Annotated in this window: 50 protein-coding genes and 2 pseudogenes; 25 read left to right on the top strand and 27 right to left on the bottom strand. The window is 70.9% G+C overall.

Features of this window, described 5'->3' with window-relative positions:
• The 5 genes and pseudogenes from E4P42_RS27065 to E4P42_RS21665 all read left to right on the top strand — a co-directional run.
• Positions 1-341, top strand: a pseudogene (locus E4P42_RS27065) (hypothetical protein); the annotation flags it as partial.
• Positions 334-1,842: a hypothetical protein gene (locus E4P42_RS21650; protein WP_135128152.1), complete on the top strand. Its 1,509-nt coding sequence runs from the start codon at positions 334-336 to the stop codon at positions 1,840-1,842. The pseudogene E4P42_RS27065 and the gene E4P42_RS21650, both read left to right, overlap by 8 nt.
• A 200-nt stretch (positions 1,843-2,042) precedes the next feature.
• The gene (locus tag E4P42_RS21655) at positions 2,043-3,869 is read left to right on the top strand and encodes a phosphoenolpyruvate carboxykinase (GTP) (protein WP_135128153.1); all 1,827 of its coding nucleotides are present in this window, start codon (positions 2,043-2,045) and stop codon (positions 3,867-3,869) included.
• A gap of 160 nt (positions 3,870-4,029) precedes the next feature.
• Positions 4,030-5,544 (top strand): fatty-acid--CoA ligase FadD4, encoded by a 1,515-nt coding sequence (gene fadD4 / locus E4P42_RS21660; RefSeq protein ID WP_135128154.1) that lies wholly within the window; start codon positions 4,030-4,032, stop codon positions 5,542-5,544.
• A 3-nt stretch (positions 5,545-5,547) separates the two neighbouring features.
• Positions 5,548-6,435 (top strand): enoyl-CoA hydratase/isomerase family protein, encoded by an 888-nt coding sequence (locus E4P42_RS21665; protein WP_135128156.1) that lies wholly within the window; start codon positions 5,548-5,550, stop codon positions 6,433-6,435.
• A gap of 56 nt (positions 6,436-6,491) precedes the next feature.
• Here E4P42_RS21665 and E4P42_RS21670 read toward each other — a convergent pair whose 3' ends face one another.
• On the bottom strand, positions 6,492-7,220 hold the full coding sequence (locus E4P42_RS21670; protein WP_135128157.1) for an SDR family oxidoreductase: 729 nt from the start codon (positions 7,218-7,220) through the stop codon (positions 6,492-6,494).
• An 85-nt stretch (positions 7,221-7,305) separates the two neighbouring features.
• Between E4P42_RS21670 and E4P42_RS21675 the strand changes: the two genes are divergently transcribed.
• Positions 7,306-8,124 carry a helix-turn-helix domain-containing protein gene (locus E4P42_RS21675; protein WP_245234162.1) on the top strand — a complete coding sequence of 273 codons (819 nt, stop codon included), beginning with the start codon at positions 7,306-7,308 and terminating at the stop codon, positions 8,122-8,124.
• Positions 8,125-8,173: 49 nt separating this feature from the next.
• On the opposite strand, the gene E4P42_RS21680 is transcribed toward E4P42_RS21675, so the two are convergent.
• Positions 8,174-8,899 (bottom strand): GntR family transcriptional regulator, encoded by a 726-nt coding sequence (locus E4P42_RS21680; protein WP_135128161.1) that lies wholly within the window; start codon positions 8,897-8,899, stop codon positions 8,174-8,176.
• 4 nt (positions 8,900-8,903) lie between these two features.
• Entirely contained in the window at positions 8,904-10,061 is a 1,158-nt protein-coding gene (locus tag E4P42_RS21685; protein ID WP_135128162.1) for an acyl-CoA dehydrogenase family protein, read from the bottom strand.
• Between the two features lie 21 nt (positions 10,062-10,082).
• Between E4P42_RS21685 and E4P42_RS21690 the strand changes: the two genes are divergently transcribed.
• From E4P42_RS21690 to E4P42_RS21710, 5 genes are all read left to right on the top strand, one after another.
• Positions 10,083-11,084 (top strand): MaoC family dehydratase, encoded by a 1,002-nt coding sequence (locus E4P42_RS21690; RefSeq protein ID WP_209305845.1) that lies wholly within the window; start codon positions 10,083-10,085, stop codon positions 11,082-11,084.
• A gap of 12 nt (positions 11,085-11,096) precedes the next feature.
• A complete protein-coding gene (locus E4P42_RS21695) occupies positions 11,097-12,206 on the top strand; it encodes a CoA transferase (protein ID WP_135128164.1) in 1,110 nt (369 codons plus the stop codon).
• Positions 12,200-13,486, top strand: coding sequence for an amidohydrolase family protein (locus tag E4P42_RS21700; RefSeq protein ID WP_135128165.1), 1,287 nt, complete (start codon positions 12,200-12,202; stop codon positions 13,484-13,486). The genes E4P42_RS21695 and E4P42_RS21700 overlap by 7 nt, the downstream gene beginning before the upstream one ends.
• A gap of 86 nt (positions 13,487-13,572) precedes the next feature.
• Positions 13,573-14,586, top strand: coding sequence for a glutaminase A (gene glsA / locus E4P42_RS21705; protein WP_135128167.1), 1,014 nt, complete (start codon positions 13,573-13,575; stop codon positions 14,584-14,586).
• On the top strand, positions 14,583-16,235 hold the full coding sequence (locus E4P42_RS21710) for an MFS transporter (protein WP_209305846.1): 1,653 nt from the start codon (positions 14,583-14,585) through the stop codon (positions 16,233-16,235). The genes glsA and E4P42_RS21710 overlap by 4 nt, the downstream gene beginning before the upstream one ends.
• On the opposite strand, the gene E4P42_RS21715 is transcribed toward E4P42_RS21710, so the two are convergent.
• From E4P42_RS21715 to E4P42_RS21760, 10 genes are all read right to left on the bottom strand, one after another.
• Positions 16,207-16,980, bottom strand: coding sequence for a GntR family transcriptional regulator (locus E4P42_RS21715; protein WP_135128168.1), 774 nt, complete (start codon positions 16,978-16,980; stop codon positions 16,207-16,209). The two genes, E4P42_RS21710 and E4P42_RS21715, sit on opposite strands and share 29 nt — an antisense overlap.
• 66 nt (positions 16,981-17,046) lie before the next feature.
• Positions 17,047-17,826, bottom strand: coding sequence for a 3-oxoacyl-ACP reductase FabG (fabG, locus tag E4P42_RS21720; protein ID WP_135128169.1), 780 nt, complete (start codon positions 17,824-17,826; stop codon positions 17,047-17,049).
• 25 nt (positions 17,827-17,851) lie between these two features.
• On the bottom strand, positions 17,852-18,856 hold the full coding sequence (locus E4P42_RS21725) for a phosphotransferase enzyme family protein (protein WP_135128171.1): 1,005 nt from the start codon (positions 18,854-18,856) through the stop codon (positions 17,852-17,854).
• Positions 18,856-19,536: a microcompartment protein gene (locus E4P42_RS21730; RefSeq protein WP_135128172.1), complete on the bottom strand. Its 681-nt coding sequence runs from the start codon at positions 19,534-19,536 to the stop codon at positions 18,856-18,858. Before E4P42_RS21730 ends, E4P42_RS21725 begins: the two co-directional genes overlap by 1 nt.
• A gap of 35 nt (positions 19,537-19,571) precedes the next feature.
• Positions 19,572-19,853 carry a BMC domain-containing protein gene (locus E4P42_RS21735; protein ID WP_135128174.1) on the bottom strand — a complete coding sequence of 94 codons (282 nt, stop codon included), beginning with the start codon at positions 19,851-19,853 and terminating at the stop codon, positions 19,572-19,574.
• Between the two features lie 13 nt (positions 19,854-19,866).
• A complete protein-coding gene (locus tag E4P42_RS21740) occupies positions 19,867-20,136 on the bottom strand; it encodes a EutN/CcmL family microcompartment protein (RefSeq protein ID WP_135128175.1) in 270 nt (89 codons plus the stop codon).
• Positions 20,133-20,657, bottom strand: a complete 525-nt coding sequence (locus tag E4P42_RS21745) for a hypothetical protein (protein ID WP_135128176.1) — start codon at positions 20,655-20,657, stop codon at positions 20,133-20,135. The genes E4P42_RS21740 and E4P42_RS21745 overlap by 4 nt, the downstream gene beginning before the upstream one ends.
• A complete protein-coding gene (locus E4P42_RS21750) occupies positions 20,654-21,259 on the bottom strand; it encodes a BMC domain-containing protein (protein WP_135128177.1) in 606 nt (201 codons plus the stop codon). The genes E4P42_RS21745 and E4P42_RS21750 overlap by 4 nt, the downstream gene beginning before the upstream one ends.
• A gap of 3 nt (positions 21,260-21,262) precedes the next feature.
• Positions 21,263-22,822, bottom strand: a complete 1,560-nt coding sequence (locus E4P42_RS21755; protein WP_135128179.1) for an aldehyde dehydrogenase family protein — start codon at positions 22,820-22,822, stop codon at positions 21,263-21,265.
• Entirely contained in the window at positions 22,819-24,099 is a 1,281-nt protein-coding gene (locus tag E4P42_RS21760; protein ID WP_135128181.1) for an aspartate aminotransferase family protein, read from the bottom strand. The genes E4P42_RS21755 and E4P42_RS21760 overlap by 4 nt, the downstream gene beginning before the upstream one ends.
• A gap of 149 nt (positions 24,100-24,248) precedes the next feature.
• Here E4P42_RS21760 and E4P42_RS21765 point away from each other — a divergent pair, with 149 nt between their 5' ends.
• On the top strand, positions 24,249-25,781 hold the full coding sequence (locus tag E4P42_RS21765; RefSeq protein ID WP_135128182.1) for an APC family permease: 1,533 nt from the start codon (positions 24,249-24,251) through the stop codon (positions 25,779-25,781).
• Here the strand turns inward: E4P42_RS21765 and E4P42_RS21770 are convergent.
• Complete coding sequence (locus tag E4P42_RS21770; RefSeq protein WP_135128184.1) at positions 25,778-26,722, bottom strand: alpha/beta hydrolase; 945 nt, start codon at positions 26,720-26,722, stop codon at positions 25,778-25,780. The two genes, E4P42_RS21765 and E4P42_RS21770, sit on opposite strands and share 4 nt — an antisense overlap.
• Positions 26,723-27,005: 283 nt before the next feature.
• Between E4P42_RS21770 and E4P42_RS21775 the strand changes: the two genes are divergently transcribed.
• Entirely contained in the window at positions 27,006-28,229 is a 1,224-nt protein-coding gene (locus E4P42_RS21775) for an alpha/beta hydrolase (protein ID WP_135128185.1), read from the top strand.
• Between the two features lie 31 nt (positions 28,230-28,260).
• Positions 28,261-29,679: a wax ester/triacylglycerol synthase family O-acyltransferase gene (locus tag E4P42_RS21780; RefSeq protein ID WP_135128187.1), complete on the top strand. Its 1,419-nt coding sequence runs from the start codon at positions 28,261-28,263 to the stop codon at positions 29,677-29,679.
• 9 nt (positions 29,680-29,688) lie between these two features.
• On the opposite strand, the gene E4P42_RS21785 is transcribed toward E4P42_RS21780, so the two are convergent.
• Genes E4P42_RS21785 through E4P42_RS21795 form a run of 3 tightly spaced genes read right to left on the bottom strand, consistent with a single transcriptional unit; the run spans position 29,689 to position 33,344 of the window.
• Positions 29,689-30,918 (bottom strand): alpha/beta hydrolase, encoded by a 1,230-nt coding sequence (locus E4P42_RS21785; protein WP_135128189.1) that lies wholly within the window; start codon positions 30,916-30,918, stop codon positions 29,689-29,691.
• The gene (gene fadD12, locus E4P42_RS21790) at positions 30,911-32,542 is read right to left on the bottom strand and encodes an acyl-CoA ligase FadD12 (protein WP_135128190.1); all 1,632 of its coding nucleotides are present in this window, start codon (positions 32,540-32,542) and stop codon (positions 30,911-30,913) included. Before fadD12 ends, E4P42_RS21785 begins: the two co-directional genes overlap by 8 nt.
• Before the next feature lie 7 nt (positions 32,543-32,549).
• Positions 32,550-33,344, bottom strand: coding sequence for a 1-acyl-sn-glycerol-3-phosphate acyltransferase (locus E4P42_RS21795; RefSeq protein WP_135128192.1), 795 nt, complete (start codon positions 33,342-33,344; stop codon positions 32,550-32,552).
• Positions 33,345-33,460: 116 nt separating this feature from the next.
• On the opposite strand from E4P42_RS21795, the gene E4P42_RS27070 reads away from it, so the two are divergent.
• The 5 genes from E4P42_RS27070 (at position 33,461) to E4P42_RS21820 (ending at position 36,593) form a co-directional block, all read left to right on the top strand.
• Entirely contained in the window at positions 33,461-33,793 is a 333-nt protein-coding gene (locus E4P42_RS27070) for a hypothetical protein (RefSeq protein WP_167759572.1), read from the top strand.
• Positions 33,794-33,911: 118 nt separating this feature from the next.
• Positions 33,912-34,889, top strand: a complete 978-nt coding sequence (locus tag E4P42_RS21805) for a hypothetical protein (protein WP_209305847.1) — start codon at positions 33,912-33,914, stop codon at positions 34,887-34,889.
• Positions 34,890-34,910: 21 nt separating this feature from the next.
• On the top strand, positions 34,911-35,699 hold the full coding sequence (locus E4P42_RS21810) for a crotonase/enoyl-CoA hydratase family protein (RefSeq protein ID WP_135128194.1): 789 nt from the start codon (positions 34,911-34,913) through the stop codon (positions 35,697-35,699).
• The gene (locus tag E4P42_RS21815) at positions 35,684-36,298 is read left to right on the top strand and encodes a hypothetical protein (RefSeq protein ID WP_245234163.1); all 615 of its coding nucleotides are present in this window, start codon (positions 35,684-35,686) and stop codon (positions 36,296-36,298) included. The genes E4P42_RS21810 and E4P42_RS21815 overlap by 16 nt, the downstream gene beginning before the upstream one ends.
• A 37-nt stretch (positions 36,299-36,335) precedes the next feature.
• A complete protein-coding gene (locus E4P42_RS21820) occupies positions 36,336-36,593 on the top strand; it encodes a hypothetical protein (protein WP_135128195.1) in 258 nt (85 codons plus the stop codon).
• Between the two features lies 1 nt (position 36,594).
• Here E4P42_RS21820 and E4P42_RS21825 read toward each other — a convergent pair whose 3' ends face one another.
• Both E4P42_RS21825 and E4P42_RS21830 read right to left on the bottom strand, forming a co-directional pair.
• Complete coding sequence (locus tag E4P42_RS21825) at positions 36,595-37,419, bottom strand: DUF1206 domain-containing protein (RefSeq protein ID WP_135128197.1); 825 nt, start codon at positions 37,417-37,419, stop codon at positions 36,595-36,597.
• Positions 37,420-37,436: 17 nt separating this feature from the next.
• Entirely contained in the window at positions 37,437-37,631 is a 195-nt protein-coding gene (locus E4P42_RS21830; protein WP_135128199.1) for a CsbD family protein, read from the bottom strand.
• A gap of 105 nt (positions 37,632-37,736) precedes the next feature.
• Here E4P42_RS21830 and E4P42_RS21835 point away from each other — a divergent pair, with 105 nt between their 5' ends.
• The 3 genes from E4P42_RS21835 to E4P42_RS21845 all read left to right on the top strand — a co-directional run bounded on the left by E4P42_RS21835 (position 37,737) and on the right by E4P42_RS21845 (position 40,606).
• Complete coding sequence (locus E4P42_RS21835) at positions 37,737-38,198, top strand: Rieske (2Fe-2S) protein (protein ID WP_135128200.1); 462 nt, start codon at positions 37,737-37,739, stop codon at positions 38,196-38,198.
• A 33-nt stretch (positions 38,199-38,231) separates the two neighbouring features.
• Positions 38,232-39,074, top strand: coding sequence for an arylamine N-acetyltransferase (locus E4P42_RS21840; RefSeq protein WP_135128202.1), 843 nt, complete (start codon positions 38,232-38,234; stop codon positions 39,072-39,074).
• Positions 39,075-39,163: 89 nt separating this feature from the next.
• The gene (locus E4P42_RS21845) at positions 39,164-40,606 is read left to right on the top strand and encodes a S1C family serine protease (RefSeq protein WP_135128203.1); all 1,443 of its coding nucleotides are present in this window, start codon (positions 39,164-39,166) and stop codon (positions 40,604-40,606) included.
• A 10-nt stretch (positions 40,607-40,616) separates the two neighbouring features.
• Here the strand turns inward: E4P42_RS21845 and E4P42_RS21850 are convergent, their stop codons facing one another.
• On the bottom strand, positions 40,617-41,567 hold the full coding sequence (locus E4P42_RS21850) for an acyl-CoA dehydrogenase family protein (protein ID WP_135128214.1): 951 nt from the start codon (positions 41,565-41,567) through the stop codon (positions 40,617-40,619).
• Positions 41,568-41,624: 57 nt separating this feature from the next.
• Complete coding sequence (locus tag E4P42_RS21855; RefSeq protein ID WP_135128204.1) at positions 41,625-42,782, bottom strand: acyl-CoA dehydrogenase family protein; 1,158 nt, start codon at positions 42,780-42,782, stop codon at positions 41,625-41,627.
• Between the two features lie 76 nt (positions 42,783-42,858).
• Between E4P42_RS21855 and E4P42_RS21860 the strand changes: the two genes are divergently transcribed.
• Together E4P42_RS21860 and E4P42_RS21865 are read left to right on the top strand one after the other, a co-directional pair.
• The gene (locus E4P42_RS21860) at positions 42,859-43,767 is read left to right on the top strand and encodes a helix-turn-helix domain-containing protein (RefSeq protein WP_135128205.1); all 909 of its coding nucleotides are present in this window, start codon (positions 42,859-42,861) and stop codon (positions 43,765-43,767) included.
• A 1-nt stretch (position 43,768) separates the two neighbouring features.
• Entirely contained in the window at positions 43,769-44,290 is a 522-nt protein-coding gene (locus E4P42_RS21865; RefSeq protein ID WP_135128206.1) for a dihydrofolate reductase family protein, read from the top strand.
• A gap of 5 nt (positions 44,291-44,295) precedes the next feature.
• Here E4P42_RS21865 and E4P42_RS21870 read toward each other — a convergent pair whose 3' ends face one another.
• The 5 genes from E4P42_RS21870 to E4P42_RS21890 form a co-directional block, all read right to left on the bottom strand.
• The gene (locus E4P42_RS21870) at positions 44,296-44,913 is read right to left on the bottom strand and encodes a TetR/AcrR family transcriptional regulator (protein WP_245234164.1); all 618 of its coding nucleotides are present in this window, start codon (positions 44,911-44,913) and stop codon (positions 44,296-44,298) included.
• Positions 44,914-45,214: 301 nt separating this feature from the next.
• Entirely contained in the window at positions 45,215-45,466 is a 252-nt protein-coding gene (locus E4P42_RS21875; protein WP_135128207.1) for a hypothetical protein, read from the bottom strand.
• Positions 45,467-45,567: 101 nt separating this feature from the next.
• A complete protein-coding gene (locus E4P42_RS21880) occupies positions 45,568-46,743 on the bottom strand; it encodes a phosphotransferase (protein WP_135128208.1) in 1,176 nt (391 codons plus the stop codon).
• Between the two features lie 121 nt (positions 46,744-46,864).
• Positions 46,865-48,358 (bottom strand): aldehyde dehydrogenase, encoded by a 1,494-nt coding sequence (locus E4P42_RS21885; protein ID WP_135128209.1) that lies wholly within the window; start codon positions 48,356-48,358, stop codon positions 46,865-46,867.
• 46 nt (positions 48,359-48,404) lie between these two features.
• On the bottom strand, positions 48,405-49,199 hold the full coding sequence (locus E4P42_RS21890; protein ID WP_135128210.1) for a bifunctional 2-polyprenyl-6-hydroxyphenol methylase/3-demethylubiquinol 3-O-methyltransferase UbiG: 795 nt from the start codon (positions 49,197-49,199) through the stop codon (positions 48,405-48,407).
• Positions 49,200-49,233: 34 nt separating this feature from the next.
• Here E4P42_RS21890 and E4P42_RS21895 point away from each other — a divergent pair, with 34 nt between their 5' ends.
• On the top strand, positions 49,234-50,397 hold the full coding sequence (locus E4P42_RS21895) for a glycosyltransferase family 4 protein (protein WP_135128211.1): 1,164 nt from the start codon (positions 49,234-49,236) through the stop codon (positions 50,395-50,397).
• Here the strand turns inward: E4P42_RS21895 and E4P42_RS21900 are convergent.
• A pseudogene (locus tag E4P42_RS21900) lies at positions 50,376-51,143 on the bottom strand (hypothetical protein); the annotation flags it as partial. The gene E4P42_RS21895 and the pseudogene E4P42_RS21900 sit on opposite strands and share 22 nt — an antisense overlap.

Here is a 51,143-nt window from a genome sequence, read left to right on the forward strand (position 1 = left end):
TCGACCGCGTCGTCGCGCACCTCGACGCGGCGACCGCGCCGGTCCGCTACCGACGGGTGCGGGCCGCGCTCGCCGAGTTGCAGGCCCTGGCGGCAGGGTCGGACGCGGTCGCCGGTGTGCTGGCCGGCGACGCGATGAGCTACGCGGCGATGTCGGCGGCGGTGGACGTGGTGCAGGCCGCGGGGCTGACCGTCGACCGGGGTGACGATCCGGCGGCGCATCTGCGCCGCGCGGTGCGGTGGCGGCACTACGGCCGCGGACCGGTGAACGCGCTGCACCGGGCGTGCGCCGCCGACATCACCCGGGGGTCCCTGCGGCTGCTCGAGGACCGCGGTGAGTGACCCGGCGACCCCGGACCCGGTGGCCGACGCCGACGCGGTGGTCGCCGCCGTCGACCCGGGCTTGACGTCACCGGGGGTCCGCGGCACCGATGCGGTGCTGGTGACCGGACCCTGGCTGGCGGGAGTCAGCAGCCTGGCCGCCGTCCTGCGCACCCGGTTGCCCGGGGTGCGTGTCGTGGAGGCCGACGAGCTGCCGGCCGGGGACGCACCCGCCGCCGTGGTGTTCGCGGTGTCGGCGGTGTCGGTGCTGACGGCCTCGGACGCCGACCTGATCGAGTTGGCGGCGGAGCACACCGACCTGGTGATCGGTGTGGTGACCAAGACCGACGCGCACCCACAGTGGCGCGAGGTGCTGGCCGAGAATCGCCGCCTGCTGGCCGAGCGCGCCCGCCGGTTCGCTGATCTGCCCTGGACCGGGGTGGCCGCCGCGCCCGAGAACGGGCCCCCGGAGGTCGACGAGTTGGTCGAGCTCCTGGCCGGCCGGCTGGCCGACCCGCTGGTGCAGCGCCGGAACCGGTTGCGGGCGTGGGAATCTCGGCTGGAAAAAGTGCTCGCCCGCTATCGGGCCGACGGTGCGGGCGCCGACCGGCAGGCGCGGGTGTCGGTGCTGCGGGAGCAGCGCGACGACATCCGCTGCGCCCGGCGGATGGAGAAGAGCCGGCGCGCGATCGCCCTGCGCAGCCAGGTGCAGCAGGCTCGCGTCCAGCTCGCGTACTTCGCCCGCAACCGGTGCGCGTCGGTGCGCGGCGAACTGCAGGAGGACGTCTCCGGGCTGACCCGCCGGCGCCTGCCGGGGTTCGACCGCCGGGTCCGCGCGCGGGCCGCCGAGGTGGTGGCCGACATCGACGAGGGTATCGACACCCACCTGGCCGACGTGGCCGCCGAACTCGGGCTCGACCGTCCCGCCCCGGCGCCGCCGTCGGAGGTGCCGGACCTGCCCGGGCCGCCGCTGCGATCCCGCCGCCTGGAGACGCGGCTGATGATGTTGCTGGGCGCCGGCTTCGGTCTGGGGGTGGCGCTGGCGGTGAGCCGGCTGTTCGCCGGGCTCGATCCGGGCCTCACGGTGGCGGGGCTGGTGGCCGGTGCGGCGGCCGGGTTGGCGGTCACCGTCTGGGTGGTCGGCATCCGCGGTCTGCTGCACGACCGCGGCGTGCTCGACCGGTGGGTGGTCGACGTGACGACCGCGCTGCGCTCGGCGGTGGAGGAGACGGTCGCGACCCGGGTGCTCGCCGCGGAGGCGGAGTTGACCCGGCAGGCGGCCGAGAAGGACCTGGCCGACGCCGAAGCCGCCGCCGCCCGCATCGACGGTTTGGAGGCGGAGTTGCGCCAACACGCGGTCGCCACCGCCAGGGCCGCGGTGCTGCGCGACCGCCGGGCGCCGGCGCTGCAACGCGCCCTGGACACGGTCCGCGACGAGTTGTATGTCGCGACGCCGGCCGCGCCGCCGGAGCATGTCAACGGCGTTTCGGGTGCTTTGCCCGAATGTAAGACGGGTTACTGATCGGTACGAATTCGGAAAGGCGTTTTCTGAATCGTTCCTGTGAGTGATCGGACATAGATCTGAATTTCCCCGGGTATGTCACCCACGTTAACCTCGGAACAAGGGACGACCGTGATGTCCGCTGATATCAACGTCGGGGCCATCAGGGGCCTGCGTCCTGGGACATGCCTAATGCACCGAAGATGCAGGAGAAGCACAGTATGACCTCAGCGACCATTCCGGGTCTGGACACCGCACCGACGAAGCACAGTGGACTGCTGGCCTGGGTCTCCGAGGTCGCAGAGCTCACCCAGCCCGATCGCGTGGTCTTCACCGACGGGTCCGAGGAGGAGAACGCGCGGCTGACCCAGCAGCTGGTGGATGCGGGCACCTTCACCAAGCTCAACGACGAGAAGAAGCCGAACTCCTACCTCGCGCTGTCGGCGCCGTCGGACGTCGCGCGCGTGGAGTCGCGCACCTTCATCTGCACCGAACGTGAGATCGACGCAGGCCCGACGAACAACTGGATGGACCCCGCCGAGATGCGGGGCATCATGACCGACCTGTACCGCGGCTGTATGCGCGGCCGCACCATGTATGTGGTGCCGTTCTGCATGGGCCCGCTCGACGCGGAGGACCCCAAGCTGGGCGTGGAGATCACCGACTCGGAGTACGTCGTGATCTCGATGCGCACCATGACCCGGATGGGTCAGGCCGCGCTGGACAAGCTGGGCACCGACGGGTTCTTCGTCAAGGCGCTGCACTCCGTCGGCGCCCCGCTCGAGCCGGGCCAGCAGGACGTGCCGTGGCCGTGCAACGACACCAAGTACATCACCCACTTCCCGGAGACCCGCGAGATCTGGAGCTACGGCTCCGGCTACGGCGGTAACGCGTTGCTGGGCAAGAAGTGCTACTCGCTGCGCATCGCGTCGGCGATGGCCCACGACGAGGGCTGGCTGGCCGAGCACATGCTGATCGTCAAGCTGATCAGCCCCGAGAACAAGGCGTACTTCATCGCCGCGGCGTTCCCGTCGGCGTGCGGGAAGACCAACCTCGCGATGCTGCAGCCGACCATCCCGGGCTGGCGCGCCGAGACCGTCGGTGACGACATCGCCTGGATGCGGTTCGGCAAGGACGGCCGGCTCTACGCCACCAACCCCGAATTCGGTTTCTTCGGCGTCGCCCCCGGCACGAACTGGGACTCCAACCCGAACGCGATGAAGACGATCGAGGCCGGCAACACGGTCTTCACCAACGTCGCGCTGACCGACGACGGCGACATCTGGTGGGAGGGCCTCGAGGGCGACCCGCAGCACCTGATCGACTGGAAGGGCCGGGATTGGGAACCGGGGTCGCCCGACAAAGCGGCGCACCCCAACTCGCGCTACTGCACCCCGATCGCGCAGTGCCCGACGCTGGCCCCGGAGTGGGACGACCCGCAGGGTGTGCCGATCTCGGCGATCCTGTTCGGTGGGCGGCGCAAGACCACCGTCCCGCTGGTCACCCAGGCCCGCGACTGGCAGCACGGCGTGTTCATCGGCGCGACGCTCGGTTCGGAGCAGACCGCGGCCGCCGAGGGCAAGGTCGGCACGGTCCGCCGCGACCCGATGGCGATGCTGCCGTTCCTCGGCTACAACGTCGGCGACTACTTCCAGCACTGGATCAACATCGGCAAGAACGCCGACGAGTCCAAGCTGCCCGCGGTGTTCTTCGTGAACTGGTTCCGCCGTGGCGATGACGGCCGGTTCCTGTGGCCGGGCTTCGGCGAGAACAGCCGCGTGCTCAAGTGGGCCATCGAGCGCATCGAGCACAAGGCCGACGGCCGCTCGACCCCGATCGGCATCGTGCCCAGCGCGGCGGACCTCGACCTCGAGGGCCTCGACGTGGACCCGGCCGACGTGGACGCCGCGCTCGCGGTCAACGCCGACGAGTGGCGTCAGGAGCTGCCGCTGATCGAGGAGTGGTTCGAGTTCGTCGGCGAGAAGCTGCCGACGGGCATCAAGGACGAGTTCGACGCGCTCAAGCACCGCCTGGCCGAGGAAGGCTAGTTCTTCAGTTTGCCGCCGTGCACCGCGAGCGTGCGTGTCTGATCCGCGACACGCCGCTCGCGGTGTGCTTTTTGCGCACCTTCGCGGGCGCTCGACGGTGCGGTGCCGGTCACAGCCGGGTTCTTGACACCTGTCAATTCACCTTTAGTACAGTCGGCGCATGCAGATCCGCGAGCATGTCGGCAAGGACAAGCCGGCGATCATCCTTCATCCGTCTGGCACCGTCATCACCTTCGACGAACTCGAGGCGCGGGCGAACCGGCTCGCCCACCACTTCCGTCAGCACGGCCTGAAGGAGGGCGACGTCGTCGCGATCCTGATGGAGAACAACGAGCACATGCACGCGGTCATGTGGGCGGCGCGGCGCTGCGGTCTGTACTACGTCCCGATCAACACCCACCTCACGGCGGCCGAGGCGGCCTACATCATCGACAACAGCGGCGCCAAGGCCATCGTCGGCTCGGCGGCGCTGCGGCCGGTGTGTGAGGGCCTCGGCGCGCACCTGCCCAACGGGCTACCGGGTGTGCTGCTGATCGCCGGTGCGGACCTCGACGGCTGGCAGCGGTATCCCGAATGCGTTGCGGATCAGCCCGATACCCCGATCGACGACGAGATAGAGGGCGACCTGCTGCAGTACTCCTCGGGCACCACCGGACGCCCGAAGGGCATCAAACGGGAACTGCCGCACCTGCCGCCGTCGGAGGTGCCCGGGCTGATGGCCATGCTGGTCAGCTTCTGGCTGGACCCCGACGCGATTTACCTCAGCCCGGCCCCGCTGTACCACACGGCGCCGTCGGTGTGGTCGATGCAGATCCAGGCCGGCGGCATCACCACTGTGATCCTCGAGAAGTTCGACCCCGAGGGCTGCCTGGACGCCATCCAGCGGCACAGGGTCACCCACGGCCAGTTCGTACCCGCGATGTTCACCCGGATGCTCAAACTGCCGGAGTCGGTACGCAAGTCGTACGACGTCTCGAGCCTGAAGCGGGTCATGCACGCCGCCGCGCCGTGCCCGGTCGAGATCAAGAAGCAGATGATCGACTGGTGGGGCCCGATCGTCGACGAGTACTACGCCTCCTCCGAGGCCCACGGTTCGACACTGATCAGCGCCGAGGAGTGGCTGACCCATCCGGGTTCGGTCGGCCGGCCGATGTCCGGCGCCCTGCACATCCTCGACGAGAACGGCAACGAACTCGGCCCGAACCAACCCGGCGAGATCTACTTCGAGGGCGGCAACACCTTCGAATACCTCAACGACCCCGACAAGACCGCGGCCTCCCGGCACGAAAAGGGTTGGGCCACCGTCGGAGACATCGGCTACCTGGACGAGGAGGGCTACCTGTACCTCACCGACCGCCGGCACCACATGATCATCTCCGGCGGGGTGAACATCTACCCGCAGGAAGCCGAGAACATGTTGGTCACCCATCCGAAGGTGATGGACGCCGCGGTGTTCGGCGTCCCCGACGACGAGATGGGGCAGCGCGTCAAGGGGGTGGTGCAGACCGTCGACCCCGCCGACGCCACCGACGCCTTCGCCGAGGAACTGCTGGCCTGGCTGCGCGACCGGCTGGCGCATTACAAATGCCCGAAGTCGATCTCGTTCGAGCCGCAGCTGCCGCGCACCGACACCGGCAAGCTCTACAAGCAGGAGCTGGTCAAGAAGTACTCCTGAGCCGTGCACACCGTCGAGCTTCCCGCCGGCATCGTCGTCGGTATCGAAACACCGCGCGATGACGCGTGTTTCACGCTCACGGAATCGCCCAGCGATGACCGCAGGGCGGTCACGGTGCCGTCGGTGTCCGAGGCGCTCGACGAGCTCGCGCAGCGGTGCGCGCGGTGGCCGCATGCCGCGGCGGTCTGCGACGACGTGCTGCGCGCGGTCGATCCCGCCGCACCCACGCGGTCCGGCGTGATCACCGAATCGCTGGCGTACTCGACGCTGCAGTCCGGTCCGGAGTTCGCGCAGTGGCTCGCCGAGCGGGGGCCTGCCACGGTGCCGGTGACCCCGGATCCCGTGGTGGCCGAGCGCGCCGGTGACACGTTGCGAGTCGCGTTCAACCGCGCTCAGCGGCACAACGCGTTCTCCACCGACGCCCGCGCCGCCCTGCTGGAGGCGCTGGAGGTGGCGCGGCTGGACCCGTCGGTCACCGAGGTGGTTCTGTCGGGGAACGGCCGGTCCTTCTGCAGCGGAGGTGATCTGGCGGAGTTCGGCAGCTTCGCCGACCCGGCGAGCGCCCACCTGGCCAGGACCCGGCACAGCCCGGCGCTGGTACTCGCCGAGCTGACCGCGCGGCTCGGGACACGGTGCCGAGCCCACGTCCACGGTCAGGTGCTCGGCAGCGGGCTGGAGATGGCCGCCTACTGCGGGCGCGTGGTGGGCACTCCCGACGCGGTGTTCGGGCTGCCCGAACTGAGCCTCGGGCTGCTGCCCGGTGCGGGCGGCACGGTGAGTATCACGCGACGCATCGGCCGTTGGCGCACCGCCTATCTCGTGCTGTCGGGCCGCACGATCGACGCCGCCACCGCCTTGCGGTGGGGCCTGATCGACGCCGTCACCGGGTGATTTCGGTGTAGTCAGTCGCGCCCAGCGCTACCGACCACACCGAAATCGCAGAGAACTCAGCGCTGGCGGGCCGGGCGGACGATCACCTCGTTGACATCCACGTCGGCGGGCTCCCCGATCGCATAGGCGATCGCGCGGGCGATGGCGTCCGGGGAGATCGCAGCGGCGCGGTAGTCCCGCATCGCCGCGGCGGCGGTGGGATCGGTGATGGTCTCGGCCAGTTCGGATTCGACGACACCCGGGGAGACCGTGGTCACCCGGATCGAGGGATCGGCCTCCAGCCGCAGCCCTTCGGTGATCGCCCAGGCCGCATACTTCGTCGCGCAGTACACCGCGCCCGTCGGCACCACCTCGTGCGCCCCGATCGACGCGACGGTGATGACGTGGCCGCCGCCCTGCCGCTGGAAGTGCGGCAGGACCGCCGCGATGCCGTGCAGCAGGCCACGGACGTTGACGTCGATCATGTTGTCCCACTGGTCGATCAGCAGCGCGTCGAGCCGCGACAGCGGCATCACGCCTGCGTTGTTGACGAGCACGTCGACCCGGCCGTGCGCGGCCACCGCGGCGTCGACGAATGCCGCGACGTCGGCGCGGTCGGTGACGTCGAGTCGGCGGGTCTCGATGCTGCCGCCCGCCTCGCGGACCCGCGTGGCCAGCTCGCGCAACCGGTCCTCACGCCGCGCCCCGGCGATCACGTGGTGTCCTTCGGCGGCCAGGTGTGCGGCCGTGGCTTCCCCGATGCCGCTGCTGGCGCCGGTGACGAGGATGATCTTCGAATCGGTCATGGCTCCACCTTCGGCCGCCGCGCGGCGGACAACCAGGGTGCGCTACACCCTGCCACCGCGTCGCGGCGTGCCTAAGCTCGACGGCGTGGCCGAACTCGGTGAGTACCTGAAGAGCCGCCGCGCCGCGGTCGGGCCCGCCGACGCCGGCCTGGTCAGCACCGGGGTGCGCCGGGTGCCCGGCCTGCGGCGCGAAGAGGTGGCCCTGCTGGCCGGTGTCAGCGTCGACTACTACACCCGGCTCGAACAGGGCCGCGAGCGCTCGCCCTCGGTGCAGGTGCTCGACGCGCTGGCGGCCGCGCTGCGCCTCGACGACGACGGCCGCGCCCACCTGTTCCGGCTGGCCGGGTTGGCGCCGCAACCACAGAGCACCCAGGTGTCCGACCGGGTCGACCCCGCGCTCCTGCGCCTGATGGACGCCTGGCCGGAGAATCCCGCGCTGGTCTACAACCGGGCCTACGACATCCTGGCCGTCAACCCGCTGGCCGAGGCGTTGTTCGGTGAGCTCGGCGCCGTCGGCAACCTGATGCTGCTGGTGTTCACCGACCCGCGCGCCCGCGAGTTCTACGCCGACTGGCCCGCGGTCGCCGCCGACTCGGTCGCCGGATTCCGCATGGCTCACAGCAGCGCACCCGACGACCCCCGCGCCCGCGCCGTGCTCGCCGAACTGCTCAACGGCAGCGCCGAGTTTCGCGCGCTGTGGGACCGCCGCGATGCCCGCCGGAAGTCCCTGGCCGAGAAGCGGTTCCGCCATCCCGACGTCGGGTCGGTCACGCTGCGCATGCAGACCTTCGACGTGCGGTCGGCGCCGGGGCAGGAGCTGGTGGTCTACGACGCCGAACCGGGCACGCCGAGCGCCGACGCACTCAAGCTGCTGGGCAGCGTCGCCGCCACCCGCGCGCTCTAAGCGATTTCGGTGTCGTCGGTCGCGCTCACCGCGACGAACCACACCGAAATCACCTCGACCGGCGCAGCGTCACCCGGTAGGTGTACTGCTCGGGCAGGAAGTGGCTGACCGACAGCTCGACCGGGCGGCCCGCGGTGTCGGAGTAGAGCCGGTCGACCCGCAGCATCGGGTGTCCGGGCGGACAGCCCACCGCGGCGGCGACGGCGGCGTCGGCGGGTGCGACCGTGATCGACTGTGCCGCTTCGGCGATCGGTTCGGGCAGGTGCGGTTCGAGCACGCCGATGACGGTGTGGGTGCCCACGGCCCCGGTGTCCAGCGCGGTGAGATCGGCCACGGTGCGGACGACGGCGGTGGGCAGGTGCACGGTGGTCGACACGAACGGCACGCCCTCGTGCAACCGGCGGAACACCACGGTGTGCACCACGTCGTCGTCGAGCCGCAGCCGGCTGGCCGCGTCGACGTCGACCCGCCGGGTCAGGCCGCGCAGCACCTCGATCGTGGTGTCCTGCGAGAGGTTCAGCAGATCCTCGATCGACCCCAGCTGGCGCAGGTAGCGCCCGCTCTCGCTGGCGTAGGTGCCCCGTCCGGGCACCCGGTAGACCACTCCTTCGGCCACCAGGTCCTGGAACGCCCGTCGCACCGTCTGCCGCGAGAGTCCCTCTTCGGCAACCAGTTCGGTCTCGGTCGGCAGCCGGGCGCCGTCGCGGTAGCGGCCGGCGGCGATGTCGGCGCGCAGCCGCTCGCGCAGCACCCGGTAGGCCGGCTGCGCCCGCACGGCCCTAGATCCCGCCCCGGGCCACGAGCTGGGCGGCGATGACGTTGCGCTGGATCTCGTTGGTGCCCTCACCGACGATCATCAACGGTGCGTCACGGAAGTACCGCTCGACGTCGAACTCGGTGGAATAGCCGTAACCGCCGTGGATCCGGACCGCGTTGAGCGCGATCTCCATTGCGACCTCCGAGGCGAACAGCTTGGCCATGCCTGCCTCCATGTCGGCGCGGTCACCGCGGTCGTAGCGTTCGGCCGCGTAGCGGGTGAGCTGGCGGGCGGCGGTGAGCTTGGTGGCCATGTCGGCGAGGTAGTTGCCGATCGACTGGTGCTTCCAGATCGGCTGCCCGAAGCTCTCCCGGTCCTGGGCGTAGCGCAGCGCATCCTCCAGCGCCGCCGTCGCGACTCCCAACGCCCGCGCCGCCACCTGGATGCGGCCGGTCTCGAGCCCCTTCATCATGTGCGCGAAGCCGCGGCCCGGGACGCCGCCGAGGATCGCCGAGGCGGGCACCCGGCAGTCGTCGAAGACCAGCTCGCAGCTCTCGACGCCCTTGTAGCCGAGCTTGGGAAGGTCACGCGACACCGTCAGCCCCGTGGTGCCCTGTTCGACCAGCACGACCGAGATGCCGCGATGCCGCGGGGTGGCCGCCGGATCGGTCTTGCAAAGCAGCGCGATCAGCCCCGAGCGCCGGGCATTGCTGATCCAGGTCTTGGACCCGTTGATCACCAGGCCGCCGTCGCCCGGCAGCGCGGTGGTCGCCATGTTCTGCAGATCCGACCCGCCGCCGGGTTCGGTCAGCGCCATCGTCGCGCGCAGTTCGCCGGTGGCCATCGCGGGCAGGTAGGTCTGTTTCTGCTCTTCGGTGCCGAACAGCGACAGCAGTTTTGCGACGACGGTGTGCCCGCCCATCGCGCCGGCCAAGCTCATCCAACCCCGCGCGAGTTCCTGGGTGACCTCGACGTAGCACGGCGTCGACACCGGCGAGCCGCCGTACTCCTCGGGTACGGCCAGCCCGTAGATGCCGATGCGCTTCATCTGTTCGATCCACGTCCCGGGGTAGTCGTTGGCGTGTTCGACCTCGCGCACGGTCGGTTTGACGTCACGGTCCACGAAGGCCCGCACCGTCTCGACCAGCATGATCTCTTCGGCGTTCATATGTACGGCCATATTGACACTTTGTCCGGCGCAATGCCAGCATGGGCACCCGTGAGCGGCCCGTATTTCGACGACCTGGCGGTCGGTCAGGTCTTCGACACCGCCCCGTCGATGACGCTGACCGACGGGGTGGCGGCCGTACACCATTCGATCCTCGGCGACCGGCTGCGGCTGGCCCTGGACGCCGAGCTGAGCGCCGCGGTAACCGGTGCGGCCGCGCCGCTGGCCCACCCGGCGCTGGTGTGCGACGTCGCGATCGGCCAGTCGACGCTGGTCACCCACCGGGTGAGGGCCAACCTGTTCTATCGCGGGCTGGTCTTCCACCGCTATCCCGTCATCGGCGACAGCCTGTTCACCCGCACCGAGGTCGTGGGGCTGCGGCAGAACTCGGCGCGCGCCGGCCGCGCGCCCACCGGGTTGGCGGCACTGCGGATGACGACCGTCGACCAACTGGGCCGCCTCGTCCTCGACTTCCACCGCTGCGCGATGCTGCCGTTGCGCGACGGCGCCGCCGACACCGGGCATGCCGACGACCTGTCGGCCATCGGGCGTGACGCCGTGCCGCCGCCGGACCCCACCGCGGAGTGGGACGCCGACGCGTACCGCCGCCGGGTGCCCGGCGCCCGCTTCGACCGGGATCTGGCCGGCGCGGTGCTGCAGGGCACGGCCGACGTGGTGAGCAGCGCCCCCGAGCTGGCCCGGCTGACCCTGAACATCGCCGCAGTGCACCATGATTCGCGATTCGGCAGGCAGCGCCTGGTGTACGGCGGACACACCATCGGGCTGGCGCTGGCCCAGGCCACCCGCCTGCTGCCCGACCTTGTCACGGTCCTGTCGTGGCAGTCGTGCGACCACACCGGTCCGGTGTACGAGGGCGACACCCTCTACAGCGAACTGCACGTCGAGGCGGCCACCCCGCTGCCCGGCGGCCGCGGCGGGGTGCTCGACCTGCGCTCGGTGGTGTACGCCGTCGGCGTCGGGGACGCCGAGGACCGGCCGGTGCTGGACTGGAGATTCTCGGCGCTGCAGTTCTGAGCGCCGAGCACAATGGACCGCGTGGGCGTCTGGCGGATCGCATCGGCGGTGCTCGCGCACGCCCGCGTGGTGGCCGGTGGGCTCCCGGTTCCCGTCGACGTCGAGGAGATGCTGACCGGCCGGGCCGCGCTGCTCGGACTCGCACCGCCGGGCCGGATCTCCGCCGGGGGCGCCACCCGCCTCCTGCCCGCCGCGGACCGGTGGTGCGCGCTGACGCTGTCCCGGGCCGACGATCTCGCGACCGTACCCGCCCTGCTGGAACGCGAGGACGCCGACGACGATCCCTGGCCCGCGATCACCCACTGGGTGGCCGGCCGGCCTGCGGAGGAGGCGGTGGCCCGCGCCCGGCTACTCGGGCTGCCCGCCGCGGTTCTCGGGGAGACGCCGGCGACCGCCCCGGTGGTGCGGGCCCACACCCGGCGCGCCGCGCCCCGGCCGCTGCGCGACGTGCTGGTGGCCGACCTGTCCTCGATGTGGGCCGGACCCCTGTGCGGCCGGCTGCTGGCCGACGCGGGCGCAACGGTGGTGAAGGTGGAGAGCCGGACGCGCCCGGACGGCACCCGCGGCGGCGCGCCGGCGTTCTTCGGCTGGGTCAACACCGGAAAGCTCTGCTATGTGATCGATTTCGGCGCTGAGGAGCTGCGTGAGCTGCTGGCCGTTGCCGACATGGTGATCGAAGGGTCCCGGCCCGCGGCGCTGATCCGTCGCGGCCTTGGACCCGACGCGGTGCCCGCCCGCGACGGCCGGGTCTGGCTGCGCATCACCGGGTACGGCACCGCGGGCGAGTGCGCCGAGCGGGTGGCGTTCGGCGACGACGCCGCGGTGGCCGGTGGGCTGGTCGGGATGTCCGGGGACGGTCCGGTGTTCACCGGCGACGCGATCGCCGATCCCCTGACCGGCCTGGCGGCCGCTCGCGCAGCGTTCGACTCGCTCCGGCGCGGCGGCGGGGAGCTCATCGAGGTGTCGATGGCCGCGGTGGCCGCCACCTACGCCGCGCTGCCCACCGGAGCCGACACGGAGGTGGCGGCCCGCCGGCCGGCGCCGTCGCCGCCTGCGCCGAAGCTGGGCGCCGGCAACGCCGCCGTTCGCGCGCTCGTCGAACAACGTCTGGTGACATGCTGATCCAGCGGGCGGTCCTGTTCGACGGGTCGACCGTCGACCTGCGCGTGACCGCGTGCATCGAGGCCGTCGCCCCGTCGCTCCCCCCGCGCCGCGGGGAGGCGGTGCTCGACGCCGCGCACGCCACCGTGATCCCGGGACTGCACGACCATCACGTTCATCTGCATTCCGCCGCAGCCGCATTCGGTTCGGTACGGCTCGGACCCGCCGACGTGGGCGACCGCGCCGGGCTGCGACGGGCACTGCACACGGCCATACCCGGCCCGGACGGGTGGATCCGCGCCGTGGGCTATCACGAGACCGTCGCCGGCCCGCTCGACCGCCACCTGCTCGACGAGCTCGGGCCGCCGGTGCCGCTGCGGGTGCAGCACCGCAGCGGAGTGCTGTGGGCGCTGAACTCGGCGGGGCTCACGCGGCTGGGCCTCGGCGAGCATCCTGACGGCCGGCTGCGCAGCGCCGACACCGACTGGAGCGCCGGGCTGGAGCGTCGCGATCTGCCGCTGCGCGAGCTGAGCCGGCAACTCGCCACCTACGGCGTCACCGGGATCACCGACGCCACACCGGATCTCGATGTCGAGGCGCTGACCGCCGCGCGCCGCAGCGCTGACATCGTCCAACGGGTCCACGCCCTCGCGCCCGGTAAGCGGATCCTGCACGACGACGCACTCGATCTCGACGACCTGGCGGGCTGGATCGCCGAGCGGCATCGCGACGGTACCCCGGTCGCGCTGCACTGCGTGACCGCGGCCCAACTCGTCGTCGTGCTGGCGGCGTTGCGGCTCACCGGCGTCCATCCGCGCGACCGCATCGAGCACGCCGCCGTCGTCCCCCAGGACTGCGTCGCGGATCTCGCGGCGCTCGGCGCCACGGTGGTCACCCAGCCCAACTTCGTCGCCGAACGCGGCGACGAGTACCTCGGCGACGTCCCCGCGGGTGAACACGCTGAGCTATGGCGGGTCGCCACCCTGGTCGACGCCGGCGTCCCGCTCGCGTTGTCGACCGACACCCCGTTCGGCGACGGCGACCCGTGGGCGGCGATGCGCGCGGCCGTGCACCGCCGGACGCCCTCGGGCGTCGTACTGGGCGTCGACGAAAGAGTCTCCGCGGCAACGGCGCTCGGGCTTTTCCTCGGCGCCGCCGAGCGGCCGTCGGCACCGCGGCGCATCGAACCCGGCGCCCCCGGTGACCTGTGCCTGCTCGGCGCACCGCCCGCCGACGTGTTGCACGCGCTGGACGCCGCGCTGGTCACGGCGACGATCATCGGCGGCGACATCATCGAATAGCCCGTGGCGACAGTGGTCGCGATCTAGACTGACGGCGCATCCGCTCATGGGTCTGCCGGGTCCCCGCCCGGCGTGGGGGAGCCGCGATGGAACTCGATGTCGACGGCGTCGCGCAGGCGACGTCCACCGGGCGGCTGCCCGAATGGAGCGAGGTCGAATCTCTCGTCGAGGCCGCCTATCGCCGCGGCCGCGCCGAGAACGGCGGCTTAGTCGCCGATTACATCCCGGTGCTGGCCGCCGCCGACCCCGAGCGGTTCGGCATCTGCGTCGCCGAGGTCAACGGCGACACCCACACCGCAGGCGACGCCGAGGCGCGGTTCTCGATCCAGTCGATCTCCAAGGCCTTCGTCTACGCGCTGGTGTGCCACGCGCTCGGGCACCGCGTCGTCGGCGAGCGGATCGGCGTCAACAACACCGGCCTGCCCTTCAACTCGGTGGTGGCGATCGAACTCAACGACGGCCACCCGATGAACCCGATGGTCAACGCCGGCGCGATCGCCACCACGGCGCTGATCCCGGGCGTGGACCCGGATGAGCAGTGGGCGGCCATCCACGACGGCCTGTCCGCGTTCGCCGGGCGGCCACTGGACGTCGACGAGGTCGTCTACCGGTCGGAGTCGGAGACCAATCAGCGCAACCAGGCCATCGCCCGGCTGCTGGAGAGCTACGGGCGGATCACGATGGACCCGCTCGCGGTGGTCGACGTGTACACCCGGCAGTGTGCCCTGCTGGTCAGCGCGACCGACCTCGCGGTCATGGGCGCCACGCTCGCCGACGGCGGGGTCAACCCGGTCACCGGACAGCAGGTGGTCTCCGCGCAGGTGTGCCGGGACACGCTGGCGGTTCTCGCGGCCAACGGTCTCTACGAGCGGTCGGGGGAGTGGCTTTTCGAGATCGGTCTGCCGGGTAAGTCGGGGGTGGCCGGCGGCATCGTCACCGTGGCGCCCGGCAAGGCCGGCATCGGGGTGTTCTCGCCGCGGCTCGACTTCGCGGGCAACAGCGTGCGCGGGCTGACCGCCACCGCATACCTGTCGCGGGTGTTGGGGCTCAACATCTTCGCGTCGGGTGTGCACACCAGGAGAGGGATCGGGGGACCATGAGCGTAGAGACCGGCGTCGCCGCGGTCGGGCGCACCTCGTGGGTGCCGATGATCGGGTTGTTCCTGGCCCAGGTCCTCATGTCGTTCAACGTCGCCGCGCTGCCGGTCTCACTGGGCGGCATGGTCGACACCTTCGGTGTGCCTCCGGGGACGGTGGCCACCGCGATCGTCATGTACGGGGTGGCCGTCGCCGCGCTGGTGATGCTCGGCGCGAAACTGGGGCAGCGCTTCGGCTGGGTGCGGATCTTCCGCACCGTGGTCGTCACGTTCGCCGGCTCGGCGGCGATGATGGTGCTGGCGCCATCGGTGACCTGGGTGATCGCCGCGCAGGCGCTCGCAGGCGCGTCGGCCGCCATCATCGTCCCGGCCCTGGTGGCGCTGATCGCGGAGAACTACCGCGGCGACCAGCAGGCCACGGCGATCGGCTCGCTCGGATCGGCCCGCGCGCTGTCCGGGGTCAGCGCGTTCCTCATCGGCGGTGCGCTCGGCACACTGGTCGGCTGGCGACCGGTGTTCGCGCTGGTGTTCGTGATCGCGGTGGCGGTGTTCTCGCTCAGCTTCCGGCTGCGTTCCGATGCCGGCAACAAGTCCGTCGAGATCGACGCCGTCGCAGCGGTTCTCATCGGTGTCGCGATCATCCTGCTGACGCTGGGCTTCAACAACCTCAACGGCTGGGGGCTGCTGTTCGCCGCCCCGGGCGCCCCGTTCGACATCCTGGGCCTGTCACCGGCGCCGCTGTTCCTGCTCCTCGGCCTGATCTGCGGTCAGGTGTTCTTCGCGTGGACCCGGCGCCGGGTCGAGGCCGGAAAGGCCCCGCTGGTCAGCCTGTCGGTGCTGGGATCGCCGCGTGAGCGCGCCGCGGTGTACGCGATGTTCATCGTCGTCGCGCTCGAGGCCGCGCTGAACTTCACTGTGCCGCTGTACATCCAGATCGTGCAGGGCCGCACACCCTTCGACACGTCGCTGGCGATGATGCCGTTCAACCTGACGGTGTTCGTGACCGCGATGCTCGTGGTGCGTCTCTACCGGCGCTTCAGCCCGCGCACCATCGGCATGTTCTCGTTCGTGCTGACCACCGTCGCGCTGACCTGGCTGGCGTTCGTGGTGAACAACAACTGGGAGACGCTGGCCACCATCGCCGGGCTGATCGTGTTCGGCATCGGGCAGGGCGCGTTGGTGACGCTGGTGTTCAACGTCCTGGTCACCGCCGCGCCGAAGGAACTCGCCGGCGATGTCGGCTCGATCCGCGGCACCACCCAGAACCTCGCGTCGGCGGTCGGCACCGCGCTGGCGGGTGCGCTGCTGGTCGGGCTGCTCTCCCTCAACGTCGGGCAGGCGGTGATCAACGACGTCGAGCTGCCGGATTCGCTGATCGCCCAAGTGGATCTGGACGACATCAACTTCGTCAGCAACGACCGGCTCCGCGAGGTGCTCGACGCCACCGACGCGACCGAGGCGATGGTCGAGCGGGCGGTGCAGATCAACACCGATGCGCGCCTGCGTGCGCTCAAGCTGGGGCTGCTGATCTTGGCGGCGGTCAGCGCGGTCGCGATCGTGCCGGCGTCACGGCTGCCTGCCTATACGCCGCACGAACTGCCCATCCCGGACGAGCCGCCCGAGCTCAGACCGCAACCTGGCTCTGCAGCGTGACCGATGCGGTGCCGTCAGGTCCACTGCCCTTACCGATGCCGCGGCCCCGCGCGGTGACCGCGAGATACGTCCGGTCGCCGCGGAACAGGTCGCGGGAGAACTCGCACGGCGTGCCGTCGGTGTCGTAGGTGACGCGGGTGATCAGCAACAGCGCGGACTTCGGCTTCACGCCGAGCAGCGAGGCCTCGGTGGTGGTGGCGTTGACCGCCTCGATCCGTTCGTCGGCCTTGCCCGTCACCAGCCCGTAGCGGCTCTCGAGAACCTCGTAGATCGACCCGCCGAGCTGTTGTTCGAGCAGCCCCGGGAACATGTCGGCGGCAAAATGCGCGAGTTCCAACGAGATCGGTGACCCGTCGGCCAGGCGCAGGCGCTGGATCTCCACCACGAAGTCGTCGGCCTCCAGGCGCAGCGCGGCCTGTGTCGCCCGGTCGGGTGCGGCGATCTTCGTCGACAGCACCCGGGTTCCGGCGACGTACCCCTGGTTGGCGAGGAACGCCGGCACCCCGACGACGTCGGCCAGGTTGCGCTCGACCTGCCCGTGGCTGATGAAGATGCCGCCGGACCGCCCGATCACCCGGTGTACCAGTCCGGCCTCCTCCAGCGCGGCCAGCACCTGGCGCAGGCTGGATCGGCTGGTGCCGTAACGGTCGGCCAGGTCGCGTTCGCTGCCGAGCTTCGCGCCCGGCGTGCCGGCGTTGATGTCGGCCACGATGCGACGCCGCAACTCCTCGCTGTGTGAGGGCACCGGCTGACCTCCCCTGTCCGGTGTTTTGGTAGAACCAATTCTAGCCGTGCGGCCGGACCGGCCGGCTCACATGTCGGCCAACGCCATATTCGATTCGGGCAGCACCTGGCCGCCGTCGACCACCAGCGTCTGCCCGGTGATGTAGGCCGCCTCATCGGTGGCGAAGAACAGCGCGGCGTTGCCGATGTCGGCGACACCGCCGAGGCGACCGGCCGGGATCGCCTTGGCCATCTGGCCCATGTAGTCCTCACCCATGTCGACCAGGCCCTCGGTGATGATGTTGCCGGGCAGCACCGCGTTGATGGTGATCTGCTTGGGCGCGAGTTCCATTGCCGCAGTCCGGATGAACCCCAGCTGCGCGGCCTTGCTGGCACCGTAGTGCGACCAGCCCGGGTAGCCGGTGATCGGACCGGTGATCGACGACGTCACGACGACGCGGCCGTGGCCGCTGGCGGTGAGCGCCGGCAGCGCCGCCTGCACGATGTACACCGTGCCCTTGAAGTTCACGCCGAGCACGTGCTCGAGGTCTTCGGGAGTGAGGTCCTCGAGGCGGCCCGACGGGAAGATCCCGGCGTTGGCGCAGACGATGTCCAGCCCGCCGTGCCGCTCCACGGCGGTGTCGACGACGCGGCGGCAGCCCTCCGGATCGGACACATCGGCGGCCAGCCCGCTGATCGTTCCGGGCTTGCCGCTCAGCGCCTCGACGGTGCTGTCGATGTCGGCCTGGCTGCGGCCGGTGATCAGGACGTTGACGCCGGCATCGGCGAAGACCTCGGCGATGCCGCGGCCGATGCCCTTGCTGCCACCGGTGACGATCGCCGAGCGGCCCTGCAGTGAGGTGAACATGGGAGGTCCTATCGATCGAAGGAGGTCAGGCCAGTCGGTGGCCGTTGGTGGACAGGTAGCGCTCGGCGAGGGTGCAGCTGCCCGCGGCATAGCTGATCGCCTTGGTCTTCGACTCCTTGGAGTGGCTGTGGGTGCCCATCCAGGCCAGCAGCAGCAGCCGGCGCAGCAGCACGAAAGAGGCCAGCATGTCCTCGTCGGCAGCGGTCATCGGTCTGCGGCTGCGATACCCCTCGACCCAGGACGCCTGCCACTCGGGCAGCGCGGGATCGTCCTCCATGAACGACACCGCGGTGCCGAAATCGTAGAAGAACCAGCCGAATCCGCAGTCGTCGAAATCGATCACGGTGATCGCCGGCGGGTCGACCAGCAGGTTGGCCAGCCGCAGGTCGGCGTGGATCAGCCCGAACCGGTCCGGGCCCGTCCCGTAGTCGGTCAGCCGCTGCTGCAGCAGGGCCTGGGCGCGGTCGAGCAGGTGGTGCTCCTCGGAGCCGACACCCTCGGCATCCTGCCAGCGGCCCCAGCGCGGGGTGTCGCCCAGGCAGTTCGCCCAGTCCCAGGAGAACCGACCGAAGCCCGCCGGCCGCGCCCAGGACTGCGAGTGGTCGTGCAGGGCGGCGGTGATCCGGCCCAGGGTGTGGAAGTCGTCGAGCGTGACGGTGCCCTCGTCGGGTTCGGCGCCGGCGACCATGTCGAAATGCACGACGTAGCGGGGTGTCCCGCCGGTGTCTGCGTCGGGACCGACAGTCACCACGCGCCGGCCGTCGCGGGTGGGCAGCACCGTGGGCACCGTGACGTCGCTGTCGCGGCGCAGCGCCTCGAGCCAGTCGAGCTCCGATTCGATCTCATGCGGGCGGTGGTAGTTCTGCCGGTGCACGCGCAGGATCGAGCGGGTCCCGGTGCCGGGGTCCTCCACCAGGTAGGTGGCGTTCTCGGAGAGGTTGAGCAGCCGCAGGGTCGAGCGCGGCGAGAGGTCGTAGTCGGCGAGCGCGCGTTCGGCCACGCCGATGTCGTCGGAGATCACCTCCGCCATCAGTGGTCGCGTCCTTCCACCGCCGCCAGCACCTCGGTGATGCGGTCACGGGCCACGGTGACGTCGGCGACCGACCCGCCGATGTAGAGGCGGCCCGCCGCACCGATCATCTGCACGTCGACCACGGTAAGGCCGGGGGCGGCCCGTTCGGCCTCATTCGCGGCGACTGCCGCGAACAACGCCGGGGTCATCTCGTACACCAGCAGCGACTGGCCCGGCAGGATCATCGACGCCTGACGGTTGCGGTTGAGGATCACCGCGTGCTGGTCGGTGATGTTCTCGATGATGTCGTGGTAGAGCACCCGCGGCCGCAGCTGGTCCGAGGCCTTGTTGCCGGTGCCGGCCAGGATCGCCTCCCCGGCCCGGCGCACGTCGGCCAGATTCGCGGAGTGGATCTCGAGCACCCCGAACTGGCGCTCCACGTACAGGATTCCGGGCTGGATGCCGGGCACCTCCCGCAGCGCCAGGTCGATCACGCGCTCGATGGCCAGGGCCGGCGACACCTCGACGATCAGCGCGTGCTCACCCTCGTACGGCGGGTAGCCGCGCGCCCGGGTGGGCGTGCCGAGGTAGGCGGCGAACTGCCGTTGCAGATCCTCCACCAGCAGGTAGACGCGGATGTCGGTGCGCGTTCCGCCCGCGGCTGAGCCCGTGGTGTCGGCGGTGTCGGTCGCGGCCATGGCCGTCACTTCCTTCGCGATGGTGCGGCGGGGTACTACTGGGCGGAAACGGCGAAGTGCGCGCCGAGCTCGCTGTGCGGCCGCGGGATCACGTGCACGCTGACGAGTTCGCCGACCTGCGCCGCGGTCTCCGCGCCGGCCTCGGTGGCCGCCTTGACCGCACCCACCTCACCGGTGACGACGACCGCGACGAGGCCGTCGCCGACCTGCTGACGGTCGGTGATGGTGACGTTGGCCGCCTTGACCATGGCGTCGGCGGCGGCGAGCGCGGCCACGTAACCCTTGGTCTCGATCAGGCCGATTGCGTTGCTGGGCATTGTTTCTCCTTCACTACTCGCGGCCGCCGGGCGCGCCGCTGGGGTTGTCGTCGATCGATCCGATGATGAGGGCGTCCACCGGCGGTGGTGTGCCGGTGAACCAGTTCGCCGCGACCGACCCCTGGGCGATCAGGACGCGTTCGCCGATGCCGCTGCCCAGCACGTCGAACGCGATCATCCGGCCACCGGAGCCGTCGACCTCGACCTCGAGGAAGGCGCCGGCGGGGATGCCGTCGATGCGGCGGGTCGACCAGACGTTGCCGGTCACGGTCGCGGAAATCATGTGCGCTCCTTCTCGATCGGAACACCCAGCGCGCGGGCCTTCTCGCGGGCCAGCGGGGTGAGCACCGCCCGGCGGCCCAGCACCAGCGACGCCCCGCTGGCGGCGATGTCGGCGATCTGACGTTCGGTCACCGCGCCCCGCTCGATGCGCTGGGTGCGGCCCGCGCCGGGGGTGGTGCTGCCGGCCAGCCGGAACGTCAACCGGCCGGTCTTGAGATCGGTTCGGGTCTTGGGGTTCTCGAACAGCCGCAGCAGCGAGCGCACGAAGGCGTCGAGGTCACGGTCGCTGGTCAGCCGCACCGTCTCGGTGCGGTGCCTCCCGTCGACGGCCTGCGGCCCGGTGGGGGCGACGCCGAACTGGTCGGCGATGGTCTGCACCGGCGGCGGTGCGGCGGGCGCCGGGGCGGCGGGCGCCGATGCCGGGGTAGCGGGTTTCGGGGCGGTGGCGGCGAGGTCCTTGACCGCGTCGCGCACCACCTCCCGCACCAGCGCGCGCAGTTCGGCGCGGTCGAATGCGGTCACGGGGTGCTCCGGGCCAGCGCGTCGCGGGCCGCCTCGGCGGCCTGGCGGATGTCGGCCTCGGTGCCCGACAGGTACACCCGGCCGGTAGCACCGATCATGCGGAAGTCAACGACCTTGACGTCGGCGGCCTTCTCGGCCTCGTTGGTGGCCAGGATCGCATACGACGCCGGCGCCATCTCCAGCACGAACAGCGACTCCCCGGCCAGCACCATCGACCCGATCTTGTTGCGGTTGATCAGGAACGCGTGCTGGTGGTCGATGCTGGAGATGATGCGAGAGGCGAGGATCTGCGGGCGTACCGCGGAATCGGCACTGCCACCCAGCGATTCGAGCGCCGCATCGGCGGCCGCCTTGACCGCGCCGGTCTCACCGTGGAATTCCAGGTAGCCGAACTGGCGTTCCACGACCAGGATCCCGGCCTTGACGTCGGCGTGTTTGAGCGCGACGTCGGTGATGCCCTCGATGTCCAGGCCGGGTGCCACCTCGATGATCTGCGCGGCCATGTTCGCGCGCGGCAGCGCACCTTTGATCCAGGTGCCCAGGTACGACATCGTCTGCGGCTGCAGGCGGTCGATGAAGATGAAGGAACGCAGTTCAGCCACCACTCACCTCTTGATCAGTTGTGCGAGTTCTTCGACCACCAGCGCACGCAGTTCGGCGCGCAGGGCCTCGATACCGGGATCGGAGGGGCGGCTGACGGACCGGGCGGCGGGCCGCGGTGCGGGGAGCGCGTCGCGGTCGTTGGAGGCGCGCGGATACTCCGGCACCGGCCCGGTGGGGGAGTGCCACGGGTTCAGGCCGGCGAAGTTCGGCATGACCACCCCCGGCGCGCTGTTGTAGGCGATCCGCGTCCAGTTCACCAGATTGTCGGGCCGCAGGTTCTCCCCGATGGAGCTGCGGCCGACGAATCCGGTGCCGATGGTCATCGACGGCGCCAGATTGGTGTCCAGCCCGGCGCTGCCGGTGCTGTTGCCGACGTTGACCGACACCCGCAGCACCGGTACCTGGGTGGCGAATTCGGTGATGACGGCGGCCTTCTCGCTGTGAATGGCCGCCGAGTGGCCGGCGCCGCCGATCCGCACGACCGCACGGGCGGCCCGGATGCCGCGGGCGGCGTCGGGCACGGTGGTCATGCCCAGCACCGGCGACAGCTTCTCGTGGGCGAGCATCTCCTCGCCGATGACATGGCCGAACGGCGCCACCAGAACCCGTGTTTTGGGCGTTACCCGGATTCCCGCCTGCCCGGCGATCCAGGCGGCGTCGCGGCCCACCACGTCGGTGTTGAGGTGGCCCCCGTCGAACATGTACGCACGCAGTCGCTGCGCGCCGTCGTCGTCGAGGATGTGGGCGCCCGCGCGGGTCATCGCCGCATTGAGCGCGCCCGCGATCGACTCCTCGGCGATCAGCACGGACTCGTTCGTGCACAGCACCGAGTTGTCGAACGCCTTGCTGTCGACGATGCGCTGTCCGGCGGCGGCGACGTCGGCGCTGGAGTCCACCAGCACCGGCACGTTGCCCGGGCCCACGCCGAGCGCCGGCGTGCCCGACGAGTACGCCGCGCGCACCACGCCGGTGCCGCCGGTAGCGACGATGACATCGGTGCGTTCGTCGGCCATCAGCGTCTCGACCAGCGGGATCGACGGCTCCTCGACCACCTGCACGATGCCGTCGGGGGCACCGGCCGCGACCGCGGCCTCGGCGAGCAGCCGGGCCGCGTCGGTGGAGCACTGCTTGGCACGTGGGTGCGGCGCGACGACGACGGCGTTGCGGCCCATCAGCGCCAGCAGCACCTTGAAGTACACCGTGGACACCGGGTTGGTGGTCGGGGTCAGGGCCAGCACGACTCCTGCGGGCCGGGGGATCTCGACGATCTTGGTGGCCGGGTCGACTCGGGGGGACACCAGATCGCTGTCGCGGTAGAAGTCGACGATGCCGCGTGAGCAGGCGCGGTTCTTGACCACCTTGTCGGCGACGACGCCCATCCCGGTCTCGGCGACGGCCTCGGCCGCGAACCGTTCGGCGGCGGCGTAGGCGGCGTCGGCGACCGCGGTGACGATGGCGTCGACCGCGGGCCGGTCGTAGTCGGCATAGGCGCGGGCGGCCCAGCGGGCCCGCTCGAGCAGGTGGCCCGCGGAGGCGAATTCCCCTGAATCCCTTCCGGTCATACCCGTCCTCGCTTCCTCGCGGCCGTCATCGCCCGGCCCACCGCGACCTCGAGGCGGTCCAGCACGTCCTCACACAGGTCGCGGCTGAGCAGCAGCCCCGGTTTGAACTGCAGCACACGGGGATCCAGGGTGGAGAAGATCGCCCACACCCCGTTCTCGTACAGCTCGCGCATCACGAACTTCGCGCCTTCGGCGTGGTCGAACTCCAGGCCGATCACCACACCGTGCTGCCGGATGCCGATGAACCAGTCCGGATAGTCGTCCTGGATGCGCCGCAGTCCCGCGGCGAACAGATCGGAGATGTAATGCACCATCGAGCGGACCTGCGGCCGCGTGGTGATCTCGAGGGTCTTGATCGCGGCGACGCAGCCGAGCTCGGCGCCGCCGAATGTGGAGATGTGGGCGAAGCCGTCCTGGTCGAGCCAGCGCGACGCCCGCTCCCCGAGCAGGGCGGCGGTGATCGGGTACACGCCACCCGACAATCCCTTGCCGGTGACCAGGATGTCGGGCTCGATGCCGTGTTTGGTGATGCCCCACAGTTCACCGGTGCGCATGAGGCCGGTCTGCACCTCGTCGGCGATGTAGAGCGCGCCGTACTTCTGGGTCAGGCCGTAGACCGCCTCGAGGTAACCCGTTGGCGGCAAGGGGAACCCGTAGGTCGCCGGGATGGTCTCCATGATGACCGCGGCGACGTCGTTGCCCGACAGTGCGCGCTCCATCGCGTCGACGTCGCCGAAGGGCACCTGGATGAACTCGTCGGGCCGGTCGGCGAGGAACAGTTTGGCGAACCGCTCGTCACCGGTGGCGACCGCCAGGCCGGTGTGGCCGTGGTAGGCCTTGATGATCGAGACGATCTTGCGGCGGCCGGTGGCGTGCCGGGCGCTCTTGAGCGCGATGTCGATGGCCTCACCGCCGCCGGAACCGAAGGCGACCTTCTTGATCGACGCCGGCGCGGTCTCCACGAGCCGCTGTGCCAGCGCGGTGCGGGCCACCGACGGGAAGTGGTGGTTGCCGACGTCGAAGATCTCCATACCCTGCGAGACCGCCTGCATCACTTCGGGATTGCGGTGGCCGAGGTTGTAGGTGCCGCCGTTGAGATGCATGTCGATCAGTCGGCGGCCGCCCATGTCCCACAGGAAGTAACCCTCGCGGCGGTCGATCACCAGGTCGACGCCCGCGTCGGTCCAGAACTGCGTCTTGTCCGGGTTCCAGAACGTCTTCGCCCGGTCCAGCACCGCAGCCTTGGACTCGAACGAGAACGTGCCGTAGTCGTACACGCGGCCCACCGTAAATGGGCAGACCATTTATGTCAATGGTTGAGCCAAACGCTTGCGGACACCCATTGGTAGTGCCAATATACCTAGCGGTCAGTTTGTGGCCCAGGCCACACCGGCCCCCTCGCCCGTATCAGGAAGGCACCCCGTAGATGACGGAACAAGCCGTTACTCCGCAGAAAACGCCTGGTCATGACGTGCAACGCTTGAAGCGGAACGCCGTCGGCACCATCGGCGTCATCTTCATGGCGGTCGCCACCGCCGCCCCCATCACCGCAATGGTCGGCAACGTACCCATCGCCGTCGGCTTCGGAAACGGTTCGCACGCGCCGGCCGGCTACATCGTCGCCACCGTGGTGCTCGGCCTGTTCGCCATCGGCTACGCCACCATGGCCAAGCACATCACCGCCACCGGTGCGTTCTACGGCTACATCTCGCACGGCCTCGGCCGCGTGGTCGGGATGGCCAGCGGCCTGCTGATCACCATGGCGTACGTGGTGTTCGAGGCCTCGCTGATCGGCATCTTCTCGTTCTTCTTCCAGAACTTCCTCAGCTCGCAGTTCGGGGTGACGATCCACTGGGTCATCCCCGCGCTGCTCATGCTGGCGCTCAACGCGATCCTGACCTACTTCGACGTCAACCTCACCGCCAAGGTGCTCGGCGTCTTCCTGGTCACCGAAATCGTCATGCTCGGCCTCGGCGCGGTCGCGGTGCTGGTCAACGGCGGTGGCCCGGACGGCTTCGCGGTGGGCGAGATCCTCAACCCGATCGGCGCGTTCACCCCGGCGGCCGTCGCAGGCGCCAGTGCCGGACTCGGCCTGTTCTTCGCCTTCTGGTCGTGGGTCGGGTTCGAGTCGACCGCGATGTACGGCGAGGAGTCCCGCGACCCGAAGCGGATCATCCCGCGCGCCACGATGATCGCGGTGCTCGGCGTCGGCCTGTTCTACGTCTTCGTCTCCTGGATGGCGATCGCCGGCACCGGACCGTCGCAGGCCATCGAGTTGGCCCAGGATGCCGGCACCTCTTCGGAGATCTTCTTCGGACCTGTGCGCTCGTACTACGGCGAGTGGGCGATCACGTTGTTCAACGTCCTGCTGGTGACCGGATCGTTCGCCTGCGGTATGGCGTTCCACAACTGCGCGTCGCGCTACCTGTACGCGCTGGGGCGTGAAGGCCTGTCCTCGGGTCTGCAGAAGACGCTCGGCGCCACGCACCCCACGCACGGCTCGCCGCACATCGCGTCGTTCGTGCAGAGCGGGATCACGCTGGTGATCATCCTGGCCTTCCTGATCGCGGGCATGGACCCCTACGTGCACATGTACACGCTGCTCGCGATCCTGGGCACCATGGCGATCCTGATCGTCCAGTCGCTGTGCGCGTTCGCGGTCATCGCGTACTTCCACTTCCACAAGAACCATCCGTCGAGCGCCCACTGGTTCAAGACGTTCCTCGCGCCGCTGATGGGCGGGGTGGGCATGCTGTATGTGGTGTACCTGCTGTGGGAACACAAGGAGTCCGCGGCGGGAACCGCGTCGGGCACCCTGCTGTTCAAGCTGACACCGTGGATCGTGGTGACGCTGTTCGTGATCGGTGCGGCCCTGGCGCTGTACTTCAAGTTCCGCGACGCCCGGCGTTACGACCTGATCGGCCGGATCGTGTTCGAGGACAGCGAGGTTCGGGACTAGCGGTCCGACACCAGCGGTCCGCGGGTGAACGCCTGCCGCAACGTGTCGCACTGGCTACGGAAGAAGTCCAGCGACACATCGGCTTTCGGTACGATCCCGTCGAAACCGTGGAAGGCGCCCTGGACCACCTCGACGTCGCACGGCACGCCCGCGGCCCGCAGCCGTTCGGCATACGCCAGGTCCTCGTCGTGGAACAGGTCCAGGGTGCCCACGCCCATCCAGGCCGGCGGTAAGCTGGCCAGATCCGCCCGGCGGGCGGGCACCGCGACGTCGCGGTCGGCGTCGCCCAGGTAAGCCGACCACCCGTAGCGGTTGCTCGCCTGATTCCACAGCCGGTGGCCGGGATGGTCCAGGCCGTCCCGCTCCACCGTGCGGTCGTCGAGCATCGGGTAGACCAGCACCTGGGCGGCCGGTGTCACCTCGGCGCGGTCGCGGGCGAGCAACGCGAGCGCGGCGGCCAGTCCGCCGCCGGCGCTGGCTCCGCCGATCGCGACGCGCTGCGCGTCGACCGAGGGCAGGGCGGCCAGCCACGTCAGCGCCGAATAGCAGTCCTCCAGCGGCGCTGGGTAGGGGTGTTCCGGAGCGAGGCGGTAATCCACCGACACCACGCTGATGCCGAGTTCCCGGCTGAACCGGCGGCACAGTTCGTCGTCCTGGGCCGCGGTGCCGATCACGTACCCGCCGCCGTGGATCCACAGCAGTGCCGGGGCCGGGAGGGTCGCCCCGACGGGCCGGTGCCACCGCACCGTCACCCCGGAACCCAGCGTGAGCTCCTCGATGTCGTCGGGGGTTCGCTTACCCATCATCCGCGTGACCAGCCGCATGATCGGCAGCGTGACCGGCGTGACCGCCTGCCTGGGGATGTAGCGGGCGACCTTGCGCAGGTCGGGATGGAAGACGTGGGGGTGGGGGGTGCGCGACGACGTCGGGGTGTCCGGCATCGGATCAGTATTACCGACGGCCCCGCCGCCGAGACTGCGGTGAGATCGGGTTCGGCGCCCGGATCGTGGTCTCCCGGCAGTCTCGGCGAAGACGACGCGAACTTCGGCACAAGGGGGCACAACGGATTTCCCGCGATTTTCGACGGCTGGCATGTCGCCGCCCGGCCGGAACCTGCGGGTCAGCGCGGTGGTGATCCAGTTCACTATCGCCGACGAAAATATCTGGGTAGACAACTCCCCGATCTTGTCGTTTGAGGTCTGGCTGCGGGGGTACAGTCGCGCCATGACGGTACGACCGGATATCCGGTACCCCGGACCGACCATGTGGACACGTGCCCGGTGGATGATGGAGGCCGGTCCCACCGATTACCTCCTGGCCGCAAGCGTGGCGACGGCGTCGCTGCCGGTCATCGGCAAACACCTCGAACCGCTGGGTGTCGCCACCGCGATGGGCGTCTTCGGGGCGCGCATCGCCCCCGATTTCTTCGCCCAGACCGCCCGTTCCGTGTTCACCCCGGGTATCGCCGAGGTGAAGCGCCGGGAACGCGACCAGACCCACGCCGTCTCCGCCGAGGCGCTGCGCGGGTTCGTGCCCGATCGGGACCTCGACATCGAGTGGCCGGCGCCCGAGCGCACCCCGCCGCTGTGGAGCATGCGCGAACACCGCCGCAGCGTGTACCGCACCTCGGTGCGCTACGGCCCACTCCCGTCCCAGCTCCTCGATGTGTGGCGGCCCAAGAACCTGCCCACCGAACCGGCGCCCGTGCTGATCTTCGTGCCCGGCGGCGCGTGGATCCACGGCAGCCGGATGCTGCAGGGCTACGCGATGATGTCGCACCTGGCCTCCCTCGGCTGGGTCTGCCTGTCCATCGACTACCGGGTCGCCCCGCATCACCGGTGGCCCGCCCACCTCGTCGACGTCAAGACCGCGATCGCCTGGGCGCGGGCCAACGTCGACCGGTTCGGCGGTGACCGCAACTTCGTCGCGATCTCGGGTGGTTCCGCCGGCGGCCACCTCGCCGCACTGGCGGGTCTCACCGGCAACGATCCCGAATTGCAGGCCGAGCTTCCCGACGGGTCGGACACCACCGTCGACGCCGTCGTCGGCCTCTACGGCCGCTACGACTGGGAGGACCGCTCCACCGTCGAACGCGCGCGGTTCATGGACTTCCTCGAGAAGGTCGTCGTCAACCGGAAGACGTCCCGCCACCCGGAGGTCTTCCGCAAGGCCTCGCCGATCGCCCGGGTGCATGCGGCGGCCCCGCCGTTTTTGGTGGTGCACGGCAGCGGTGACTCGGTGATCCCGGTGCAGCAGGCCCGCGACTTCGTCGACCGCCTCGGCGCGGTGTCGCGCTCCCCGGTGCGCTACATGGAACTGCCCGGCGCCGGTCACGCCTTTGACATGATGGACGGGGCGCGGACGAAGTCGATGGCCACGGCCGTGGGACTGTTCCTCAACCAGATCCACCGAAATCGGACGCTCGTCGGCGCACGCGAGGTTATATAGACGCCTCCGACACTGGGGAGGAGTCGCCGACGTGAAACGGCTCAGCGGGTGGGACGCCGTCCTGCTGTACACCGAGACGCCGACCGTGCACATGCACACGCTCAAGCTGGCGGTCATCGAACTCGACGATCTCGGGGGCCGCACGTTCCGCATCGACGAGTTCCGCCAGGTCATCCACGGCCGCCTCTACAAGCTCGACCCGTTCCGCTATGAACTGGTCGACATCCCGTTCCAGTTCCACCACCCGATGTGGCGGGAGAACTGCGAAGTCGACCTCGACTACCACATCCGCCCCTACCGGGTCGAAAGCCCCGGCGGCCGAAGGCAACTCGACGAGGCGGTGGGCCGGATCGCCAGCACGCCGCTGGACCGCAGCCGCCCACTGTGGGAGATGTACTTCATCGAAGGCCTCGCCGGCGGACGGATCGCCGTGCTCGGCAAGATCCACCATGCGCTGGCCGACGGAGTGGCCTCGGCCAACCTGATGGCCCGCGGGATGGACCTGCAGCCGGGCCCGCAGCGCGACCGCGACTCCTACGCCACCGATCCGGCGCCGGGCCGAAATGAGCTGGTGCGCACCGCGTTTCGCGACCACCTGCGCCAGATCGGCCGGCTCCCGGCCAACTGGCGCTACACCGCGCAGGGGCTGCAGCGGGTACGCCGCAGCAGCCGCAAGCTCTCGCCGGAGCTGACCCGCCCGTTCACCCCGCCGCCGACGTTCATGAACCACCGCGTGGACGCGGTGCGCAAGTTCGCCACCGCCACCCTGGCTCTCGCCGACATCAAACAGACCGGCAAGCAGCTCGGCGCGACCATCAACGACATGGTGCTGGCGATCTCCGCCGGCGCGCTGCGCACCCTGCTGATGCGCTACGACGGTCACGCCGACCACCCGCTGCTGGCCTCGGTGCCGGTGAGCTTCAACTTCGACCCGGACCGCATCTCGGGCAACATGTTCACCGGCGTGCTGGTGTGCCTGCCCGTGCACGTCGACGACCCCCTGCAGCGGGTGACCGAATGTCACAACGCAGCCGCGTCGGCCAAGGAGAGCCACCACCTGATCGGTCCGGAACTGGTCAGCCGGTGGTCGGCGTACTTCCCGCCCGCCCCCGCCAAGGCGCTGTTCCGATGGCTGGCCGACAAGGACGGCCAGAACAAGGTCCTCAACCTGCCCATCTCCAACGTGCCCGGACCCCGTGAACCGGGACGGGTCGGCGGCGCCCTGGTCACCGAGATCTACTCCGTCGGACCGCTGACCACGGGCAGCGGGCTCAACATCACCGTGTGGAGCTACGTCGACCAGCTCAACATCTCCGTGCTCTCCGACGGCGCCACCCTCGACGACCCGCACGAGCTGACCACCGCGATGGTCGAGGCGTTCGTCGAGATCCGCCGCGCGGCAGGGCTTTCGGAGGAATTGACGGTCATCGAGTCCGCGATGGCGCCCTAGGCGTTCCGGTCAGCCGCGGCGGGCGTGTACCCAGGACAGGAACCGCTCGATCGCCTCGGCCGTGTAATGCCCGCGCGGCGAGCCGAAGAAGTCGAACGCGTGCTGCGCGTGCGGGATCTCCGAGTACGCCACCGGTGCCTTGGACACCTTGCGCAGCTCCTCGACGAACTCCCGGCCCTCGGGCACCGGGATGATCGAGTCGTCCGTGCCGTGCAGCACGAAAAACGGTGGGGCGTCAGGCCGGAGCTTGGTCAGCGGGGACGCCTCGAGGTAGTCGCGCCGGTGGCCCAGAAACGACTTCTTGACCACGAACTTCTGCAGAAACCCGATGAACTGCGGCCGGCCGCTGCCCTCGGTGGTGTACCAGTCGTAGCGGCCGTACACCGGGACCGCCGCGACCACCGAGGTGTCCGCATCGGCGAAACCCGGTTGCCACTGCGGGTCGTTGGGGGTCAGCGCCGCGAGCGCGGCGAGGTGGCCGCCGGCCGATCCGCCCGTGATCGCGACGAAATCCGGGTCCCCGCCGTAGTCGGCGATGTTCTCGCGGATCCAGGCCAGCGCGCGCTTCACGTCGACGATGTGGGCGGGCCAGGTGTGGCGCGGGCTGATCCGGTAGCCGATCGACACGCAGATCCAGCCGCGCTCGGACATGTGGCTGAGCAGGGGATAGGCCTGCGGCCGCCGCATACCGATCGCCCACGCCCCGCCCGGCACCTGCAACAGCACCGGTGCCCTGCCGTCACGCGGCAGATCCCCACGCCGCCAGATGTCGGCGGTGTTGGCGCGGTGCGGGCCGTAGCGCACGGTGCCCGCCTTTTCGACGTAGCGCCGCCGCGACCAGCCGGTGCCGAAGACGCCGGCGCGCTTGCGGGCCTTGTCGGCGGGCTGTGACGTCCGCGCCACCGACGCGTACTCCTCACCCAGCGTCTCGCGCAGACCCGCGTCGAAATGCGGTTCGGATCGCACGTTGCGGCGCTGGATCACCACCAGCAGCACCCAGGTGATCGCCTTGAGCGCCAGCGCGATCCGGCCGCCGGTGCCGGTGAAGTGGCCGCGCCAGGCGCGCCGCGCGGTGTCCAGCACCGACCCGGTCAGATACAGCGGGGCGAGTTCGGAGGTGGGCCAGCCGAACGCGAACGTCGGCAGCGTGATGTAGCCCTGGCGGCCCAGCGGCTGAACGCCGTTGGCGGCGTTGAGCAGTTCGGCGGCCGCGGTGAGCAGCGGTTGCGGTCTAGGCATCGCCCGACCCGGCTGCGCGCTCCTGCAGTTCGCGGCGGACGATCTTGCCGGTGCTGTTGCGCGGGATCTCGTCGAGCACGGTGATGTCTCGGGGCACTTTGTAATTCGCCAGGTTCTCTCGGACGTGCTGTTTCAGTTCCTCGGGGGTAGCCGATGCGCCCGGGGTCAAAACCACGAACGCCGCCAGCCGCTGCCCGTACTGCGCGTCGTCGACGCCGATGACCGACGCCTCGGCGACCTGCGGGTGCGCGGCCAGCGTCTTCTCCACCTCGATCGGGTAGACGTTCTCGCCGCCGGAGACGATCATCTCGTCGTCGCGGCCGACCACGAACAGCCGTCCGTCCGCGTCGAGGTAGCCGACGTCGCCCGAGGCCATGAACCCCTCGTGGAAGTCCTTCGTCGACCCCGAGGTGTAGCCGTCGAACTGCGAGGAGTTGCGCACGTAGATGCTGCCGGTCCGGCCGGCAGGCAGGTCGCGCAGCTGCGGGTCGAGAATGCGGATCTCGGTGCCCTCGGCCGGCTTTCCCGCGGTGTCCGGGGCGGCGCGCAGATCGGCGGGTGTGGCGGTGGCGATCATGCCGGCCTCGGTGGCGTTGTAGTTGTTGTAGATGACGTCGCCGAACTGGTCCATGAACGCGGTCACGACGTCCGGGCGCATCCGGGACCCGGAGGCGGCGGCGAAGCGCAGGGAGCGGCCGCGGTAGCGGGCCCGGACGTCGTCGGGCAGTTCCATGATCCGGTCGAACATCACCGGCACCACGATCAGCCCGGTGGCGCGGTGCTCGTCGACCATGGCCAGCGTGGCCTCCGGATCGAATCTGCGCCGCGTGATGATCGGGCAGGCCAGCGATGCCGCGAACGCGAGCTGTGAGAACCCCCAGGCGTGGAACATCGGCGCCGCGATCACCACCGGCTCCTCGGCCCGCCACGGGGTACGCCGCAGGATCGCGCCGAGGATCTCGGGTCCGCCGCCGGAGTGGCTGGCGCCCTTCGGGGTTCCGGTGGTGCCGGAGGTGAGCAGGATGACCCTTGACTTCGCCGACGCGCGGCGCGGCGCCCGCCCGGTGTACTCGCCGATCAGCCCCTCGACCGTCAGCCCGTCGTGCGGTTCCTCGGTCCAGGCGACGATGCGGGAGGTGTCGCGGCCCGCGGTGGCGCGGGCGACAGTGTCGGTGAACTCGTCGTCGTAGATCACCGCGTCCACGGCCTCGCGGTCCACGACCTCGGCCAGCGCCGGGCCGGCGAAGGAGGTGTTGAGCAGCAGCACGTCGGCCCCGATGCGGTTGGCGGCGATCAGCGATTCCACGAACCCGCGGTGGTTGCGCGCCATGATGCCGAGCACGGCCGGTTGCCCGCCGGGCAGCGCCTGCAGCCCCGCGGCGAGGGCGTCGCTGCGCTGGTCGATCTCCCGCCACGTCAGCGTGCCGAGCTCGTCGGTCAGGCCCGGCGCGTCCGGGCAGCGCTGCGCGGCGCTGGCGAACCCGGAGGTGATGCCCATGTTCTCCCGGCGCATCGCCGCGGCGATCCGGAGGTACCGGTCCGGGCGCATCGGGGCGATGAGCCGGGCCCGGCGCATCGTGGCGACCAGGCCGAGCGCGCCGGTGAGGCGGTCGGTCAGTTCCATCGGCCGGTCAGCCCAGCACCGGGAAACGGCGGTCGGCGGCGAGCTCGTCGAGGGCGCGCTGCATGACGTGGCGGACGTGCGCGTCGACCTCGTCGATGTCGGGATCCTCGCCGAACTCGGCGACCACGTCGATCGGCGGCAGCACCTGGGTGACGATCTTGGTGGGCAGCGGCACGTTCACCGGCAGCACCGCGGACAGCCCGAACGGGAAGCCGAAGCTGATCGGCAGGATCTTGGCCCGCAGCAGTTTGTCCAGCCGGATCGCCTTGGCCAGCCATTCGCCGCGGGTGAGGTAGAACTGGCTCTCCTGACCGCCGATCGAGACCGTGGGCACGATCGGCACGCCCGCGTTGAGTGCGGCGCGGACGTAGCCGGTGCGACCGCCGAAGTCGATCTTGGCTTCGGCGAGCGTGGGCCGGTAGACGTCGTAGTCGCCGCCGGGGAAGACCACCACCACGCCGCCCGAGCGCAGCGCCTCGTCGGCGTTGTCGTGGTTGGCGCGGATGAACCCCGTCTTGATGAAGAAGTCCGCGGTGGGGCCGGTCATCAGCAGGTCGTGCGACAGCGTGAACACCGGCCGGTCATAGCCGAACTTCTCGTAGAAGCCCGTCGCGAACACCGGGACGTCCATCGCGAACAGCCCGCCGGAGTGGTTGGACACCACCAGGGCCCCGCCCGCGGCGGGGAACGTCTCCAGGCCCCGCATCTCGGCGCGGTGGTAACCCTTGATCAGCGGCCGCAGCACGCTGATCACGCGTTCGGTGAAGACCGGGTCCCATTTCGCGATCTCTGACGGCGGCACGGTCCCCCCTGGGTCGAATTGCAACGTGTTCTAGTTTTCATGGTACCCACCTCGCGCGCCGGGGACACCGCCGCCCGGTGCGGTTTGTGCGATGCCGCGGCGGGCACCCCACGCTCATGGCTCACGACGAACTCCCGCTGGCCGACTACGACCAACTCACACTGCCCGACGTGCGGCACCGCATCCGCTCCCTGGACGAGTCGCAGCTGCAGATGCTGTTCGACCACGAGACCGCGCACGGCAACCGCATCCCGGTGCTCGAGGTGCTGCACGCCCGGCTCAAAGAACTCCGCCACGGCGCGGAGCCGTCCGGCGGCGATCAGACCAACGCCCCGGGCGCGACCCAGACCCCGAGCGGATCGCCGGTGCAGGAATCGACGGCCGCGCAGGCCAACACCCCGCTGCGCCACGGCGTGGCCTACCAGACGCCGTCACGCGGCCGACCCTGACAGCGGGCTGAGAAACACGTAAGGATTACGTCAGCACTCCATGGGTGGGTGTGACACGAATCGCGGTTACAGCTCGATCATCAACCGCCCGTGTGCACCACCGAACCCAGGAGTGTCAATGAAGGTCTCCGTCCGTTCCTATCTGATCGCCGGTGTCTCGATGGCCGGTGCCGGCATCCTGGCCGGCGGCACCGCCCAGCCTGCCGAGCCCACATCGGTGGCCCGCGACGCGGTCGCGCCGATGGCCGCGGTGATCCCGGCCGAACCGGCGCCCGCGCCTGCGGTCCCGGCCGCGTTCATCGCGCCGGCACCCGACCCGCTCGTCGAGGCGCAACTCGCGCTGCCCGAGGTCGACGACCTGCTGCCCACCGAGGGCCGGCCGGGTCTGCAGCTGAGCCTGCTGACCGGCACCCCCAACCTCGGTTACGGCAACGAGGGTGCGTTCAACGCCGGCGCCAACAACACCGGCACCGCGAACATCGGTGGTGCGAACACCGGTGACTTCAACATCGGCACCGGAAACGACGGCGATTTCAACATCGGTTACGACAACACCGGTGACTTCAACATCGGCGGCGACAACACCGGCGACTTCAACGTCGGCTTCGACAACGAGGGCGGGGAACGCAACTTCGGTGTCGGCAACCGCGGGTCCTACAACGTCGGCTTCTACAACACCGGCTCGTTCAACTTCGGCATCGGCAACGAGGGCGTCGGCAACATCGGGTTCTTCAACACCGGCGACTACACCGTCGGCGCCTTCGACATCGGGATCCGCTACCGCGACACCCCGGGCATCGTCACGGGAGGCACCGACGACGAGGAGGCCGCCGAGGACCTCCTGCGCACCACCCGCGATGCGGGTGACGACGCGGGCGATGAGGAGGCGGCCGACGAGTCGGACACCCGTCAGCGCAACAGCCTGAACTCCGACGGTGAGACCGGCGGCGACGAGGACGCCGCGGGCGCCGCAGCGGGAGCGGGCGACGACGATGCAGAAAGCGATGACACCACCGACAACGGCGGCGGCGACAACGACGGTGACGACAACCGCGGACAGGGCAACGGCACCGAGAACGGCGGCGGCACCGACTGATCCAGCCACGTCCGGGCTAGCATCGGCCGCGTGAGCAACGAAGCGAACACAGAGGACGTCGTCCTCGTCGAGCAGCGCGACCGCATCCTCGTCATCACGATCAACCGGCCCAGGGCCAAGAACGCGGTGGACGCCGCGGTGAGCCGCGGGCTGGCCGATGCCATGGACCGCCTCGATGAGGACGCCGGCCTGTCGGTCGGCGTCCTCACCGGGGCCGGCGGATCGTTCTGTGCGGGGATGGATCTCAAGGCGTTCGCCCGCGGGGAGCGCGTCGACATCGAGGGGCGCGGCCTCGGCTTCACCGAGCGTCCGCCCGTCAAACCGCTCATCGCGGCCGTCGAAGGCTATGCGCTCGCCGGTGGGACCGAGCTGGCGCTGGCCACCGACCTCATCGTGGCCTCCCGCGAATCGGCGTTCGGCATCCCCGAGGTGAAGCGGGGCCTGGTGGCTGGGGGCGGCGGGCTGCTGCGGCTGCCGCAGCGCATCCCGTACGCGATCGCCATGGAACTCGCGTTGACCGGTGACAACCTGCCCGCCGAACGGGCCCACGAGCTGGGGTTGGTGAACGTGCTGGCCGAACCCGGCGGCGCACTCGACGCGGCCATCGCGCTGGCCGAGCGGATCACCGCGAACGGACCGCTGGCGGTGGCGGCCACCAAGCGGGTCATCGTCGAGTCGCGGGGCTGGACACCGGAGAACCAGTTCGCCGAACAGCTGAAGATCCTCATGCCGGTGTTCGCCAGCAAGGACGCCATCGAGGGCGCGACCGCCTTCGCCGAGAAGCGGCCCCCGCGATGGACCGGCAGCTGAGACACGTCTTCACCGGCCACATCGCCGGCTTCGGGACCACGGCCGGGATCCGGTTGGTGGTCGGGAGCTGGCATGACTCGCCGTTCGGCGCGTTCACCGACGTGATGGTGCAGCAACCCGACGAACAGCGCGTCCTGCTCGCCCCCACCGCGGAGGTGGCCGACTTCGTCTCCACCACCTACCACTTCGACCACATCGAGGTCGGGTCGGTCGACGCGACGCTGACCGGTGACCGGCTCGTCGTACACAGCACCGCACTCGACGTGACCGTCGGCATCGGCGGGCCCGCACCGCTGGACCGGTTGCTGCGCGTGGTGCCGGCCCGGCTGGCGACCACACCGTGGTGGTTGCGGGCCATCGACCCGATCGCGGCGAAGATGGTCGCCGGGGTGCACACCGCGGGCACCGCGGGCAACGGCCGCCGCGAGTACTACGGCGTGCGCCGCTCCCGGATGGTGACCGCGGTGGCGGGTCGCTACCGCGGCACCGACCTCGGCGGGCTGACACCGCTGCGGCCGCCGGTCACGTTCGGCTTCGCCTCCGCCCCCGAGACCCCGCAGATCGTCGCCGTCACCACCACGATCATCGACGCCGCCTGAGTGTTTTCCGGTCGCCGCTCGTGGGCACAGTGACGGCATGGACACGGTGACCCGGCTCCGGCACGCCCAGCAACGCGTCATGAAGTACCAGCGGCGGCTGTGGTTGGCGCAGCTGCTGATGTGGCCGACGCTCGTGCTCACCGCGGGGGCGGCGGTCGCCGGTGTGGTGTGGCTGGTGCGCCGACGCCAGTCCGGCGGTGGGCGTCACGAACTCCCCGAAACCCCCGGCGCACACCGCGCCGACGGCAGCGCCGACCACAACGGTCAGGTCACCTCAGGCGCGTCGACGCCGTAGTTCACATCCGCGCGTAGCGGGTGAGCGCGAAGCTGTAGAGGCCGTACGCGGCGAAACCCGCGGCGGCCACGCCGATCAGCACGCTGCCGAACGGCGCCTGCTGCAGGGCTTTCACCGCACCGTCGAGCCCGGTGGCCTTGGACGGATCCGCCCGGATCGAGGCGATCACCACCAGCACACCGGCGCCGGCGAGCACCAGGCCCTCGGCGATGTGCCCGCAGGCGCCGAGCACGGTGAGCAGGCGGCCGCCGGAGATGGTCAGATCCTCCCGGAACCGGCGCGACGCCCCCTTGAACGCGAAGTACCCGCCGATCGCGATGACCCCGACGCCGATGCCGGCGAGCGCCGCCTTTCCCTCCGGCGTCCGCATCAGCCATGCGCTCAGGCCCATGCTCCGGGTGGCCGCCGAGTACCGGCTGCCCAGCGCGAACTGCACCGCCATGGCGGCGACCGCGGCGTACACCACCGCGAGCCCGAGCGCCTTGAGGCGGTTGACCATCCGGAAGTCCTCGGGGTCCGGGTCATGGTGCTCGCTGGGATGCAGCCCCAGCACGGTCTCGGCGATCCGCCACAGCGTCAGCGGCACCAGCGCCACCGCGACCGCCCACAGGGCCAGGAATCCGCCCCGCGTCTCGGCGAGCGTCGACAGCGCGCCGGACTGGTCGGTGTCACCGTGCCCGGAACCGATGGCGACCCGGAAGATCAGATAGGCGATCAACAGGTGCAGGACACCGTTGATGAGATAGCCGCCGCGCGCGGCGGCACGCGCCCCCCGGTGGTTGGTGGCGCTGCGGACCGCACCCGCCGGGTCGGTCGCACCGAGCACCGAGGGTCGACTGGTGATCAGTACCGGCGCGGCCGGCGACGCGGACGGAATGCGTCCTTGACCTTCTCGCCGGCGTCTCTCAAGTGGGCCATCCGCTCGTCGTTGCGGCCCCGGGTGCGCATGGCCGGGTCCCCCGCGGCGTGACCGGCGGCGGTCCTCATCCGGCCCTGCAACTGCTGGATCTTGTTGCGGGCCTTCGCGGCGACACTCATGGTGGACTCCTTCGCTCGACAAGCATGGCGTGGTGGGGGGTTACCCGTTTCGGGCCGTAACCACCGCCGCGGTTTCGCACCGCAGCGCGGGGGAACCGCAAGCGCATGTTCCGCTTACGCAACGAACCGCACGAACGCGGCGTCGACACGGGTAGCCCGTTCCCCCCGGTCACCGCCGACAACCCCGCGGTGGCCGAGGGCGCCTTGCTCATCCGGGTCGATGACCTCGACGAGCGCGGTGTCCGGGAGGTCCGCACCGCCCGCCACGGTGTCCTGGCCGTCGGCGTCACCCCGGACGGCACCCCGTTCGCGGTCGACAACATCTGCCGGCACCAGTTCGCCCACCTCGGCCGGGGCCGCGTCACCCCGCAGGGCTGTCTCGAATGTCCCTGGCACCGGGCCCGGTATGACGTGCGGGACGGGACGATGCTCGAGGGCCCGAAAGGCCGCATCTTCGGCTTCCGGCCGTATTCGGCGATGGTCCGCCTGATCGGCCGGACCGTGACGCTGCGCAGCTTTCCCGTGCACCTCCGCGACGGCGCCATCTACCTCGACGAGACCGCTTGACCTCAACCGAACTCGAGGTTCCACCATGGACCCATGACCGCCACCTTCGATCGGCTGGATGTCCCGGCGTACCTGGACCGCATCGGCCACCGCGGCCCGGTCGGCCCGACCGTCGCCACGCTGAGCGCGCTGGTCGCCGCGCACAACCGCTCGATTCCGTTCGAGAACCTCGACCCGCTCCTCGGCACCCCGGTGGCCGACCTCAGCGCACCGGCCCTGTTCGACAAGCTCGTGGCGCGCCGACGCGGCGGCTACTGCTATGAGCACAACGGGCTGATGGGTCACGTGCTGGCAGAGTTGGGATTCGGCGTCGACCGGCTGGCCGGCCGGGTCGTGTGGATGCACACCACCGACGCGCTGCCCGCCCAGACCCATCAGCTACTCGCGGTGACCGTGCCGGGTGAGGACACCCCGTGGCTGGTCGACGTCGGATTCGGCGGGCAGACGCTGACCTCGCCGATCCGGTTCACCCCGGGCGTCGAACAGCCCACCCGCCACGAGCCGTACCGGATCCGCGACCGCGGCGAGGGGTTCGTCCTCGAGGCGCTCGTCCGTGGGGACTGGCAGCCGCTCTACCTGTTCACCGGGCGCCCGCAGCCGCTCGTCGACCTCGAGGTGGGCAGCTGGTACGTCTCCACCCATCCCCGCTCACCGTTCGTCACCGGGCTGACCGCGGCGCTGGTCACCGACGACACCCGGTGGAACCTGCGCGGCCGCAACCTGGCCGCGCACCGCGCCGACGGCACCGAACGGGTCCGGCTGGACAGCGCCGCGCAGGTCCTCGACACCCTGGCCGGGCGGTTCGGCATCGACCTCACCGACCTCGGTGATCTCGGGGACGTCGAGAAGCGCGTGCACGAGGTGCTCGACCGCTGACTCACGCCCCGGATGAGTCGGCCGGTCGCCGGTAATGTGCCTCGTAGCGGCGACCCGCGCGGCGTCGCCACGGGCGAGAGGACCCCCGCGTGAGAGAGCACGACCCGCACGGCGCCGATCCCGGTCGAGCGATCGACCCGGCCGTCCAGCGCGGGTTCGGCCGCCCCGAGGGCGTCTCGGGGGCGTTCGCCGGCCCTGAGCGCCGCCGCGACGACGGTGACCACGCCCCGACGAATCAGTCGCCGGACCGGGTACTGGCGGAGGTGTTCGGGCGCGAGGAGGTCGACACCCGCGACGACGACGCCGTCGGCACCGCCGAATCCTGGCCGCCACCGCCGGTCGCCGCGGCGGCGCCCGCGGCAGCGACCTCGTCAGCGCCGCCGCGACCGCGCCACAAGCTCACCCTGCGGGAACTGCTGTTCAGCGGTCAGGTGTCGGTCCCGGCGCTGATCCTGCTGCTGGTGATGGCACTCGCCGTCGGCCTGCTCGGCGGATGGATGGGCGGCCGGACCGCATCCATCGTCGAGGCCTTCGCCACGCCGAAGGTGCGCCTGTCCACCACCGACGTCGAGGATCTGCCGGAAGGCCGGTTCACCAGAGTCGCCCAGGCCGTGGCGGACTCGGTCGTCACCATCGAGGCGGTCAGCGAGCAGGAGGGCGCCCAGGGGTCCGGAGTGGTGGTCGACGGCCGCGGGTACGTCGTCACCAACAACCACGTCATCGCCGAGGCGGCAAGGGATTTCGACAAGTTTGCGCTGTCGGTGATCTTCGCCGACGGGCACACCGTGCCGGCTCGCCTGATCGGGCGGGATCCCGTCACGGACCTCGCGGTGCTCAAGGTCAGCAACGTCGACAACCTGACCGTGGCGCGACTCGGCAACTCCGACAACCTGCGGGTCGGTCAGGAGGTGATCGCGGCCGGCGCCCCGCTGGGTCTGCGCAGCACCGACACCCAGGGCATCATCAGCGCGCTGGACCGCGCCGTGCGCCTGTCGGCCGACGACGCCGAGACCCCGACGGTGATCGCCGCGGTCCAGACCGACGCCTCGATCAACCAGGGCAACTCCGGTGGGCCGCTGATCAACATGAACGCCGAAGTGATCGGCATCAACACCGCGGGCAAGTCACTGTCGGGCAGCGCCAGCGGCCTGGGCTTCGCGATCCCGGTCAACGAGGTCGCCCACGTGGTCGGAACGCTGATGCGCGACGGTGTCATCGCCCACCCGACGATCGGCCTCGAGGCGCAATCGGCCGGCGACGAGGCGGCGGCCGGGGCGAAGGTCGGCGCCGTCGACGACGACGGCCCCGCGGCGCGCGCCGGGATCCGGACGGACGACGTGGTGGTCACAGTCGGCGACCGCGCCGTCGCCGACCTCGACTCGTTCATCGTCGCGGTCCGTCAGCTGACGATCGGCCGGGAGGCCCCGGTCGAGGTGCTGCGCGAAGGCGAACCCATGACGCTGACCGTCACCCCGGAAGCGGGTGAGCCGACGGCGAAGAACTGCACCGGTGAGGGCGTGCGGTCCTGCTGACGGCGGCTGATCACGGGCCGACGAGCACATCCCACGGATCGTCGGCGGCCAGCGCCAGCCGGCCCAGCGCGCGGGCGTGGTGGGTGGGGGAGCCGAAGTCGTCGACCCAGCCGCGGGCCCGCATGGTCGCCAGCCACAGCGGATGTTCGGCGGTCACCCCGATCGCCCCGTGCAACTGGTGGGCGATGGTGGTGACCGGCTCGACCGCCCGGCCCACCGTCACCTTCGCCACCGCGACCGCGTAACGTGCTGCCGCCGAGCCGAATCCGTGGTCGACGGCGGCGGCGACGGCCAGATCCGTGGTGGCCCTGGCGCGTTCGATCTCGCCCGACATGGCGGCCAGCGCATGCTGGACGGCCTGAAACCGGCTCAGTGGACGGCCGAACTGCACCCGGTCGCGGGTGTGGGCGACGGTGAGTTCGGCGGCCGCGTCAAAACACCCCACGGTCTGCACGCACCGCGCCCAGGCGCCGCGCCGCGCCAGCTCCTCGGCCACTGCGAGATCCAACCGCACACAATCGGATTGGGCCACGTCGATGGTGACGTCACCGCGCGGTTCCCCCGCCAGCGTGTGCCGGTCCTCGATGGCGGGGCCCGGCAGCACCGTCGCGTACAGCGCGTCGGCGGCGCGCGCGGCCAGCACCACCGTGGCCTCGCGTGGCCACGGCACGTCGCGCGCGGCACCGACCACCCGGCCGTCGCGCACCACCGTGGTCCCCGACGCGACGGTCAGCGGACCCGACGGCGCGATCTCCAGTCCGGCCACCCCGGCCAACCACGCCCCGAGCAGATCGGTCTCGGCCAGCGGCACCGCCGCGGCCCGGCGCGCCAGCCCGGCCAGCACCACCGCCGCCTCGGCGGGTCCGGCGTCCCCGCTGCTGCTCAGCCGGCTCAGCCCGGTGTTCTCCAAGTTGCGCCACAGGTCGGCGTCGAACGTCTCCGGACGGGTGCGCCGCCCCATCCGCGCGTCGTAGGACCGCCGCGCGAGGTCGTCGACCAGATCCCGTAATTCGTCCACTTACCGCACCCCCAGGGCGCGCGCGACCACCCCGCGCAGCACCTCGTTCGTCCCGCCGCGCAGCGTGAACATCGGCGCGTGTATACGTGCCGTGGCCAGCAGGCCGCGCAACCGTTCGGCCTGCGGCGCGTCCTCGTCGAGCAACGCCAGCAGATCGGCGACGATCTCGACCGACTCCTGCTCGAACCGCGTGCCCAGATCCTTGACGAGTGCTGCCCGGGCGTTCGCGTCGCGGCCCGCCGTCAGGTCCCGGGCGACCGAGATCGACAGCTGTCGCAGCGAGACCATGCGCGCCATCAAGTCACCCACCTGGGCGGCGGTGCGGTCGTCGACGCCGGCGCGGCCGAGCGCGGCGACGGCCTCGAACACCAGCGTCGCGGTCGACAGGATGCGTTCCGGCCCGCTGCGCTCGAACGCCAGCTCGGCGGTGACCTGGTGCCAGCCCTCCCCGATCGTGCCGAGGACGTCGTCGTCGCCGACGACGGCGCCGTCGAACAGCACCTCGTTGAAATGGTGCTCACCGTTCATCAACACGATCGGGTCGATGGTCACCCCCGGCGTGTCGGTGCGGACGATGAACTGGCTGAACCCGGCGTGGCGGTGTTCCGGGTCGGCCGGGCTGGTCCTGGCCAGCACCACGATCTGATCGGCCACGTGCGCACCGCTGGTCCACACCTTCGTACCGTCGATCCGCCAGCCCCCGTCGACCCGCGTCGCGCGCGTCGCTGCGGCCGCCAGATCCGACCCCGCCCCGTGTTCGCTCATGCCGATCGCCGAGTACAGCCTGCCCTCGGCGATAAGCGGCAGGATCCGCCGACGCTGCTCCTCGGAGCCGTAGGCCAGCAGGGCGGGCGCCACCTGCCGGTCGGCGATCCAGTGGGCGGCCACCGGCGCGCCGTGCGCGAGCAACTCCTCGGTGACGACGTAGCGGTGTAGATAGCCCAGCCCGTGACCGCCGTACTCGGTCGGGATCGTCAACCCCACGAAACCCGCCGCCGCCAACCGCGCGCTGAACTCCGGATCCCACGCCGCCAGCCAGCAGTCCACCTGCGGCCGCCACCCGTACCGGGCGCGGTCGGCGCGCAGGAATTCCCGGACCGAGGAACGCAGCGCCGCCAGGTCCGCATCGTTGGCGCACAGCGCCTCGAATTCAGCCACTGCGGCGAAGTGTAATGACCCCGGACAGCAGGAATCGTCATGTCCCCGACCGGGCCCGGCGACCATACTGAGTCGGGTGAGCCAGCCACCGACACGCCGCGACCGGCTGCGCGAGTTGCTCGACGCGGTCGTCGACGCCGACAACGCCGACGTGGGGGACATGGCCCGCAGCAGCTACGCCTCGGAGTTCCACTTCTCCCGCGAGGTGCGCCGGCTGACCGGTGAGCCGCCGGCGGCGCTGCGCCGTCGGATCATGCTCGAACGCGCGGCCTGGCGGCTGCAGCGGGGTGAGGCCGTCGCCGCGGTGGCCGCCGCCGAGGGCTGGTCGTCACCCGAGGTGTTCTCCCGGGCGTTCCGGCGGACCTTCGGCGTGCCACCGTCGCAGGCCGCCGACGTCGGCTTCCGGGTGCCTGCGCCCAACGGGCTGCACTTCCACCCGCCGCAGTCCCTGTGGCTGGACGGCGACGGCACCGGGAAGGAGCCCGATGTGAGCCAGTTCATGGTCGCCCACGACGTTTCCGACACCGCCTACCTGCTCGGCGCGGCCCGCGCGCTGACCGACGAGCAGTGGACCGCCGAATTGGTGCCCGGGCAGACCGTGCTCGACTGGGACGGGCCCGAACCGAGCGTGCGCGCCGTGCTGTCGGCGCTGGTGTGGACCAAAGAGGTGTGGCTGGCCACCATCGAGGGCCGCGACTTCCCCGAGCGCCCCGCCGCGGCCACCGTCGCCGACCTGACCGCCCGCCACGAGCGCGTCGGAAAGCACTGGGCGGCACTGGTATCCGAGTACGCGTCGACGGGCCGAATGGGCGACACCGTGATCGACGCGCTCTGCGAGCCGCCGGAGTCGTTCCAGCTGTACGGGATCGTCGCGCACGTGCTCACCTACTCGGCGCACCGCCGGGCGCTGGTGCGCACCATGCTCGCGGAGCTGGGGGTGGCCACCCACCGCGGCGACCCGCTGGAGTGGATGAGAGGACAGTGACATGGCAACCGTGTACTACACCGCATCGAGCCTCGACGGCTACATCGTCGACGAGAACGACAGCCTGGACTGGCTGGTCACCCGCGACATCGACGAGAGCGGGCCGTTCAACTACGGCGAGTTCATCGCGACCATCGGCGCGCTGGTGATGGGTTCGGCCACCTACGAGTGGATCAAGAAGAACCATTCCGGCGAGTGGATGTACACCCAGCCGACGTGGGTGATGACCCACCGCCCCCACATCGTCGACGCCGCCCACCCGGTGCAGACGTTCGACGGGGCGGTCACCGACCTGCACCCCACGCTGGTGGCCGCGGCCGACGGTAAGGACGTGTGGGTGGTCGGCGGCGGTGACATCGCCGCACAGTTCGTCGCCGCCAACCTGATCGACGAGATCGTCGTCAGCTACGCGCCCTGCTCACTGGGCGCGGGGTCGCGGGTGCTGCCGATCCGGTCGGAGTGGCGGCTGGCCGACTCCGGGGTGAACCGCGAATTCCTCTGTGCCCGCTGGCGCAAGGCCTGACCGGCTCACTGGCCGGCGGTGGGCACCCCGAAGCGGCGGATGAATTCGCGCGATTTGCAGAGGAATTCGAGCTGGGTGTGCACCTGGTGCAACGGGTCGAGGTGGCGGGCGGCCCGGCACAGCACCACGGCGCCCTCCAGGGCGGCGATGCAGGTGATGGCCAATGAGGCGGCCTCGGCGTCCTCGCATCCGTCGATCACGAAGGCGCGGGTCAACGCCACCCGCCAGTGCTCGAAGATGGTGCCCGCGACGGTGGTGAGCTGCGGTTCGGACTCCCCGGAACCGATCGCCGCGCCGGCGACCGGACAGCCCGCGGTGTAATCGCTGCCGGTGAGCGCGTTCTCCCAGAACTCGACGAAGCGGTGCACCAGGTGCAGACCGCCCTTGGTGGCCGCCTCGTCGATCACCGACGTGATGGACTGCCCGGCGTACTGCAGTGCCTCGAAGACGATCTGATCCCGGCCGTCGGGGAAGTGGTAATACACGCTGCCGCGCGGAGCACCGCTGCGGTGCAGCACCTCGTCGATGGTGACCCCGGCGGCGCCGCGTTCCTGCAGCACCTCCGCGGCGCTGATCAGCATGTTGGTGCGGGTGGACCCGCGCGGGTTGCGCGTCGTGGTCATGGCATCCCGGTCAGGCGGCGGTCGGTGGGCGCTGCGGCGCCGGCCGCTGAGGAGACGCCGCGTGGGGAAAGGGTCAGGCGGCGCCGTCCCGGCAGGTACGAGACGAACCGCCACCTGGCGATGTTGACCTCGACCATCCACACGGCTGCCTCCGTAGATTATGACAGAAAGCATAGAACACGGGTGCAATCCGCACAACGACACCGATATCGACCCCCGACTCGCGTGCGACTATGGGTTGACCCATAATGAGGACGGCGCCCGCCCCGGCGGACCCGGGGCGAGCGCCGCACCAACGCCGTCAGTCGTCCCACGGCGTGTCGTCCCACGGCGTGTCGTCCCAGTAGGTGTCGTCGTCCATCGCGACGATGTGGCCGGGCGCGTCGAAGTCGATGTCGGCGTGCGGCCAGTCGAAGGACATCGGCATCGAGCTCGTCACCGCGGCGGGTTCTGGTGCCGCGGTGGCCGCGGCGGCGGTGCCCGCACCGACCAGTCCGAGTCCGGTCATCGCGACTCCGACGGTGACGACTTTCCATGTGGCCGAACGATTCATCTGGCTTCCTCCTGATCTGTTGTTCTCTCGGTGTCCCTGTCGGACATCTCTACGGTCTCGCCGCACCATGAGGCCTGCGGGAGTCGTCCATGAGGCCTCTCTCATGTACCGATCCACTCCCGCGCCAGCGCGATTCGCGCCGCGGTCTCCGACTCCCAGCCCGGACGCCGGCTGCGGAACGGTCCGGTGGCCAGCCCGAGGACCACCGCACCGACCCGTCGGCGCAGATCGCCGCAGTCGAGGCGGTCCCCGAGGTGGGCCAGTACGTCGGCGCCGAACGCCGCGGCGCCGCGGTGGGTGCGGCCCGCCACCGACAGGTGACCCAGCAGCGTCGCCCACTCGTCGGCGCGTTCACCGGGACCGGCGGAGTCGACGTCGAGGAGTCCGGTCACCGCTCGGTCGTCGACGAGCAGTTGGGCCTCGTAGAAATCGCCGTGCACCGGCGCCACCGGCCCTGCCTCGGGCGCCGCCGACGCCAGCTCCGCCACCACGTCGGCGAGCAGCGGATCGTCACCGAACGTGCGGCGCAGCACCGCCGCGCTGTCCGGAACCCGCTGCAGGACACCCCGCGCCGGCGGCAGCCGCAGCAGGTCGGCGGGCAGGTCGTCGAGCAGCCGCTCGAGGACATCCGGTGGCGGCGGGCGGTCGCCGTCGCGCAGGACCGTGCGTAGCGGCCGGCCCGGTGCGGGCGGTAGCACGACCGCCCCGGTCGACGCCGCCGCCAGCACCGGCGGTACCGGGGCGTGGCGGTGCAGCAGTTCGTGGCGGGCGGACAGTTCGGCGACCGCGGCGGGGCGCACCACCTTGACGAACGACCGTCGCGGCACATCCCGCACTTCCAGGACCGCGCGCCGGCCCGGCCGGTACGCCCGCACCGCGACCGTCACGTCGCCCCCAATGGACAGGCCGAGGCGGCGCAGTGCCTTCGCCGCACGGCGCGGGTCGGCGAGCTCGGCCAGCGCGGGGAGCGCCGGGTCGTGCGGCCACAGCCACACCCCCACCTCCACCGGTGCGTCCGCGAACTCGCCGGAGACGACGGTGGCTCCGGGCGGGATGCCCGCACCGGCGACGGCCACCAGGCGTCCGCGGTGGCCGCCCAGCTCGCCGTCGTACTGCACGATCGCGCCGCCGGCCGGTGGGACCGTCACGTCGAGCGGACGGACCGCGGTCAGCGTCAACCCGTGCGGGTCGACGGCGGCGCGCAGCAGCTCGGCGGCGGCGGGCCCAAGGAGCAGCGACAGGGCGGGATCGGCGTACACGGGGGAGGGTGGGTACACCGCTGTCAGCGTCGTGGGCGCCGAGGAGATCGTGATGAGGCGCAGATGAGACCGCTCTCATCGGAGCGCGCGAAGGCTCCCGCACGTGGTGGTGCGGGAGCCTCCTCGGCGGCGTCGCGGGTTACTCGGGGGTGTAGCCGAAGGGCAGCAGCGTGCTCTTGGCCTGGCAGTACTGCTCGATGCCCTCCGGGCCGTTCTCGCGTCCGATGCCGGAGTTCTTGTAGCCGCCGAACGGCGCCCCCGGATCGAATGCGTACATGTTCACCGCGTAGGTGCCGGTGCGGATCTTGCTCGCCACCTCGAGCGCCTTGCGGTTGTCGGTGGTCCACACGCTGCCCGCGAGCCCGTAGACCGAGTCGTTGGCGATGCGGATCGCGTCCTCCTCGGTGTCGTAGGGGATCACCGCGAGCACCGGGCCGAAGATCTCCTCCTGCGCGATGGTCATGGAGTTGTCGACGTCCGCGAACACCGTGGGCTGGACGAACCAGCCGCTGTCCAGACCCTCGGGGCGGCCGCCGCCGGTGACCACCCGGGCCCCCTCCTCGGTGCCCTTCTTGATGTAGCCCTCGACGCGTTCGCGCTGCTTCTCGCTGATCAGCGGGCCGATCGCGGCGTTGGGGTCGTCGGGCAGGCCGACCGGCATGGCCGAGACGAAGTTGGCCAGTTTCTCGACGACCTCGTCGTAGCGCGACCGCGGTGCGAGGATCCGGGTCTGCGCGACACAGGCCTGACCGGAGTTCATCACCCCGGAGAACGCGAGCATCGGCAGCGTCGAATCGAGGTCGGCGTCCTCGAGCACGATGGCCGCCGACTTCCCGCCCAGCTCGAGCGTGCACGGCTTGAGCTTCTCGGCCGCGAGCTTGCCGATCTCCTTGCCGACCGCGGAGCTCCCGGTGAACGTGAACTTGTCGATCTGCGGGTTGGCGGTCAGCGCGCGCCCGGTCTCCGGACCGCCGGGCACCACCGACAGCACGCCCTCGGGCAGGCCGGCCTCGGCGAACATCTGCGCCATCGCGAACACCGACAGCGGGGTCTCCGCGGCCGGCTTGAGCACCACGGTGCAGCCGGCCAGCAGTGCCGGGCCGAGCTTGTTGGCGGCCAGGAAGAACGGCACGTTCCACGCGGTGATCGCCCCGACCACACCGATCGGCTCCCGCGTGACCAGGGTCTGGCCGTAGATGCCGTCGCGGATGTCGCTCCAGGTGAACTTGTCGGCCGCGCCCGCGTAGTAGCCGAAGGCCGCCATGGCCGCGCCGTACTGCATCATGTCGACGATCGTCGCGGGCTGGCCGGTCTCGGCGGTGAGCAGGTACTTCAGCTCGTCGCCGCGCTCCTCCATGAGCTTGACCGCGGCACCGAGCACCGCCGCGCGTTCCTGCGGCGACATCCGCGGCCACGGACCTTCGTCGAAGGCCTTGCGGGCGGCGGCGCAGGCGGCGTCGACGTCCGCCGCCGCGGCCAGCGGCACCTGGCCGACCTTCTCGCCGGTCGCCGGGGAGAACACCTCGATGACGTCACCGGTCGACGGCTCGGTCCACCGACCGCCGATGAACAGCTTGTCCCACTCTGTCTTGTGGGTGGTCTCTTGCCCTGACGTCTCCACAGTCTGTGTCATGAGCGTCACACTACCGAGGATTCGGCGAAACGAGAACCTGTTGCAGTCAGGGCCGTAGGACCAGCACCAGATTGCTCACCGCGAACTCGCGCAGCCCCGGTGCGCGCACCGTCCACCACGCCCATCGCGGGTGGTAGCGGGGGAAAGCCGCGAGCAGGCGGCCGGTGCTGCGGCCCCACTCGAGGCCGGCGCGGGCGGACACCGCGAACAGTGACGAGCCGTAGTCGTTCTTGGGCCGGTGGCCGTGCCGGCGGGCGTAGCGCTCGGCCGCCCGGGCGCCGCCGAGATAGTGCGTCAGCCCCATCTCGTGACCGCCGAACGGACCCAGCCACACCGTGTAGGACAGCACCACCAGCCCGCCCGGCCGGGTCACCCGCAGCATCTCGTTGCCCAGCCGCCACGGGTCGGGGACGTGTTCGGCGACGTTGGACGACAGGCAGACGTCGACGCTGCCGTCGGCGAAGGGCAGCGCGGTGCCCGAGGCGCGCACGTAGCGTCCGCCCTCGGCGCCGGCACCGGCCGGGTGGTCGTCGGATGCCGCCGCCAGCGCGGCTCCGGCGTGCGCCTCGCGCGGATCCGGCTCGACGCCGACGTAGTCCATGCCGTGCTGGGCGAACGCCGCGGCGAAGAAGCCCGGGCCGCCGCCCACGTCGAGCACCGTCCGCCCGGCGGGAGCCCCGCCGGTGTGCGCCCGCCACAGGTCGGCGACCAGCGCGGCGGTGTCGTGGGCCAGCGCACCGTAGAACCGCGCCGGATCGGTTCGTTCGAACCGGAACTCCGAGAGCAGGCGCACCGACCGGGCCAGCGTCGCGCGCTGCGCGAACAGGTCGGTGACGGCCACCGGGCCACCCTACGCAGCGGATAGGCTGTCGCCGATGCCTGTCCGCGCCCCCGTCCGTTCCGTGCTGCTGTTGTGCTGGCGCGACACCGGGCACCCGCAGGGCGGTGGCAGCGAGATGTATCTGCAGCGCATCGGTGCGCAGCTGGCCGCGTCCGGGGTGCGGGTCACCCTGCGCACCGCCCGCTACGCCGGGGCGGCGCGACACGAGGTGGTCGACGGCGTGCAGGTGTCGCGGTCCGGCGGCCGGTACACGGTCTACATCTGGGCGCTGCTGGCGATGGCACTGGCCCGCATCGGGCTCGGGCCGCTGCGGCGGGTGCGGCCGGACGTGGTGGTCGACACCCAGAACGGGCTGCCGTTCCTCGCGCGGCTGGTCTACGGGCGTCGGGTCGCGGTGTTGGTGCACCACTGCCACCGCGAACAGTGGCCGGTGGCCGGTCCGGTGCTGGGCCGGATCGGCTGGTTCGTCGAATCGGCGGTGTCGCCGCTGGTGCACCGCCGCGCCCAGTACGTCACGGTGTCGCTGCCCTCGGCCCGCGACCTCACCGAGCTCGGCGTCGACGGCGCCCGCATCGCGGTGGTGCGCAACGGGCTCGACGAGGCCCCGGCGCACACGCTCACCGCACCGCGTTCGCCGTCCCCGCGCATCGCGGTGCTGTCCCGGCTGGTGCCGCACAAGCAGATCGAGGACGCGCTCGACGCGGTCGCCGCGCTGCGCGACCGGCTGCCCGACCTGCATCTCGACGTCCTCGGCGGCGGCTGGTGGCACGACCGGCTGGTCGACCACGCGGCGCGGCTCGGCATCACCGACGCGGTCACCTTCCACGGGCACGTCGACGACGACACCAAACACCGCGTCCTGCAGCACAGCTGGGTGCACGTGTTGCCGTCGCGCAAGGAGGGCTGGGGGCTGGCGGTCACCGAGGCCGGACAGCACGGCGTCCCGACCATCGGCTACCGGTCCTCCGGCGGCCTCACCGACTCCATCGTCGACGGCGTCACCGGCCTGCTCGTCGACGACCCCGCCGGGCTGGCCGACGGGCTCGAGCGCCTGCTCACCGACCGCGTGCTGCGCGAGCAGCTGGGCGCCAAGGCCCAGGCCCGCAGCGATGAGTTCTCCTGGCGGCAGAGCGCCGACGCGCTGCACGAGGTGTTCGTCGCGATGCGCGACGGGCGCTACGTCAGCGGCCTGGTCTGAGCGCGTTCCGTCACGGCGCGGCGGCGCAGCGCGGCCACTGCGGCGCCCAGCGCGCCACCCATCAGCGCCGTCAGCCACACCACGTGTGCCCCGATCAGCAGACCGCGGTGCGGCGACGACGGCGCGTCGCCGCCGACGCGGTAGACCACCAGATCCGCGTCGCGGTAGGCGACCGGCAAGTCCAGTGCGCCACCACCGGACTCCACGACCACCCAGCCGACGCCGGCGTCGGCCAGTTCCGCACGCGGGGCGCCGCGCAGCAGCAGATCCTGCACCGCGCGGGCCCGCGCCCCCTCACCGGGCACGGTCTCACCGCCGATGACGAGATCGCCCGTGCTCAGCACATCGGCACGCACCCAGCGCGGGAGCGGATCGAGCACGGGTGCGTCCCCGGCCCACGCGAAGTGCCGCATGCTGTCGGGTGGCAGCACCGCGACCGGCCGCGGATCGGCGTTGATGACCGCCGCGGCCGCCGGCCACCCGGCCGGGTAGCGCACCGCGACCATCCGGCCGCCGACGCCGAACGCCAGATCGGGCAGCACCGCGACCACGGCCGCGCAGCACACCGCCGCGGTGGCCGCCGCGGGAACGCGTGAGCGCAGCGCGAGGACCGCGCCCGCCCCGGCCACCGCGTAGCCCGGCATGGCCAGCGCCACCCACTTCTGCGCGTCGCGCAGCAGACCGAGGCCGGGCACCGCGCGCACCAGCGCCTCGACCGCCGCCAGCCCCGGCCCGGTCGCCATCGC

Source organism: Mycobacterium sp. PS03-16 (genome assembly GCF_004570325.1).
In the GTDB taxonomy this organism is placed as follows: Bacteria; Actinomycetota; Actinomycetes; order Mycobacteriales; family Mycobacteriaceae; genus Mycobacterium.

Excerpts from the sequence above, each read along its gene's own strand:
- fadD4 (WP_135128154.1), top strand. The coding sequence starts at position 4,030 with ATGCAGATCCGCGAGCATGTCGGCAAGGACAAGCCGGCGATCATCCTT.
- E4P42_RS21805 (WP_209305847.1), top strand. The coding sequence starts at position 33,912 with ATGAAGGTCTCCGTCCGTTCCTATCTGATCGCCGGTGTCTCGATGGCC.
- E4P42_RS21865 (WP_135128206.1), top strand. The coding sequence starts at position 43,769 with ATGGCAACCGTGTACTACACCGCATCGAGCCTCGACGGCTACATCGTC.
- E4P42_RS21885 (WP_135128209.1), bottom strand. The coding sequence starts at position 48,358 with ATGACACAGACTGTGGAGACGTCAGGGCAAGAGACCACCCACAAGACA.
- E4P42_RS21735 (WP_135128174.1), bottom strand. The coding sequence starts at position 19,853 with ATGCCCAGCAACGCAATCGGCCTGATCGAGACCAAGGGTTACGTGGCC.
- E4P42_RS21820 (WP_135128195.1), top strand. The coding sequence starts at position 36,336 with ATGGACACGGTGACCCGGCTCCGGCACGCCCAGCAACGCGTCATGAAG.
- E4P42_RS21670 (WP_135128157.1), bottom strand. The coding sequence starts at position 7,220 with ATGACCGATTCGAAGATCATCCTCGTCACCGGCGCCAGCAGCGGCATC.
- E4P42_RS21875 (WP_135128207.1), bottom strand. The coding sequence starts at position 45,466 with ATGAATCGTTCGGCCACATGGAAAGTCGTCACCGTCGGAGTCGCGATG.
- E4P42_RS21775 (WP_135128185.1), top strand. The coding sequence starts at position 27,006 with ATGACGGTACGACCGGATATCCGGTACCCCGGACCGACCATGTGGACA.
- E4P42_RS21830 (WP_135128199.1), bottom strand. The coding sequence starts at position 37,631 with ATGAGTGTCGCCGCGAAGGCCCGCAACAAGATCCAGCAGTTGCAGGGC.
- E4P42_RS21770 (WP_135128184.1), bottom strand. The coding sequence starts at position 26,722 with ATGCCGGACACCCCGACGTCGTCGCGCACCCCCCACCCCCACGTCTTC.
- E4P42_RS21835 (WP_135128200.1), top strand. The coding sequence starts at position 37,737 with ATGTTCCGCTTACGCAACGAACCGCACGAACGCGGCGTCGACACGGGT.
- E4P42_RS21725 (WP_135128171.1), bottom strand. The coding sequence starts at position 18,856 with ATGGCGGAGGTGATCTCCGACGACATCGGCGTGGCCGAACGCGCGCTC.
- fabG (WP_135128169.1), bottom strand. The coding sequence starts at position 17,826 with ATGTTCACCTCACTGCAGGGCCGCTCGGCGATCGTCACCGGTGGCAGC.
- E4P42_RS21740 (WP_135128175.1), bottom strand. The coding sequence starts at position 20,136 with ATGATTTCCGCGACCGTGACCGGCAACGTCTGGTCGACCCGCCGCATC.
- E4P42_RS21730 (WP_135128172.1), bottom strand. The coding sequence starts at position 19,536 with ATGGCCGCGACCGACACCGCCGACACCACGGGCTCAGCCGCGGGCGGA.
- E4P42_RS21695 (WP_135128164.1), top strand. The coding sequence starts at position 11,097 with ATGGACCGCGTGGGCGTCTGGCGGATCGCATCGGCGGTGCTCGCGCAC.
- E4P42_RS21895 (WP_135128211.1), top strand. The coding sequence starts at position 49,234 with ATGCCTGTCCGCGCCCCCGTCCGTTCCGTGCTGCTGTTGTGCTGGCGC.
- E4P42_RS21850 (WP_135128214.1), bottom strand. The coding sequence starts at position 41,567 with ATGGGGCGGCGCACCCGTCCGGAGACGTTCGACGCCGACCTGTGGCGC.
- E4P42_RS21690 (WP_209305845.1), top strand. The coding sequence starts at position 10,083 with ATGCCAGCATGGGCACCCGTGAGCGGCCCGTATTTCGACGACCTGGCG.
- glsA (WP_135128167.1), top strand. The coding sequence starts at position 13,573 with ATGGAACTCGATGTCGACGGCGTCGCGCAGGCGACGTCCACCGGGCGG.
- E4P42_RS21870 (WP_245234164.1), bottom strand. The coding sequence starts at position 44,913 with ATGACCACGACGCGCAACCCGCGCGGGTCCACCCGCACCAACATGCTG.
- fadD12 (WP_135128190.1), bottom strand. The coding sequence starts at position 32,542 with ATGGAACTGACCGACCGCCTCACCGGCGCGCTCGGCCTGGTCGCCACG.
- E4P42_RS21840 (WP_135128202.1), top strand. The coding sequence starts at position 38,232 with ATGACCGCCACCTTCGATCGGCTGGATGTCCCGGCGTACCTGGACCGC.
- E4P42_RS21685 (WP_135128162.1), bottom strand. The coding sequence starts at position 10,061 with ATGGCCGTACATATGAACGCCGAAGAGATCATGCTGGTCGAGACGGTG.
- E4P42_RS21710 (WP_209305846.1), top strand. The coding sequence starts at position 14,583 with ATGAGCGTAGAGACCGGCGTCGCCGCGGTCGGGCGCACCTCGTGGGTG.
- E4P42_RS21815 (WP_245234163.1), top strand. The coding sequence starts at position 35,684 with ATGGACCGGCAGCTGAGACACGTCTTCACCGGCCACATCGCCGGCTTC.
- E4P42_RS27070 (WP_167759572.1), top strand. The coding sequence starts at position 33,461 with ATGGCTCACGACGAACTCCCGCTGGCCGACTACGACCAACTCACACTG.
- E4P42_RS21765 (WP_135128182.1), top strand. The coding sequence starts at position 24,249 with ATGACGGAACAAGCCGTTACTCCGCAGAAAACGCCTGGTCATGACGTG.
- E4P42_RS21700 (WP_135128165.1), top strand. The coding sequence starts at position 12,200 with ATGCTGATCCAGCGGGCGGTCCTGTTCGACGGGTCGACCGTCGACCTG.
- E4P42_RS21655 (WP_135128153.1), top strand. The coding sequence starts at position 2,043 with ATGACCTCAGCGACCATTCCGGGTCTGGACACCGCACCGACGAAGCAC.
- E4P42_RS21755 (WP_135128179.1), bottom strand. The coding sequence starts at position 22,822 with ATGACCGGAAGGGATTCAGGGGAATTCGCCTCCGCGGGCCACCTGCTC.
- E4P42_RS21785 (WP_135128189.1), bottom strand. The coding sequence starts at position 30,918 with ATGCCTAGACCGCAACCGCTGCTCACCGCGGCCGCCGAACTGCTCAAC.